Source organism: Streptomyces sp. NPDC048664 (assembly GCF_040650555.1).
Taxonomy (GTDB): Bacteria; Actinomycetota; Actinomycetes; order Streptomycetales; family Streptomycetaceae; genus Streptomyces.
The window spans coordinates 1-57,671 of record NZ_JBEZHK010000004.1; the positions used below are offsets into that span (position 1 = coordinate 1).

Genomic DNA, 57,671 nt, shown 5'->3' on the forward strand with positions numbered 1-57,671 from the left:
GAAGGCGCAGAGCGCCTTCTGAAAGACCGTCAGCGCAGAGCGCTGACCGGCCGGCCGGGGGCCGGCCGAGGAGCCGGCCCGCGGGGCGGGCCGGAGGCCGGCGGGCGGTTCGGCCTCGAATTCGGTTCCTCTTTCCTGGGGTTGGGGTCAGAGAATGGCTGGCTAGGTGGGAGGGGGTTCCCTCGTGGTCCTGGCGGGCCTTTTCTGTGGTTTCTCGACGGGTTTTCAGGTTTCCCGGCGGGTGTTTCTCTGCGGGTGGTCCTGATTTCCCGTGCTGCCTGATCATTCTAAGGGCTGGAGCCCTTGAAATTCAAGCCGTGTAGCGGAACTTGACCGGGCTTCCGCTCCCCCGGGCCGGGGCTGCTCCGGCGGGGACCGGGCCGCCCTCTGTACGGGCTCTAGCAGCAGCTTACAGGGGTCATGGCAGTCAGGGAAGGGGATCCCGGGGTGCGGCCGTCACGGGGCCGCATGCGGCGATCCGGGGGCGTGTGGGGGTGGCGTTAGATTCGCCTTCCGGGAATTGGCGGGGTGTTAGGTCCGGAGTGTCCGGGGTGTTAGATCCGGGGGTCGCGCCAAGCGTCGCACGCGGGCGGGGCGTTAGATTCGCCGGTCAGTGCGGGGGGCCTTCCCGGGGGCGTTAGATTCGCGTTCGGGGGGTTCGTGGCGGGTGTTAGATCCGGGGTTGCGTGGGGCGGGGCGGGTGGCGTCGGAGGGGTCGGGGTGGATCGGTGGCGGGGGGTCGGGGTGGGGGCGGGGGTGGCCGCCGGGGGTGGGGTGGCGGGGTGAGGTTTCTAGTTGGGGACGGGTTTGGTTGAGCGTGTGGGGGTGATCCCGTTCCGGGTGTTGCGTATTCGCGTTTCGATGTGTACTGTAGTTATCACGAGGTCGGGGGAACGAAGAACCGGCCGAGAACCACACCACCTGAACCCTGTTGGAGGGGATCTTCATGTCCGGCACCCAGACGTTCACCACCCCGGCCGGTAACACCTACGCCTACACCGTCGAGGCCGGCGAGAACGGCGAGGCCGTCTACGACCTGTCCCAGGTCTTCCAGGACGGCGTGTTCCCGATCGGCTCGGTCGTGGTCCACCCGAACTGGGAGCTGTTCCCGGCCGTCAAGGGTCTGCTGAACGTCCAGTTCGGCAAGGGCAGCCCCGAGGACCGGCACGGCCGGACCGACCTCCCGATGCTCGGTGACGGCGATCTGCCGTACGTCGTCGGCTCCCACCTGGTCAACCCGGCGGACCTGACCGCCGAGACCGACGGCGAGGGCGCGGCGCTGCTGAAGTTCCGCAAGCGGATGCTCGGGGCGGCGTTCCCGACCAACTCCCCGGCCGAGAGCGCGAGCCAGGAGACGTTCGAGAAGGTCCGGGACCTGGTGACCGGTCTGGTCAAGGTCTACCAGGCCGACAAGGACACCGAGGCGCGCGAGGCCGCGTACGAGAACTTCCTCAACGGCAAGCGCGCGGAGGCCGTCGAGGCCGAGATCGGCAAGCTCGACGGCAGGGTCCAGGCGCTCATGATCCAGCGCGCCGCGCTGGTCGAGAAGCTGAACCGCTACAAGGCCGCCTGAGCCCCCACAGACCGCCCGGCGGCCCCAACCCCCACCCCAGGGCCGCCGGGCCCCACACCGCCCGGCCCCCGGCCCACACACCCCCCTCCACCAGGGCCCAGGGCCGGGCACCCCACACCACCCAAGAGGAAGCAGCCAAGATGCGCGACAGCCGGTCTGAGATATCCACGTGCCCCGGATGGGGCGAGGAGTGCGGCAACGAGACTGAGGGGTCCGACCTCTGCCCCGACTGCCTCATGGCGCGGCTGAACGCGCAGTCCCCCCGAATTCCTCTCTGACTCGTCCCTGCCCGGTGCGGGCGGCCCTACCCCCAAGGGCCGCCCGCACCCACCACCGGCCCCGCCCCACCAACCCGCCTACCTGGGAGCACTGATGAACCGGAAGATCGGACGCAGGACCGGAATCGTTCTGGGTGCCTTGCTCGGGGGCATCGCCCTTGGCCTTACCTGGCTCGCGTTCCAGGTCTCTATGGACGCTGTGCGCGCCATGCCGGACTTCGGCGCTGTCGCTCCCCCGGGACACAGCTGCCGATAGGGGTCGCTTCCCACCGGGAATCGGCTCCCACAGGCCGCCCGTGTCGCTCCCGCACGCCCACGGGCTCCGGGCAGTGCAGGCGACAGACACGGGCGGCCCCTGACCACCCTGACCCCGCTACAGATCCCTTGCAGATGGAGAGGACACCCCATGGCCACCGACAAGCTCACCGAGCTGCTGGCCCGCGCGGCTGACGGCGACGTCGAGGCCGCCGCCGCGTTCCTGCGAGCGCGGGCGGTCCGGGCCCGCGCGGCGGATCGCGTCACCTCTAGCGCACGGGTCGCCGCTCTGCGGATGATCCGCGCGGACCGGTAGGCCCCTCTGCCCGACCCCGCCCCTCCTGACGCGCGCCCCTCCCCCACCTCCTTTGCACGCGCCCCGCTCAGCGTTTCGCTGGGCGGGGCCGCTTGCGTTCCGCGCCGATCTACGACGGCTCAACTCCCCGGCCCACTCGAACCTCGGACCCCGTCTCGGCCTCCTGGCTCCTGTGGCTCGTAGTCCTTCGCGTTTCCCGTTCCCCTGTCCGTCTCCGGTCTCGTGTTCTGTCTGTCTCTCGTTTGGTCGTTGTCCCCTGCGGCTGCCCTCTATCTCCTCAGCTCTTGCGCTTCTGGGGTTCTTCGTCTCGCTTGCTGTTGTCGTCTAACTGCTCTCGCTGCTCACTGCCCTCTTTCCTCTTGTTCTGCTGCTCTCCCATCCATGTCGCTTGCTCCTCGCTTCCCTCCGGCTTCCTCCCTCCTGTCGTTCGTCTGTGGCTCTTCGCTAGTGTCCTCAGTGCCCTTGGGGGTCTCGTAGAGAAGTAGTCGGCGCGCTCAGGACCCCTTGACTGTGCCGCTGAAGTGCATGTTTCCCCGTTGAGGGTGCCGTGTGGGGGCAACTTGTAGGGCAACTTGCAGGGCGACTTGAAAAGCAACTTGAAAGGCAACTTGTAGGGCAACTTGCAGGGCAACCTGGTGTCGGGCCGTGTGTGCAGGGTCAGGACCGGTCTGTCATGGGGGGGGGGGGAGATCTCTCCCCTCTCGGCGGTTCTTCTTAGGGGGAGAGAAATCACCCCCCGAAGCTGGCTCTTTCAGGGGGGGAGAAATCTCCCTCGCGCGGGGAGGGAGATTTCTCAGTACCGCGAGGGGGGAGATTTCTCCCCCCTCGCGGGAGGGGGGAGAAATCACAGTCCCAAGGGTGCAGCCCCGGGCGACTGGCGGCCGCGCAGGGCCGGCAGACACGGAGGTGCCTGCCGGCCCTGCGCCGCTCGGGTGCAGCGTGCTCACGCGTCCCGGGGCACTACGCTGCTCGTGGCCGGCTCGGAGGCGGGGATGCGACCGTCGAGGCAGAGTTCGCGGTAGCCGGGCGTGTAGGTGAAGCCGTGTCCCTCGCAGGTAGCGCAGTCGAGGGCATGGGTGGTGGGGGCGCCGTAGCAGAGGATCGGTTCCTGGTGGACGGCGGTGTAGATGTCGTCGCCGTGGTGCTCCCAGGTGAGCACGGTGAGGACTTCGCCGGTGCCGGCGCAGCGCCCTGCGCAGTCGTGGGGGTGTGGGTCGACGTCTTCGTCCTGGTCGTCGAAGTCGCGGAAGGCGTCGAGGAGGTACGCGCGGGCGCGGGGGTCGCTCAGCGTGGATCGGCGGTCGAAGGCCCGCAGGGCGTGGCCTGCGTTGGCCGCGGCCGCCGCCGTGGCGTTGTCGGTCGGGGCCGCGGTGGCGGCCCAGGCGAGGAGGAGTCCGCGGGTCATGATGTGTAGCCGCTGTTCGCTGGCCACGTCGACGGCGGGGAATCGGGGAGTGCGGCCGAGGTTGGCCCAGGCGTAGGTGTCGAGCATTTGGCGAACCAGCCGGGGGCCGGATCGGCGGAACGTGCGTTGGGGCGGCAGAGAGTCGTCAGTGGCTTGGGACGCTCGGCATGCGTCGCCGTGGGTGTGGTGGTGGAGTCGGGCGTATTGGGCTCGTAGGTGGTTGAGGCCGTTGTGGGGATGGTCGTTGAGGGCCAGGCCGTCGACCTCGCGGAGGAGGGCGCCGTGGTCGCGGGCGGCTTCGTAGAGGTCGGTGTCTCGGGTGCGCAGGGCAAGGATGTCGACGAGCGCGCCGGCGTGCAGGAGCTTGAGGCGGCGCAGGGCGGGGACGCCGTTGTGGTCGGGGTCGTGTTCGAGGACATCGGTGAGGCGATAGTGCGCCCACCGTGCTTCGAGGATGAGGCGGGCGATGGACGGGCGTTCATCCCAGTACGCCTTTACGGCGTGTTCGGGGTGGTGGCCGACGGGCATAGGGCTTCCCCTTCAGGGTGACTGGTCGCGGGTGAGTGAGGTTTGGTCAGCCTGCGGCCTTGGGGGTGCTGCGGGCGAGGTCACGATGGCGCGGCGCAGGGGTGTGCTCGGTCGGGGGCTTGCGCTGTGGCTAGCGTCGTTCTTCGTCGAGGAGGTGCGCGTGGCCCCAGGGGTTGGGCTGGGGAACCGGTCGTCCGTGTGCGATGTCGCGGCGGCGCTCGGGGCGGCGTTCTTGTACATAGCCGCGGCAGTGCAGGGCGTCATGCTGGGAGGTGGGCCAGGACGAGGCTGTGGCGCACCAGGGGCAGTGCGGTTTCCGGGTCATGCGCCGGCTCAGGGCGAGAGCGAGCAGGGTGACGGCGGCTCCGAGATGGTTCCGAGAACGAAGGCGTGCATCTGGTGTCTCCCACTGGATGATGCGGGTCCACCGGGTGGTGGCCCCGCATCGGAGGTCGTCGGGGGCGGGTGTGTTGGGGTGGGTAACTGGTCGCGTGGCAGCGGATCGCCAGGGAAGAGCGCCTGGTGGGCCTCGTCGGGGCTCTTTGGCGTCGGTTTTCGTGTCGCTTCGATCACCACCAGTGCCGGAACAGGTAGTTACCGCGCGGGAGTTCGCCGCGGCGGATGAGATCGGCGAGGATCAGGTTCAGCGACGGGGAGAAGGCGCGATCGGCGAAGAATCGGCTCTCGAACACGGCGTTCTCAAGGTCTTGCGTATCGGACGGGTTCGCCTCGACAGTGGCGGGCGTGTTCTCGTCAGCGACGCGAATGCTCAGCCAGTAGTCCAGCTCGGTCATGCCGGTCTTGTAAACGACCTCACCGAGACCGGAGTCCCAGCCCAAGTACACCCTCGCCTCATCGAACTGGTCGAGCGCCTCCTCGTAGTCCCCCTCGGAGGTGAGTTCGTACAGCTTCACGCTGTCATTGGGGATGTGCTCGTCGTCCCGCTGGCAACCGCGCAGCGAGTTGTACGGCTTGCCGTAGACGCGCTCGGCGATGGCTTCGATCGGGATGTGGCCGTTCTCGGCGGTCGCATACTCAGCGTGCGGCTCCAGCATGTAGATGCTGTAGGGGGTGTACTTGGGTGCACCAGGCATGACAGATCTCCCTCTGGGTCTCGGGGGGGTCAGATGCGGTCGTGGAGATCGGTGTCGTTGTAGGTGGTCTCGGAGACCGTGATCCAGCCGGTTCGGTCGCCGTCGCGGAGCTGGAGCTCCCACTTGCCCGGCTGCCAGTGCTGACCGGTCTGCTTCCGGCCGACGTGGTGGCGCTGGCACTGCTTGGTGGGCTGGCTGCTGCCGTCGGTGGTCGAGCCGGACGATCCGGGCTGGGTGGAGCCGGAGGTGCCCCCGTTTGTGAAGGGCTTGCCGGGCGGGGTGCCGCCGGACGAACCTCCGGAGCCGTCGGGGTTGGTGTCGTTGTTCTTCTTGCCGGTACTGCCCGACGAGCTGGACTTGCCGCCGCTGGACTTGCTGCCGCTGGAGCCGCTGCCGCGGCCCGCGAAGGCGGTGGTGGTGAACGAGCTGGTGCGGATGGTCGAGCAGTCCTGGCGGTACACGTCCTCGTACTCGGGGATCCAGGAACCGGCGTAGCCGCGCTTGTCAATGACCTCGCCGTGCTTGATGGGACTGTTGGTGCAGCCGGTGATGATGAGGGCGGTACTCGCGAGGGCGGTTCCGATCATCAGGGTGCGGGGCGCGGGCACGTTGGGCTCCAGGAGGTGTGTGGGTGCGCTCGTCTGCTACAGGTGTTGTGCGCGAGCGGCGTGTGACACAGAGGCGGAACTTTCTCCGCGACCACCACAGTACATATTGAAATACTCATAAGCAACATCGAGTTGAGGGGGTAGGCCAGCTCGCGCTGCGAGGTGTTGGTTGGAGCAGCCGTGGCCCTGGGAGTGCGGGCTGGACGATCGTGCGTCAGTGCATGGTCTGGATGATCCAGGCGAGCAGACAGACGACGGCGATGGCCGCCCACATGCGCAGGGCGGCCGGATCCTTAGCGATCGACTTGGCGTTGGACTCGAACACCTCGGCCGTTGGGGTCATGCCGGGGTGGACGGTGTTCCGATGTTCGTCCCGCTTGGCGGAGGCCTGATCCTTCGGCAGCCATCCTGTCGTGACCCCGCACGGGCCGCACTCGTACCGCCATGCCATCGCGGACCCCTCCACTGGTCTTGCGGGTGTGGTTCGACGGTACCGGGCGGCCGCGCTCTACGGGACGGGAACAGGCTGATAGGGCACGGTAGATGGGGGTGATAGATGCATCTAGCGTTGGGGTAGATCCGCAGGTCAGGCGGTCGTATATGTGACCGATAGATGGCTGGTCGAGCCCCTGTGGGGGAGGGGAGTGGCAGCCGGCCGGAGGACATTTGTGGACGCCCGGGAGCCCCCTTTGGCCGGCGGCCGAGGGAGCTCCCGGGCGGATGGTTCAGTCGGCCTCTGCAGGAGCCTTGAGGAAGGCCACTTCGGGGGGCGGAGCGGGAGGCTCGGCAGGGGGCGCGGCGGGGGCGTTCGGGGTGAGGTCGGGGACAAGCTGGGCGGGGATCCTCAGGGGCCTGCCGAGGGCCTGCTCGAGGTTCTCGACATGCACACCGAAGTAGTTCCTCCCCTGGATGCCCATCTGGGTCCGGACGGGGATGCCAAGGGACTTGCACTTCTGCCTGAGCATGGGCTCCGTCCAGTCGGCCAGCATGTGCTCCTGGTGGATCCGCTTGAGCAGGGTGTCGGTGTGGACGCCCTTGCGGCCTTGGCGGACGGCGAAGGCGACGCTGTGCTCAATGAACACTGCGAAGGCGGCGTCGGCTTCGGCCGAAGTGGCCTGGGGAGTCGTTTCAGGGCCTCGCTCCCCCGCCATTTCATGATCGTTTACGCTGTCGCTCCCCTGCGGCTCCTCCTCGGATGGGGCATGTGCGGCTTCCAGGTCCTCTACTGTGCGGCCGGCTGACAGGCCGGTGCGGACGGCGACGGTCGTGACGACGACCAGCCCAGTGGCGCTGTAGACGTACCAGAGCCCGGGGTGCTTCTCGCTGAAGTGCAGGGCGACGTAGCCGGCGAGGCCGAGTGCGGTGAGGCGGACGAGGAACCCGCCGCGTTCCTGGTCGCCGGCGCGCAGCCAGGCGCCGACGTAGCGCAGCGCGACCATGGTGGCGCTTACCAGGACCGGGACCTCGCGCACGAACGGGATGTGCTCCAGCCTGATCTTCCGCCGTTCCTGCTTGGTGGTGCTCGTCTTGTCCGGCTGCCTGGTCATGCGCCCACCAGGGACAGTGCGGCGGTGGCGACGGAGATGACCGCCCGCCAGATGGAGCCCTGCGCGGCGGCCATGGCGGCCGCGGTAAGCATTCCCCACAGGGCACCGGTGAACGGCACGATGGGGGCGAAGGCGGACAGCACAAGCAGGATGATCACCACGGCAGTCATACCGATGGATCCCAGGTCTGGGTTCGCGGCGACCTGGCGCGGGATGTCCTGGACGGCGATGCCGAGGTCGTGGGGCCAGCTGTCGGCGCGCAGGAAGGCGAGCTCGGCGAAGAAGCCGATGGCCTGGGCGGGGCCTCGGGCCAGCTTCTTCTTCCCCTTGCCCCAGATGCCGTAGATGAGGGTGACGATCAGGATGATGCTGACGGCGGTGGCGGACATCGGGCCGAGGGCGCTGGTTCCGGCCGCGGCGGCGAGCGGGGTGGTCACGGGTGTCCTTCAAAGGTGGAGGGCAGGAACAGGAGGACGGCAATGCCGGCGGAGGCGACCGGGATGTGGGTGAGGAAGCGGACGGCGGCGCAGAACGAGGGCAGGCGGTACAGCCACTTCTCCACGAAGGCGGTGATGGCGCCGCCGGCAACCGCGGCGATCAGCATCACGCCGCCGCCGACGATGAACGGGGTGGTGGGCTCGTTGCTGCTGGCGGCAGCGTCGTGCATGACGGCGAGCGTCCACTGGGGCAGGCCGGTGTTCCACTGGGCGGTGAACAAACCCCAGCTCCAGGCGCCGGCGGTCGCGGCCGCTCCGTTGTGGAGGATGAACCGCTGCAACGGGGTGAGCGACACCCACCAGGCGGTGAGAGAGCTGCGGTTGCGGCCGGGGCCGGTCCCCTCCCCTGCGCGTGCCGGCGGCTCCTGGCCTGTGCCGTAGTAGTGGTGATGCACCTCGTAGGTGTCCGGGTCTGGTGCCTGCGGAGCGGCGGTCTTCTGTACGCGGAACCAGTCGAGCTCGTCGCCCTCGAGCTCCGGGAGGTCTTCGTCCGTGTCCGAGGCGGCCGCGCCCTCGGCCTGGTCGTCGTCCTTGTGTCGACGCCAGGGAACACGAGGTGGCCACACCCTCTTCGCCGGCTCACCCGCGGGCTGCGCCTCTGCGGGCCCGGCCGGCTCAGCCGTGGCGTCCTGGCCCTCTGCGGGCATCGGCTCGTCGGCCGGGGCCTGCTGCTCGGGGATGTCCGTGAGGTCGATGGTCTGCCCGGGCACGGGCAGCCGGCCGCCGGGCGACATCGAGATCCGACGGGTGGCACCGGCGGACGTCAGTTCCTGCTCGGGGCGGGCCGCGGCCGGCTCGGGCTCCTCGTCGACGGGCTGCTCGGCGTGACCGAGGGGCCGGACACCGATGCGGGACAAGAGGCGACGCAGCTGCGTCTCGTCGTCCGGGACGCCGCTCTCCGCCTCCGCGGTCTGGGGCGGTTCGCCCTGAGAGGTGTTGGAGTGCGTCCGGTTTCTCCGGCCGCGGGTGGAAGGGGTCGTGCTCACTGCTCGCTCACCTCTCGGGAGATGGGGCGTCGCACGAGGGCGAGGCGGGGCCGGCCGCGCTGCGGGGCGCTGGCCGACCCGGCCGGTCCGGTAGCGGTGACGGGCCGGCGGGCCGGTGCGACGAGGGCGAGGGCCTCGTTGACGTGCTGGTCGAAGGTGGTGGCGGACATGTGTGGTCCTCACGGTCGTGCTCGCGGGCAGCCCTCCTGAGCGCCCTGCGGAGCGGGGCGTCAGGGTCGGCTGCCGGCGGCGGGGACGAGGAGGCCGCTGTCGTGCTGCTCGAAGTGGTCGCCCACGGTCGGGTCGAGGTGGAAGAGCTCGTCGAGGAGCGGCTGCTGGCCAGCCGGCGCCGGGTCGAAATGGAGGTCTTGGCGGCCGGCGGCCGACTGCGGCGGCTCGTTCGCGAGGGCGAGGGCCTGGTCGAAGTGGTCCGGTTCTTCGCCGTCGGCGCCGTGCGCCTCGGGATGGGCGGCCAGCGCCTTGGGCAGCCACTCGGCCTGCGTCTTCAGGAACTTCTCGGCCCGCGGGTTGCCAATGCCGAGGGCTTCGGCGCACTTGTTGATGCCCCAGGCGAACGTGCCGTCATCCTTGCGCGGGACGATCTCGACGAAGGCGGCCATGACCTCCTCGTCGGTCTTCCGCTCCGCAGCCGTGGTCTCATCCTGCTCGGCGTCGACGTCCGGGTGCGGCGAGGCGGTGTTCTCGTCATCGCTGGCGTCCTCGGGCCCACCGCTCTCGGTCATCCTGGCCTTGACCTGTGGCTCTTCGCCGTCGGCGGGGTGGGATGAGGGCGCAGGATGAGGTTCAGTTGCCTGGGATGGGATGGTCGGGATGGTGCCGATCAGGGTGTTGAGGATGCCCTCGAACGCCGCGGGATTGCGCAGGTTCATCCCGGCGATGTCAGCCTGGCGCACACGGAGCTGGAGCCGGGCGACGACGCGTTTCAGGATGACGGGGTCGGAGCATCCCGCTCGTTCGCTGGCATCCTGGGCGCGGGCGTCGGCGTGCATCTCGGCGAGGCGGTATGCCCAGTGGGTCATCCTGCCGCTCCTCTTGACCGCGTCCTGGGCGCGGCGCAGCCGGTACCAGCGGTAGGCGGCCCGGGAGATGCGGACCTCGGTGGTGGCTTCCTCCTGAGCCAGGTCCTGGCGGGCGGCGAGGAGCAGCGCGACGCGGAAGGCCTCGACGGGGTGGAGCAGGCGCACCAGGGCGATGCGGCGGTCCGGGCGTCCGCCCTTGTTGCGGGCGGCGCGGCGCTCCTCGAGGGAGCCGATCTCCCAGAGCACGGCGGCCAGGACTGGCCACACCGCGCGGACGGCGCCGCCGAGGACGGAGTCGGCTTCGGACGCGGAGAAGACGGCGCTGATGCCGGCCAGGGTCCAGAAGAGTGCTCCGGACAGGCCCGGTCCGTCGCCGTCGTGGGCGCGGCGGCGGGCGCGGCGGCCGCAGACCATCGCCGCGACGTCGAGCGCGACGAAGGGCAGGAGGTCGAAGGGGGCATCCAGGCCCATCTGGTGGTGGCCGACCCGGCGTAGACCGGTGGCCGACAGGGCAGCCGCGGCCGCAGCGATGACGACGGTGAGGAGGTCCTCGAACCGGCGCCCGCGGCGGTCGGCGGCCGCGGCCCGCTCGTTGTCGGTGAGCGCGGCCAGGGCCAGGCGGCGCCGACGCAGGGCGATCGCTGGCCCGAGGGTGAGGACGAGCGTGCCGAGGACGAACTGCCAGCTGCCGAGGAGCTCGGCGAGGTCCGCGCCCTGGGGGGCGAGGTCGGGTGTCACGGGGAGTCCCTCCGGGCAAGGTTGCTGGCCGCATCGGCGGCCCGGGCGCGCAGCGGGTCGCCGCTGGGCTGGATCGGGTCCTGGGTGACCCAGGTCCTGAAGGCGTCACGCTCGGCGGTGACCTGACCGAGCAGGACCAGGAGCATCGCGGTGAGCGGGTTGACGGGCGGTACGTCGGTGCCGGCCGGTACGAGGACGGGGAGTAAGAGGACGTCGTCGCGGCGGGCGAGGGCGCTGACCAGGGCGCGGTTGAGGGCGTATGCGTCGTCGGCGGGGTTCATGCGGCGACCGTCCAGCCGGCGGAACGGCGGTGGGCGGCGACGAGCTCGTCGCGGCGCCGGGCGGCCTCGCGGATGTTCTCCATGTTCTCCAGGCGCTTCTCGCGCTTGCCGGAGGTGCCGAGGTACTGACCGGCCAGCCGCTGAACCTCGCGCGCCGCGGCGATGCGGGCCTGCTGCTGCTGGGCGGCGTGCTGGTCCTCGGCGAGGGCCTGGTCGAGTCGGTCGCGCTCCATGACGAGCCGGCGCTTGAGCTTCTCGGGGGTCAGCCCGCCGCGGATGCCGACGGTGTCGCCCTCGCGGAGGGCGAGTTCGGCGCACGCGGCGCGCACCGGGCACACAGAGCAGTGGTCGCGGACGGTCTGGGCACGGCGGCGGCGCCAGTCGGTGTCCGGCTCTCCGTCCTCCTGGTAGAAGTGGCCGATGTCCGGTTCGGCGGTGAGGCAGACCGAGTACTTCATCGCCTGGCGCAGTTGCGGGGTGCGCAGCTCCTGTGCGACGTAGTGGCCGTCCTGCCGATCAAGGAAGCCGCTGGCGACGAGGCTGTCGAGCGGGCCGGTCGAGGCGACGAACTGGGCGATGCTCGCCTCGGCCGAGCCCGGGTTCGGGCGGGAAGTCGGCGGGTGGGCTGCCATCATGGTGTTCACGCGATCTCATCTCCTGTGACGCTCTGGTGGGTGGATGAGGCGCGTTCACGGCCTCCGGGGGGACCAGCCCCGGGGGCCGCTTGCGTTTTCACGCCCCATCTGACTTAACTGACTGCGTCAGTTGAGTCAGATCATGCATGGCGATGCCGATCACGTCAAGGAGAGGGCGGTCGATCACGTGACGAAGCAGCTGTGGCTGGTGCGGCAAGATGTGGGCATGACGTCCCATCACCCGCACGAACGCGCCGCGGCGGCGCTGCGCGCCGACATCACGGCGGGAACGTTCGCCGCCGGCGAGGCGCTGCCCGGGCAGCGGGAGCTCGCGGAGAAGTACGGCGTCGCCCAGAACACGATGGGACAGGCGCTGCGCCTACTGGAGGCCGAGGGGCTGGTCGAGATGGCACCCCGCCGCCGGACCCGGGTGCTGCAGTCGTTCCCGCAGGTGGAGGTGCAGGTCTCCGACGCCGGCCATCTCTGGCCGGTCGACAGCGAGAGCCTCGGCCATACCGACCTTCACGCCGGCGCCAGAGTCGCCAACCAGCAGGCCGCGGAAGCACTCCTCCTCCCCCCCGGCGCGCGGCTCTTCGAGCGCCAGGCCGTCCTGCTCCACACGGGGACCCCCTGGGCCTGGCAGACGCTGTTCACCGCGACCGAGCTGAACTCGGACAGTGGCGGCCACGCCGTCACCGTCGCCCCCTTCGTCACCGGTGGCGCGCGACAGGAGAGCGGGCACAGCAGCCGTTGGTCCGCGCGGCCGGCGACTGCCGAGGAGAACCGGCTGCTCCGGGGTCACAGCCTGACGGTCCTGGAGGTCCGCAGAGTCGGATACGTCGAGGAACGCCCCAATACATACCTGTTGACGGTCGTACGGGCAGATCGAGCGACCATCCTCACGGGAAGCTCCAGTTCGTAGCCCTCTGCCCCAACTGCCCTTTTTTGTTAGTACTTTTCGACGCCGAGTGGAGAACGCGCCGAGAGCGTGTGCGCGACGGCTGTCAGGGGATAGGGTGACTTTCGCTTGATCCAATACGCCTCACCTCGGGCCCCCGGTGCACAGCGCCGAGGATGAGCCCGGTGAACCGAGAAGGCGGTTCTCCCATGAGCAGCACCGCACAGCTTCTGAGCGGCTCCGCCGCCCCGGGCGCGATGCTGCCATGGGCGCCGTCCGGCGCGATCGGGCCCAGAGATGCGAAAGCCCCCTGGAAGGGGGAGTTGAGGATGTCGTAGACCTTCCGGGCGGGCGCCTCTAGCAAAGGCTGCTCCTCGCCCCTCTCCACCGGCTTCGGAGTTAGCGGCTCCTCTGCCGGCCGTCACCGCTCAGTCCTGGGTTAGCGGCCCAGTTTTGAGCGAGGGCCAGACCGAATGGTCCGGCAATCACTGCCTCCAGCAGCAATCCCCCCGAAGGGGTTTGTCGTTTCCCGGGGCAACCCGGGAGAACGGGGTCCATCTTGCAGTACACCCATGCCCTTTGTCAGCTCGGACGCCACCGAAGCAACCCGATCGCGATGGTTTTTCGCCCGTCCGTGACGCCAACGCCACTCTCCGTTCCCACTCTCGCGGCCAGCGCTCCCGCCGGGATCCGTCGTGGCCCAGCTCGGTCCAGTGGCCGGCCCTTGACCAGCTCCAGCCGGCACCCCTTGACCAACAAGGCCGATGCCTCGCTCCCCACATCTGGCCGATGTCCCTTCACGGGCTTGGTCAAGAGGCTGGTCAAGGGGGCCCGCCGCCACCCCGGACACCCCCTTGACGCGCAGGTCACAGGCTTGCCAGGGATTTTCTCGGCCCGACTGTCACACCGTCGGCTTTTTCGACACCCGTAGCAGCTGAAGGGCCCTTTCCTTCAGCTTCCGCCCGAGTGCCTCTGGCCAGACCCCAGACCGCGCGTCCCCGCCGGACGCCGTCGAGACCCAGCGCACACGAGTCGCCGCCCCGCGGCGCCGGTGCGCCAGGAGAAGCGTGCCCCGCACAACAGCAGTACCGAGCAGCCCGCCGCCAGCGGGCGATCAGGCGCGCCCGCAGCGCCGCCAGCGGGTCAAGGTGCCCCTGCGCCTCGTCACCAACCCGCACTACGCCGACGTCGCGGTGACCACGTACGTGAAGATCGCCGCGTTGGCCTCACGTCCCGAGGGCTGCACGGCGGCGACCGCGACCATCGCGGAGTACGTCGGCCTGTCGAAGGCCTCCGTCGAACGCGGCATGACGCAGCTGATGCGCCCCGGGCCCGACGGCGTAGTCGAGCTGTCCTCGACCCGCCGTTCCCTGCCCGGCGGATGCGGCACCTCGGCGGTGCGCCGTACTCGGCCGCTGTCCGCGACCGAGCGATTCGTGTGGATCCCGGTGGCCGCGGCCGAGGACCTCACCCCGCGCCAGCTCCGCGCGTACGCGCTCATCGCCTACGCCCAGGCCCAGAAGATCCCGCTCACCGAGTCGGAAATCGCAGGGGCGCTCCACCACCACAGCGGCCAGCGGGCCGGACAGCCGCTCACCGCCGCGGCAGCCGGTGCGATCGTCGACGAGCTGGAAGCAACGCGGTGGATCACCGTGGAGCGGCGGGCCGGCGTGCGCGGCCGCCACCACTTCATCGCTCACGACATCCCGTCCGCCGCCCAGGACCTGCCCTGTGGACAACCGTCCCCCACGGGCGTCGCGCCCTCCTCCACCTCTGCTCCTGGTGAGGGATCGGGTTCCTCGGCTGGTGCGGGATCACTCGCGACTAAGGAAGAACCTAGGACTGACCGACCTGATGACGAGCGCGCACTCTTCTCACCCGCCGTAGGCGAGGTACAGGTAGGTGAAGGTGTGGAAAACCGCTGTGCTCGACTGCCACACGACTCCGGCGAAGACGGCCTCGCGCTGCGCGCGGATGACCACCAGACCCCCTTGACCACCCCCTTGACCAACCCCAGCGGCTCCTACGACGGGCCCGGGCTGACCGTCAGCGCCCGGGTCCACGCCGTCCTCGAGCCGGTGCACTGGCTCTTCCGGCAGACCAGCGTCTACATGCAGCGGCGCATCGCCAGGGAAGTCGGCCGCCAGTTGCGCTCCGGCATCGACGACGCCCGGCTGCGGCAGCGGCTGGAGACACGGGTCTGTCGCACCTTCACCGACGAGATCCGCGATCCCGGCCGGTGGATCCTCGGTGTCGGCCTGCCCCGCTGGGGCTGCGGCATCTTCGACTGCGAAGCCGGCGTCCTGTGGAGCAGCGGCCGCCGGTGCTCAGTGTGCGAGGAGATCGTCCGTGACCGGCGCCGCGCCACGGCTCAGCCCGAGGCGCCCACTCCCGCCATCGTCCATCCTGTCCCTGCTCCTGTTCCCGTCCAGCCGTCCGCTCTCGCGGCTCCCCGGGGCCGGTGCCCGGAGTGCGGCTGCGCCGTCCTGGTGCTGAACCGCGCCCAGCCAGCCCCCCGGTGCAAGCCCTGCCGAGAGGAGCACGAGGGTGGACGGGCAAGTGGTCCGCCCCCGTCGGCACACCCCGAAGTGTGCGCGGGATGGGACGGCAGTGGATGCACCCGCCCGGCCCTCGGCTCCACCGGCCTCTGTGTCCGATGCCGGACCCGCCGGATGGAGCGGGCCGCATCATGAGCCGCCCACTTCACCCGTCGAGACTCACCACTCCCGGGTCGCCCCGGGCCACCTCCACCGGAACGCGTCCCACTCCGCAGGCGCCGAAGGAGCAGAGCTCGGCATCAACCGCACCGCAGCGCCGTCGGCCGTTCCGGACATCGGGGCCGCGGGCATGGTCGACGTCCCGGCACCGGACCAAGGCTTCTCGTAGCGCCACGGCCCCCTTGACCGGCCTTCCCCACCCGCCGGGCTCCTCCTTGACGCGCGGTCCGGGTCAAGGGGAAACCTGACCGTCCATCGCCGGGTGCCGCAGCACCTCGAAGTCACCATCGTGGAGTGGCGCCGAGGGTCGCGGCCGCCGGATGAGTGGACGCCACCGAGGCCGATGCGTCGGCCCCATCCATCCCGGGCCACTCGCGCAACCGCCATCCATCGCCCGCCGCCGCGCACTGAGTGGGCTCCACCGTGTGCGCGGTGGAGCCCACTCAGTGGAGTGGAGTGAGGCCCGACCCCCGCCATCGGGTGTCGCTCATCGGCCACTCCCCCCGGTGGACGACACCCGATGCACCGGCCGGCCCGGTCTCCACTCAGTGGCCTCCACTCGATGCCCCCGGATCCCCTCGCACCGGTAGCACCCGCCGATGGGACCCGGCGGACAAGGCGAGAGACGACGAATGCCCGAAGCACAGAAGGGATCGTGGAGAGCGGGAGCATCCGTCCAGGACGTCCGCCGACGGCACCCTCTGTCAGAGCCCCTCTGCCCTCTCGCCCCCTTGACCACCTGCCTCGCGCAGGTTGCCCCACCCCCTTGACCGGCCTCCGTTCCACCCCTTGACCACCGGCCGTGGCCCTGCCGTTTCCCCTTGACCTCGGCCCAGGTCAAGGGGAAACCCGGCGTCCGATCAACGTCCAGGAACCGATGCGGCTGGGGCGCAGCACCGACTCCAGCGGCAACCGATTCGACACGGGCCAGCCGATCAGCGGACGAACGACAGTGCGGACAGGCTTCCTCCCGGGCGAGCACCGGGGCGGGCGGAACACCGTGCAGGGGTGATGGGGGTCCGGGGCTTCAGCACGACCTCGCGGTGGCGTCCATCGCAATGGACCGAAGTGTGGGTGGACGGCGCAGCGCGAGGCCTGAGTGCGGATGGACCCGAGCACCCCGCGATGGGGCCGGCCCATCCACTCGATGTACTCCATCCAATCCAGTGGACCGGAGTGGGCAACCGGCGCCGGAGTCCACCCACAGAGTGGAGGGTGGACTCCATCCGGGGCTCCGCGCACACCTTGGTGCCCACCCGATGGAGTGCCGGCCGCGCCATCGGGTGTCGTCCACCGGCCAGCCAACCCCAGTGGGCGACACCCAGCCGCCCACCCACACAGTGGGCTCCGCCCGGTCGCGAGAGGCCAAAGCGGAAGGCCGCCCGAAGTGTCGGTGGAAGGTGAAGCGGAGCGTGCCACACACCGAGACGGCCCCCAGCGAGCATCTGCTGACGGCGCCTTCCGGCCGCCCTTGCCCACCTGCACTGCGCAGGCTCCCCACCCTCTTGACCGGCCTCCGTTCCACCCCTTGACCACCGGCCGTGGCCCTGCCGTTTCCCCTTGACCTCGGCCCAGGTCAAGGGGAAACCCGGCGTCCGATCAACGTCCAGGAACCGATGCGGCTGGGGCGCAGCACCGACTCCAGCCGAGCCGTGGGTCGATCTGCTGGGACCAACCTGCGGATGAGCATCGTGGCCGCAGGGCTTCATCCCCGGCACGCACCGAGCGCCCCGGCGGCGATGGCGGCAGCCCGAGCCTTCGATGGCGTCCATCGCGATGGGTGGATGGGTGGATGTGGGAGCACCGAGCCCACTGGGTGGCCACCACATGGACGTACGCGAGCGCCGCGACAGAGGCGCGGTCCATCCACTCGGTGGGCTCCATCCACTCGGTGGGCTCCATCCACTGCCAGTGGCCTCCACTCCTGCCCCTGGTCGGAGTGCGGCCACACCCCCATCCACCCGCCCAGTGGACGCCCCTTGCCCACTCCGCCCGCCCTTGACCATGGCCCTCCTGCTCACCCAGACACCCGGAGCGGGCCGAGCCCTAGACTCATAAACCCTTGACATCGTTTAGGGTTTACGTCAGAGTATCTCTAGACGGTGTTTAGGGATTTGGGGTAAGTTGGATGAACAGCAAGGACGTCCGGCAGCTCATCAAGAAGCTGAAGGCTCAGGGCTTCGAGGCCACCCCGACTAAGGGCGGCCATTGGCTGGTGAAGAAGGGCAGCGTTCGAGTCACCACACTGCCGGGCACGCCGTCTGACCCACGCAGCCTGAAGAACTGCATCGCCGCCCTCAAGCGGCACGGATACACCCCGTAGACCACGGGGCCCGCCCGGCAAACCGGGCGGGCCCCCAACCGCCCCCACCGAGAACTGGAGACGATCATGACCCAGGCATGGAGCATCTACGTCGAGCTCGGCTGCTGCGATGCTCCGGACGACCTCTACGACGACCTGCACGACCGGCTTGCCACCGCCCATCCCGCCGTCGGCACCGCTCCCAACGGCAACCTGTCCGTGCGCATCTTCGTAGAGGCATCCACCGCCCGGCAGGCCGTCGACACCGGCCTGAAGACCGTCTCCGCTGCCCTGAAGGACCTCGGCGTCACCGCCCCCGTTGTGGGCGTCGAAGCCATCACCGAAGCCGAACTGGACCGCCGCAACGCCGAGAAGGACGTCCCGGCACTCGCCGGCGTCGGCGAGATCGCCGAACTCTTCGGCGTCACCCGGGGCCGCGCTGGACAGCTCACCAAGCGCGACGACTTTCCCCCTGCGGTCGCCATCCTGAAGTCCGGACCGATCTACGTGAAGGAGCAGGTACAGGCCTTCGGGCAGCGCTGGGACCGCAAGGGAGGCCGTCCGGCGAAGCCCGTCGTCCTGACTGAGGCGGAGAAGGTTCTGCTTGCGGCGCTCCGGGATGCACAGGCCGCCCACTCCCGCGCGACCGTGGGCTGGGCGGAGCAGGGGGACCAGCTCGTCGTCACGAGCGGAGAGGGCCGTGCCTTCGTGGTGGAGCTGAAGGCCTCCGCGACCGGCGAGGCGCAGATCCCCGATGAGGTCATCGAGAAGCTCTCGAAGGAGAAGTTGGTCAGCGTGACCCGCCGCAGCGACGAGCTGGATGTCGAACTGACGGCGAAGGGTGAGAAGCACGCCGCCGAGATGTGAATGGCGGACAACCGACGGAGGCCCGCCCCGGCATCGGACGCTGTTGGTTAATTCCGCCCCGCTGGATCTCATCCAGCGGGGCGGAGTGCTGCGAAGGGTGAAACGCGGGTGCGGGCGAGGGGTCTGCCGGTGAGGTAGGCGTCGAGGCGGGCGAGGTTGATGGCGGCTCCGGTGAGATGGTGCTGGAGCCGGGTTTTCGCGAGGCCGCGATAGCGGGATCTGCGCAGGCCGAAAGCCTGGACGCCCTGGGAGATGGTTCCTTCGACACCGGCGCGGTGTGCATAGCGGCGACGCCAGTGGTCGGTGTCCTGCTCGACGCGGGCCTTGCGGAGGATGTCGTGTTCAGCCTGCGTTCGAAGGGTGAGATTGCGGCCGGTCCTGGCTGTGGTGCACGACGTTCGCAGTTCACAGGGACCGCAATGGCGGGCGGCGAACCGGACACGGGTGACCGCGGTGCCTTCCTGGCTTCGGGCCTCTCGCCACTGGACGCTGGTGTGGCCACCGGGACACACGGCCCGTTGCTGGTCCCAGTCCACGGTGAAGCGGGTGTTGTCGAAGACGTTCCCGCTCGCCTGCCCCTTCACCGTGGTGGCCTGGACCGGGCCGACCAGTTCCACGCTGTGATCGCGGAGAGCATGGTGGATCTGCCCGGCGTCCACATATCCGGCGTCCACGAGATGCTCGTCGGGCAGGAGCCCGCGCTCATCCAGGGCGGCATGGATGTCCCCCAGGACGACGACATCGGCGACCGGCGCCGGCGTGGTGTGGATGTGGGTGATCAGGTGCGGGGCATCGGGCTCGCAGGTCTCGCTGAGGTGGACCTTGTAGCCGGACCAGTCCACGTCCCGCTTCGATCCGGTCCGGGCATCGGGTTCATGAGGGGTGCGTAAGCGGATCAGGCCGGGCGGAAGATTCTTCACCTCGCGCCAGCGCGTGACGCCATCGACATGCTGGAACTGTTGCACCCACGTCTGCCGCAGGATCTCCACCGCGGGCAAGCACCGCAGACCGGGCGGGGCCGCACCCGACCAAACGGCCTCCAGCAGCGTCATGCCGTCGGCGCCGCACTGGTCGCCGTGCTCGACGCGGGCCGCCCACCGGGACGGAAAGCGCCTGTCCTCCGGCCGGGCCGAGTATCGGTCAAACCACTCCGGCGTCGCCAGCGTCACCAGCCAGTCCCCGGCAACTTCGGCGATCTGGTTCAACGCGGCCCTCAGCGTCTCGACCACGAACTCCAGCCGGTTCAGGTCCCTTGTCACGGCCAGCACGTGGGTAGCGTCGGTGCGCTGCCGCTTGCCCGCCTTGACCAGCCCGGCCCTCCCGGCCGCCGCCAGTACCGCGTCGAATACCGACCGGCCCGCATCATCGTCGGCCAGCCGGGCCCGGAACTCGCTGAGCACGGAGAAGTCGAACCCGGTATCGGTCAGCTCCAGCGACAGCGCGTACTTCCAGTCCAGCCGTGAACGGACCGCATGCGCGGCCTGCCGGTCAGTCAGCCCCTCCGCGAACTGCAACACCGACACCAGCGCCAGCCGAGCCGGCGACACCGCCGGACGCCCCCGCGCAGGGAACAACGCCTCGAACTGGACGTCCTCGAAGACCGGCCCGAGCACATCCCGCATCCGCATCGCCAGACATCCCTTCGGAAACACCGCACGCACCACCCGCGCGGTCTCCTCCGGGATCTCCGCCAACTCCACCCCACGCAACGACACAACCCCACCCCTGGACATGACGACGGCCTGCACCACCCCAACGGGGTCGTACAGGCCGTCGTCACGCAAGACCCGGATTTACCAACAGCGTCCGGCATCGGGGCGGGCCTCCGCACGTTCCGGGGGACCACGCCGGCAACTCGCGGTCCACTCCCACCGCGGGCGCTGCGTACTGAGGGGGCTCCATCCAGTGCTCCGCGGTCTGATGGAGCCCACTCGGTGGAAAGCCACCCACCCATTGCATGTCGTCCATCGGCCCGCACCACCTGGTCGACGAAACCCGATGGACCGGGTCTTGTCCACCCACGCAGTGGGCTCCATCCAACCCGGTGCACCGGTGGCATCCATCGATGACGCACGGTGGAGGAGGCGGGGAGCGGCATGTGCCACCACCCGGAGTGGGTCTCAGGCAGGCGGCTTCTGGTGATGCCTCCTCTGTCCTTCCCACCCCCTTGGCCGGCCCCCCTTCCACCCCTTGACCACGGGCCTGCGCCTCTGCTGTTTCCCCTTGACCTCGGCCCAGGTCAAGGGGAAACAGCACGGGCGTTCCCAACTTAGAACCGCAGAGGCTGGCGCACTGCACGGCAGGTGCGGGCGGCCGGTCCGATGGGGCCGGAAGTGTCTCTCCCTTCGCGCACAGGAGGGGTACGGAACGACGTCCGGATGTGATGGCGGGGCGCAGGTCTCCACCCGAGCTGGCGATGGGGTCCATCGCGATGGCGATGGGTGGGAGCGCCGAGCCCACTGGGTGGCCACCGCGTGGGCGTGCGCAAGCCCCGCGAGGAGGGGCGCGGGCCATCCACTCAGTGGACTCCATCCAAGCCGGTGGATGGAACCGGCGCCGAAGTCCGTCCACTCCACCCTGGCCCCAGCCGGAGTGGGCGCGCACCTCCGTCCACCTCACCCGGTGGGCGTCCATCCCCTTGACCACTCCGCCCACCCCTTGACCACGGCCCCCTTGCCCACCTGGGCCACTCAGGTGCCAGGGCCCGTTTCCCCTTGACCTCGTCGCGCCGCGAGAGCGGTCAGACCGCGGTCAAGGGGGGTGTCGGGAGTGTGAGCGCCATCGAGACCAGATGGCGCGAAAGGACGGACACGGACGTGGCCACCACCCAGCACACCCCGGCAACCGACTCCTCCGAGTCCGTGACCCGCTACACCACGATCTCCCTGATGAACCGCGACTGGGACGTGCTCTGCCGCGACCTGAGGGCCGCCGACCGGGTGGCCACCTGGGCGGAGGAGCACGCCGAGCTCGCCGGAGCAGCAACGCCCCAGGACGTCGTGGACAAGATCTCCGACCTCCACCGCCGCGGCGAGTTCGACCAGCACGACCGCGTGATGCACCTGCTGGTCGAGCGGGCCGCCGAGGTCGGCTTCGATGCCCACCTCGCGTGGAGGATCACGGTCCGGGTCCTGCTGCCCAAGGCGATCCTCATGGCCAAGACCCAGCGCCGTACCGGCCTGCCGTGGGACGACGTGTGCGCGGCCGTGTTCGGCGCCGCCTTCGAGGTCGTCCGCACCTACCCGCTCGACCGGCGGCCGCGGCGGATCTTCAACAACCTCGCCCTCGACACCCTGCAGCTCGCCCGCCGCACCCTGGCCGCCTGTCTCGACGACATCGAGGAGCTCCAGGAGTTCGCCTCCGGTGTCGCCCCGCTGGCCGCAGCCGAGCACCACACCCGATACACGCACGTCGTCTCCAGCGAGGACCCCGACACCCCCCACCGCACGGTCGAGCTCGCCGACCTGCTGATGCGGGCCGCCCAGATGGAGCTCGTCGACGTCGACGAGCCGGCCCTGTCGCGTCACGAGACACGGACCGAGGTCCTCGACCTGCTGCTGTGGGCGGTGGAGGTCGGAGCGCTCAAGGAGCTCGAGGCGCAGCGCATCGCCCGGTATTACCTGTCCACCTCGCAGCGCCCCAACCAGCGCCACATGACCACCCGGTCCATGGGCCACGAGGGAGACCTGCTGCGGCAGCACGCCAGCCGTGCCGTACGCACGCTGCGCGCGAAGTCGGACCTCTCGCAGTACCGCGCCGCGGCCTGAGAGCTGCCGGCGCCCGTCGGAACGGGCGCCGGCGGAAGTCACTCGAAAAAACTTCAGCCCGACTGTCACACCGCGCGCTTCCCCAACACCTGTAGCAGGCGAGAGGGCCGCCAGATCGGTCCAGCCCCACCTGAACACCCACCCCCACTCTTCTCGACTCCGGGAGAACCGACGTGACCACGATGTCCCCGGCCGGCACCGGCCGACAGCTGCTCGACGCCGATGAGGCCCGTGTGGCCCGTGCTTCGCGCGAGCTGACCAAGATCGCCGCTGCTCTGGTGAGCCGGCCGATGGACCGTGACCTGCACGAGCAGATGCGCACCTTCCTCGACAGGGAGTCGGAGGCCTCTCTGGCGTCGTGGGATGTGCTGCTGCAGCGCACGCCGGACCAGCTCAAGGAGCGCATCTCGACGGTCCTGACCGTCCAGGCACTGCGGAGGGCTTCGTGAAGCGGCCGCGTCGGCAGCGCAAGGCGGCCAAGAAGCACCTCGTCGAGGCGGAGGTCTGGGACGAGGAGGTCGAGGAGCTTCAGGAGACGTCGGCGGACGAGCCGGACGAGACCGGGTGGAAGACGAGCACGGCCCAGATGGCCGGGCTCTCCCGGCTGGTCAGCGCCGGAGTCTGGGTGCTCGTTGTCTCCGGCCCGGTTCTCGGAGCGCTCGCGTTCCTCTCCTCGTCCGCTCCGGCCCAGGGCGCGGCCAAGCCTGTCGTCTCGGCGACGCCGGCGTCGCCGGTCGGGCCGGCCGGCTTCGCCGAGTTGTTCGTCGCTGCCTACCTGCAGGCCGGCCAGGGCACCGAGCGGGACCTGGCGCCGTACTACTCCGGTTCCGTCGCGCTCGCGGTCAAGCCCGGGACCCGCACGGCCACGCAGTCCACCGTGATCGCATCCCGCGAGGTTCAGCCCGGCTACTGGTCCATCACCGTTGCCGCCGACGTCACCGCCCACGACGACAAAGGCAAGTCCACGCGGCTGGGCGTCCAGTACTTCCGCGTCGGCATCCAGGCCACCGGCCCGGCTGGCGCCGGCGGAACCGCGCAAGGCGCTGCCCCTGCCGGCTACGTGGCGACATCGCTGCCGGCGCAGGTGGCCGCGCCTGCCGCACTCAAGCCGGGCGGCCTGGCGTACGAGACCGACCGCGGGTCGAGCAGTGCGGACCCGTCGGTCGAGACCGCGCGCGGGTTCCTGGCCGCCTACCTGACTGGTACGACCGAGCTCGACCGCTACACCTCGCCCGGCACCCGACTGCAGCCGATCACCCCTGCGCCGTACGCCGCGGTGAAGGTGACCGGCGTCCAGGACGACTCGTCCGGCCCGGGCCAGCAGAAGGTGCCAGCCGACGGCACGGTGCTGCACCAACTGGTCCAGGTCGACGCCACCGACCAGGCCGGCAGCCCGGCATCGCTGAGCTACGCACTCACCCTCAAGTCCCGCGCCGGCCGCTGGGAGGTCGCCTCCGTCGACGACGCCCCGGCCATCCGCGCGAGCAGCCCGCCGTCGGCGGCGCCGCACACCACCACGAGCCCCGACGCAGCTACGGCATCTGACTCGCCGTCGCCGTCGCACTCCTGAAGAAAGAGGAATCGTTCATGCACACCCTGGCAGCCGCCAACCCCGACCACGTCGTCCTCGCCGGCGACGTCCTCGACTGGGCCAACACCAAGACGGGGCAGGTCCGCGCGCTGGTCCTCACCGTGGCCGCCCTCATGGCGATCATCGCCGTGCTGATGGCCTGGTGGAAGACCCGCTCCTTCGTCGGCACCCTCGTCGCCTTCGTCCTGGCCGCCCTCGTGCTCTGGGGGATCAGCAACCTCAACGTCCTGCAGACCAAGGTCGGCTCCGAGATCAACGACACCGGGGCCGCGGCAGCCTCCAGGTTCCACGTCGCCGGTGACGCCCCCGCTCTGGCGGGTGAGGGCTGGCAGGTCTCGTGAGCGCCTCGGAGGAGGAGCTGATCGGGCACTCGTACACGCGAGCCCGTCGGCACCCACTCGTCATCGGCAAGCTCCCGGGAGCCGGCCGGCTCCCGGGAGGGCCCTACACGATCACCCAGGTCATGACCATGGTGATCACCTTCGGGCTCCTCGTCATGACGAAGGATCTGTGGGCCCACTTCGGCGCCATGAACTTCATCCTCATGGCGCTGATCCCCTGGGGCCTGGCCTGGGTGCTGCGGTACGCCCGGCTCGACGGCCGCGATCCGGCACGCGCCGTGCGCAGCCTGCTCATCTACTCCTCCACTCCGGCCCAGGGGCGCCTGGCCGGCAAGCCGCAGCGGGTCGCTCGACCTCAACTGGCGACCGCCACCTGCACGGTGCGCGTCCGGTCCGTCGAGCGCCCCGCCCCGGCGGCGGCCCCGCAGCCTGCTGCAGCGCCCGCACCCGCGGCCAGGCGCAGAGCCCGCCCGGCACCTGTGCCAGCGGCGGCCGCAGCGAGCCGACCAGAGCCGAAGACCGGGCTGCAGGCCCTCCTCGCCTCCCTCGACGAGCAGTAACCAGCCGCCCTGTCATCACCACCAGCACAGAAAGAAGAACCCCATGCGTCTCCCCGTCCGGCACATCAGCGGCCACCTGATCTGGACCACTGCCGCCACCGTGTGGGCGGTGTGGCGCGTCGACACCGAGAACTACACCCACGCCTCCAAGTCCACGAAGCGCGAGCGGCTGGACGCACTGGAGTCCCTCTTCAAGTCCCTGCGGGGCGAGGCCCTCCTGCTCAGCCTGTGCCCGAGCGTCGACGCCGCGTCGGTCGTCACCCGCATGACCGCCGGCGTCGACCTCGACGCCTCCCCCGAGTACGTCGACCTGGCCCTCAAGGTCCTCGACCAGCTCCAGGACCTCGAGCTCACCGGCCGCGTCGACTTCCTCGCCGTCCCGTTGCCCCACCTCGACTTCAAGCAGAGCGCCCGGGCGGTCCTCTCCTCCCTCCAGGCGGAGGTGATGGGCACGCTCGGTCTGCCGGTCGCCCCGATATCGCTCTCCGAGGAGCGCCAGCGCCTGGAGCAGGCGACCCGCCTGGCCGCCGGCTGGCCCTCCGGCATCAAGATGCGGCCTGCCACCGAGGCGGAGATCCTGTGGATCTACGGGCACAGCGCCCGCCGGGGCCTGAGCGAGCCGCTCCTGCCCGAGGACGGCGCACCGCGCGGTCTTCGCGGTCGCGGCCACACGGTGACCGCCCACACCCAGGTGATCCTGGACGAGGGCGGCCGCGGCACCCGGGCCTCCAAGGGTCCGACCAACCCGTTCAAGCGCCGCTACCTGCGCGCCACCAGCGAACACGGCGACTCCTACCAGGCGTTCTGCGTGCTCTCCGAGATGCCGGAAGCCTTCCGGTTCCCCGGCAGCGAGTACCTGGCGGCGCTGGACGAGTTCAACTTCCCCGTGGACTGGGCCGTCCGTCTGCACGTCGAGTCCGGCTCGAAGGCCGAGCCGAAGTCCCGGCGCCAGCAGCGCGAGCTCGCGCACCAGCGCGGTGAGTACGACGGCGAGACCTCCGGCGTGCCGGCCTCCCTCGACAAGGCGTCCCTCGCCCTGGACGAGTACCGCGACCGGCTCACCGCCTCCTCCACCGAGGTCGAGATCCGTGCCACCGTCGCCACCTGTGTGTGGGGGACCACCCCCGAGGAGGCCGACGAGAAGGCGACGTCGCTGGCCAACCACTTCGGCGGCAACGACTACACGCTCGTGAGGCCCACCGGCGACCAGGTCGCGCTCTTCCACGGCATGCTGCCCGGCACCAAGACGCCCGGCCCGATGCTCGACTACACCCAGTACCTCCTGGCCCGCGATTTCGCGATGTCGATGCCGTTCTGCGGCGCCGGCCTGGGCGACGACTCCGGCAGTCTCTTCGGCCTCCAACTCAACGGCGGCGGCGTACGCCCGGTGCTCGTTGACTTCTCCCACGGCCCCCGCGTCAACGCCTCCGCGTCCGCCGCGTTCGTCGGCGAGCTCGGCTCCGGCAAGTCGGTGGCGATGAAGTGCGCGATGTACTCGATCCTGACCACCGGCCACCGGGCCGGGCAGAGGAACTCCCGCGGCCGTGCCCTGGTCATCGACCGGACCCCGCAGCAGGAGTGGTCGCGGTTCGCGAACGCGTGCCCCGGCACGACCCAGATCATCAACGTCGACGAGAACGCCGGCGTCTCCCTCGACCCCCTGCGCGTCTTCCGCGGCCCGCGCGCCGCCCGCTACACCGAGTCCTTCCTCACCCCACTCCTGGACATCGGCTCGATGAGCATCGAGGGCATCACCCTCGCCGAGGCGATCGAGGCCACCCGGCTCGGTCCCAAGCCGAGCATGACCGCGCTGATGGACACGCTCGCCAACCGGGCCCGCACGCCCGACCCGGAGGAGCCGAACGACGCCGCGGTGCGCGCCGCCGCCTCTGAACTCGTCCGCAAGCTGCGGTCGCTGGCCAAGAAGGACCTCGGCCGCGTCATCTTCGACCCCACGCTGCCGGTCGTACGGATCACGGACGCCGACTCGATCGTCTTCGCCGTCGACCGGCTGGGCCTGCCCACCAAGGAGGAGCTCTCCGAGCACCGCCTCCCGAGCCTGGAGGTCGAGAAGCGGTTCGGCTGGCGGCTGATGTACCTGATGACCGCGCTCTGCCGCGAGATCGCGTTCGCCGACCCCAACGAGTTCGCCGGCGTCTTCCTCGACGAGTGCTGGTGGCTCACCTCGTCCGCCGAGGGCTCCAACCTGCTGCTCGAGCTCATCGCCGACGGCCGCAAGCACAACGCCGGCGCCTTTGCTGGCAGCCACGACCCCTACGACATTGGCCCGAAGTCCGAGATCGGCGACAAGATCCGGGCGCTGCTGTCCCACATCTTCGTCTTCCGCCACCGCGGCAAGGCGCTGGCCGCGCGCTGCCTGGAGTTCCTCGACCTCGACCCGACTGACGACGAGATGCTCAAGGTCATCACCGAGAACCTCAGCCCGCTCAACGTCAGCGAGACCGAGCGCGCCCTGCGGGCCGGCGAGGGCCTGTACCGAGACCTCCGCAAGCGCATCGGCGGGATCAAGGTGCTGATCCCCGCCGATGAGAACGCGGCCGCCGCCATCACCACAACGCCTGGGCAGAGCGACGAAGAAGACGACGAGGCCGTGGAGTTGTTCGCCGAGGCGGACGGAGCCCTGGCATGAGCCACATACAGCGCGGGCGCGTCAAGCGGCGCCTGGGGCTGATCGCCGTCCTGCTGGCCCTGTTCAGCGTGGTGCTGGCCCCTGCCGCCATGGCAGATCCGTCGCCGTCGCCCAGCACGTCCGCTCCTGCGGCGGGCCCCCCGAACTTGAACCAGAAGCCTAAGGACGGCAGTGACGGCCTCCTTCAGCCGTTCAATGTGACGGACAAGGACGGCGTCCCGATCAGCTCCTACACCGTCAAGACGGACACGGGCGGTTGGAAGGACATCGACCTCAAGATCTGGAACATCGTCGCCCAGCTGTTCTTCGGCGTCTCGAAGTGGGTCATCGGCTTCACCTGCTGGCTGATCAAGTGGGCGCTGAACTTCGGCCTGGCCAAGGTCATGGTCGGACCCGTCGAGGACATCTCCAGCACCCTCAAGTCCCAGGTCATCGACCGGCTCGGCCTGCCGGGCCTGTTCCTGACGTTCGCCGGCTTCTACTGCGGCTGGCTGATCCTCTTCAAGGAGCGCTCGCGCGGTTTCGCCGAGATCGGGGTCTCCCTGGTCGTCGCCGCGCTGACCACCACCGTGCTCGTCTCGCCGGCCCAGGTGCTGCTCGGCCAGCACGATCAGCCGCAGCCGCAGGGCTCCACCATGCTGCTCTCCGAGGAGGGCCTGCTGGGGAAGTCGAAGGACTTCACCCTCGAGGTCGCCAGCATCGTGCTGGCCGACGATCCCGCGAGCGCCCAGGGCAGTGCCGACCCCAACAACGTGGCGAAGCCGATCACCGACGCCCTGGTGGAGGCGTTCATCGTCAAGCCCAACCAGCTCATGGTCTACGGACAGACCTTCGACGGCGCCTGCGACAAGGCCTTCCGACAGTTCAAGCTCGCCGAGTTCAACCTCAACCAGCTGGGGATGAACTACTGGGACGCCATCGTGATGGATTCGATGTACGACACGAACTACATCGAGCAGCTCAACGAGAACTCCAAGAAGTTCGAGGCCGCGTGCGGGGACGTGAAGCCTAAGGCCAAGCGGGCCTCCGCGGACCTCGCCTTCTCCGCCCTGTTTGTCGCCATCGCCGCCGTCATCGTGGCGATCCTCATGGTCCTGGTCACCGGCACGTTCCTCACCGCGCAGGGCTGGCTGGCCTTCGAAGCCATCCGCGGCCACTGGGCACTGACCGCCGGCATCCTGCCAGGCGGCGGCCGCGCCACCCTGTGGCGCTGGGGCTCTGCAATCACCAAGGCCGTCCTCGGCATCATCATCGCCATTCTCTTCCTGGCGATCTTCATCCTCATCGTCCTGGCCCTGATCGACGCGCCCACCGGCGATGTCTTGGCCGTCAAGTTCATCGTCATCGACGTCACCGCCATCGCCGGCCTGGCCGGCCACAAGCGCATCAAGCAGACTGCCCAGAGCATCGCGGTCAACCTCAACCGAAAGCTCGCCAACGCCCGCGTCGGCGGGGCCGGCCGCCGCTCCGTGTTCAGCAGCCCCGGCCGGTACGCCGAGACCGCCCCCGGCCTGAAGCAGATGTGGAGTGAGGCCCGCGGCGAGGCCAGGCGCGTGAGCAGGCCCGTCGGCCAGGGCCTGAAGACCGCCAAGAACGCCTGGGTCGGCTCGCCGCAGGCCAACCGCAAGGCCAGCCGGCTGCGGTCCGCGGCCCGACTCGCTACCAACGCCGCCGCGGCTGTGGGCACCGGCGGCGCCAGCGCGGCCGCGAAGGTAGCGGCGCAGCAGGCGGCCAAGCAGACCCTGAAGAAGCGGCTGGCCACGGCGGCCGCGAACAAGATGTCCCAGACCCGGGGCGGCAGGGCCACCATGGCCACCGGCAAGGCGGCCGCCGCCACCGCCAAGTACGGCGCCAAGGCGACCAAGTTCGCCTTCATGGCCACGGTGGGCGCGCCGGTGGGCATTCCCCGTGGAGTCGCCGCGACGAAGCGAGGCGCTGCTGCGGCAACGGCCCGTGCCGGGCAGGTGCGCGACCAGCTGAAGGCCGTCAAGGCACGGACCGTCGACAAGAAGGTCCAGGAGGCCAAGGACTTCGGAGCCGAGTACAAGCGCAACGTCGTCACAGCCGGCAAGTTCGTCGCAAAGCAGGGAACGAAGGCCCAGGTCAACCTTGGTCTGGCCCAGATTCAGCCGGATCCGAACGCAGGGAATCCTCCTGGGCCCCGGGCCGGTGCCGTCGCGCCGAAAACCCCCGGTGGCGCGCCGGCGGCGACTGGCACGAAGACACCGAGCTCGGTGAAGCCCCCGGCCGCCGGGCCGACCGCGGTGCCAAAGATGCCCACCCCGCCCACCCCTGCGCCGGCGACGCCCCCGGCTGCGAAGAAGTCGACGCCGGCCAAGCCGCCGGCTCCGCCTCGGACCATCCGGCGTGCCACTCGGCCGCCCGGCCCGCCCAAGCCCCGGCCGTAGCCGGACTGCGGCCGGGACTCCACAGGTCCCGGCCGCCCAGATCACCGCACCAGAACCACCTGACGGGGGACCCCCATGCCTCAAACCGATGCCGCGCGTGCCCGCACCCAGCGCGCGACGATCGCGCTGTTCGTCGCTGCGGCCGTCCTGGCAACTGTCGGTGTCACCCTCCTGTTCGGCCTCCCTGAGGCCGACCGTCCTGCCACCGACTCGACTCCGGTCACGGCCTCTTCCTCCGCCCCTGCGGTCGGCAGCGCCTCCGGCGGCACGCGTCCGGCCGAGGCCTCCCCCGCGGCGGAACCGCCGACGTCTCCTGAGCACTTGAGCCCGAGGCAGGTGCCGACGCCGGTCGAGGAGGCGGCCCGGTCCTTCGTGACCGCGTGGGCCAGCCACGACGCCCGACCGGGCCGGGACACCTCGTACGACGACGCATCCCGGCGGGCCGCGACCTACGCTGCCGGAGATCTTGCCGAGGACCTGCGCACTCACACCAGCGGCAGCGCCGCCAGGCAGCAGTGGCTGAGCTGGAAGGACCATCAGGTCCAGGTGACGGTGGCGGTCCTGCGGGTGTCACTGCCGGACGGAGCGCCCGCACCGAGCGAAGACTCCGCCTTCGCGCGCGTGATCTACAAGCTGACCGAAACGCCAGCCAAAGGCCCTGCCAGCCAGTCGGAAGAGCACGTGGCGCTCAAGCTCCGCCGCGGCGCCGACGGAAGCTGGCGCGTCGCCGGACTGCCCAATGTCTGAGCAGGGCAAGTCCAAGACCCTGCGGAACGTGCTGATCGCGGCGATCCTCTCCTGCCTGCTCGGATTCGGCCTGATCCTGAGTGCCGTACTGGCGCTGTCGTCGGCAATCGGCGAGGACAACACCAGCAGCGCACTGGAGAACGCGGGCTTCGGCGGCGGTCTGTCGGACACCAAGGAGATCCCTGACTGGCTGCGTCCCATCATCCTCGACGCTGTGGCGAAGTACGGCTGTGCGGAGGTCACCCCATCGCTGATCGCCGCCCAGCTCTACCAGGAGTCCACCTTCCGCAAGAACCCGCCCGACGGTGGAGCCGGCGCGATGGGCATCGCCCAGTTCATCCCCTCCACCTGGGCGACCGAAGGTATCGACGCCAACAACAAGGGCGGCGCGGACCCGCTGGACCCTGAGGACGCAGTTCCGTCGATGGTGGCCTACGACTGCAAGCTCGCCGACGAGATCCGCAGCGTGCCGGGCGACGTCATCGACAACATGCTCGCCGCCTACAACGCCGGCGGGAACAAGGTGAAGAAGTACGGCGGCATCCCGCCGTACGAGGAGACGCGCAAGTACGTCCGCGAAATCCGGGACCGGGCGGAGAAGTGGTCCGCGCCGATGGACGGCAAGGTCTCCGGCGGACTGTCCAAGGTTGTGGCCGCAGCCAAAGAGGCGCTCAACACCCCATACGTCCTGGGCGGCAGCTGCAAGCCTCCGTTCCAGGGAGCCAAGGGATGCGACTGCTCCAGCCTGGTCAAGTACGCCTGGAGCAAGGTCGGCGTGAACCTTCCACGAGTCACCTACGACCAGGTCGACATCGGCACCAAGGTGAAGTCGGCGAACGACCTGCGCCCCGGTGACCTGATCTTCTCAGGCGGCAGCGCGTCCAGCCCGGAGCACGTATCCATGTACATAGGGGGCGGCGAGGTCATCGACGCGCCGCACACCGGCGCCCGTGTCCGTATCAAGCCCCTGTCCTTCTGGAAGGGCCGGATCCTGATCATGAAACGGCCCAACTACACCGAGCCGGGGTCGGGTGGCACCTCAGGCACGTGGGTCGCCCCTGTCGCCGACGATCACGTAGGCACCGGGTACCAGGTCTCCGGATCGATGTGGTCGAGCGGCTACCACACCGGCGTGGACTTCCCCGTGCGCACCGGAACTGCGACCCGCGCGGTGGGCCCGGGCACCGTGGTGACGGCCGGCTGGAACAACGCGTACGGCTACCAGGTAGTGATCAAACACGGCGACGGCATGTACTCGCAGTACGCCCACCACTCCTCGCTGGCGGTGGTCGTCGGCCAGAAGGTGAAGGGCGGCGACCGGATCGGGTACTCCGGCGCAACGGGCAACGTCAGCGGTGCGCACCTCCACTTCGAGATACGCACCGGCCCGGAGTACGGATCGGACATCGACCCACTGGCCTACCTCCGTAGTCACGGCGTCAAGATCTGACCTGCCGGCCGGCGTCACGCTCTCCCGCAGGGGCATGACGCCGGCCGACGCCATACCGCGAAGAAATTCGGAGCGGAGTGTCACACCGAGCCGGATCCCGACACCTGTAGCAGGTGAAAGGCCCGTTTGCTCTTCGGAGGTGCCGCCATGCTCCCGACTTCCCCCGTGCCCGCTCCGGCCGCCGCGGTGCCGCCGTGCGCCTCGTCCTCGGACGGTGGGCGATGACCACGACCGACCTCATCGATGGCGCAATCGGCTTCGTCGACGACCTCCCGGGCCACGTCGAGCGCCTGGCGGACTCGGTGATGGCCAACGCCTGGTGGGTTGCGCTGGTCGCCCTGGCAGCCAGCGGGGTAGCCGCCGCGGTCCGCTGGGCCCTGTCCCGTGGCCCGATGTCCAAGCGAACGGCTCTGGAGGTGTTGCCGACCACAGGCTTCGACCCGAAGCCGGAAGAGGTCGTCCGCTTCGGGCACCAGATGGCCCGCGCGCACAAGAGCGTGTCGCGCTGGCTCGTGTCCTCGGCCCGCACCAATGCTCTGCGCATCCGGTTCACCTGCTCCAACGGGTCGCTGTCCATGAGGGTCGAGGGCCCGGATCGAGCGATGTCCGTTCTGCGCCACCAGGGCTACGCCCAGGTCGAGATGCGGCCTATCGAGGCCGACGGGCGTGCCGCGCGCGAACGTCCACAGATCCGGCTCGGCTCCTGACGCACCGCCGGACACCACAGACAGGTAGATCATGACCACCGCACCACACCCGACCGCCGCCCCGCCGGTCGATCTCGCCAAGCCGGAAGCTGATGACCACGGCAAGCCGGCCACCCAGGAGATGCACTACGCCCGCGCCGAGCTCGCCCTGGCCCTTCCTGACCACCTCGCCCTGCGCGAAGTGCCGCTCACCCCGGATCCGCTCGAGGCCCTGGCCAACGCGGTAGCCGACGTCCGCGAGGACCTCGGCGAGAGCGCCGACGTCGTCCTGGACCTCGTTCCCGTCGCCCCGAACCGTGTCAGCAGCCGCCGCCGGCGCCTGCTGGCCCAGGCCCGCCGCAACCCCACCGACGGGCCGGCCATACCCGGCATGCCGCAGCAGCGCGGCAACCGGTTCGGCTTCGACCTCGGCCAGGTGCTGTCCGAGATTGCCACCGAGATGAAGGGCAACCAGGGCGGCGGTGCCCGGCAACGGCAGCACCAGCAGCGCGCTCACCGCGTCACGGACATGAAGGCCGCCATGGGCAAGCTCGCCCCCGGCGCCGAGCCCGTCTTCTCCATGCAGTTGCTCGTCCGCACCCGCGCGCGCGACGAGTACCGGGCCCGGATGCTGCTGGACCAGGTCCTCGCTGCCCTGGAGCCGTGGTCCGGCGACAACCACCTGCGTCCCGTCGGGCTCCACCTCGGCGTCACCCGCCTCCGGGCGGACCACTGGCTCCACCGGCGCAAGTTCGACCGCCGTTTCGAGAGCGGGCTCTTCATGCCGCGTCGGCATTCCTGGGTGACCGCCCAGGAGATTGCCGGGCTGCTCAAGCCGCCCACCAAGCACAACATGGCCCCGAACATCGCCCGCTCGGGCGGAGTCGTCCCACCGCCGCCCGCAGCGCTCCCGACGTGGACAGGACAGCGAGGCCTGCTGCCCCTGGGGTGGGTGGCCAAGTCCGGCGGCGGGGAGCGCCTCGCCGGCGTCCCGCTGAAGTACCTGCTCTTCGCCCTGTTCCTCGGCAAGTCCGGCTTCGGCAAGACCGAGATGTCGCTCGTGCAGGCGATCGCGATCGCCCACGGCGGGTACGGCGTGCTCTTTCTCGACCCTCATGGTGACGGCTGGGTACGCGCTCGCCCCTACCTGGCCCACAAAGAACTGGCCGACCGGATCTGGGAGATCGACCTCACGAGCCCCGAGCTCGACAAGATGGTCGGCTCCTGGAACCCGCTGTCCATGGAACGCCGGCGCGAGTCCGAGATCCCCGACATCGTCCAGTACATCGTCACCGGCTTCGCCGCGGCCCTGAACTGGTCCGACTCCGCCGGACGTGCGAAGACCATCCTCACGCGTGCGGTCGAGTCACTGGTGTACCTCTCCTGGCATGTCTGCCGCGCCGGCCGGCCCGACCTGGCCCCCACCGTCTTCCAGATCCGCACGATCCTCACCGATGCCGTCTGGCGCACCAGCGTCTTGCCGTACCTGCCCAAGGACATCCGGGACTTCTGGGAGAACGTCTTCCCGGGCTACAGCAAGGAAGCCATCCCGGTCGTCACCAACATCATCGAACGGCTCTCGTCCAGCAACGCGATCAAGGCGTTCCTCGGGTCAAGCCGGTCGACGTACGACATCCGGCACGCCATGGACACCGGGAAGATCGTTTTCGTCTGCCCCGCCGGCACCGGCGATGTCGACCGCATCATCAGCTCCCTGCTGATCTACGACCTCTTCCGGGCCGGCCTGTCACGGCGGGACACCCCGCCCGACCAGCGCCGCGACTTCTATACCTTCATCGACGAGCTGACCAGCGTGGACGGCGCCTCCAAGGGCACGCTCGCCCAGATCACCGAGCAACTGCGCAAGTACAACGTGAAGCTGCTCGCCATGACGCAGATGGCGCAGCGGCTGAGCGCCACCACCCGGCAGGGACTGCTGCAGAACCTGTCCATCCTGTCGACGACCGCGTCCGACGTCGACGAGGCGACGCTGGTCACCCGCCGCTGGGGCAAGAAGGTTGCCCCCGACACGATCGTCCAGCTCAACCGGTACAGCTACGTGATGTCCGTGACCCTCGAAGGCGGCACGACCGACCCGTTCCGCGTCCGCGGTGCCTCGGTGGAGGACCTTTACGGCGACTACTACCGGCCGCAGAACGAGAAACTCCTGACGCAGGCCATCGACGAGAACCTCCAGCGCCGCTCAGTCCGCGACATCCTCACCGACCTGCGCCGACTGGACCCGCGGCTGCGCCGGTTCCTCGTCACCCTCCCCGTCCCGCCGGACGACGACGAGCCCGCCGCCGCCGATCTGCCGGCCGACGAGCCCGAATCCGACGAGACCGCACCGCGCGACCCCGAAGGGCCGGACGGACCGGCCGGCGGCACTGCGTCCGGTGGCGGGGAGGCCAAGCCGCGCGTCCACGACAGCGAAGGCACCGTCATCAGCGGTGGGCCGGACCCGGCCGATGAAGCCCACGACAACGTCCACCCGATCAACCCCCACCAGAACCAGTCGAGGATCGGATGAACCTGCCCCCTGTCGAAGCGACCGCCGCGGCAGCGCTCACGCGCAGTTTCCACGCGATCAGCGGCGAGGTTTTGGAGCTGCTGTACCAGCACCGGGTGCTCTCCACTCAGCAACTGCACGTGCTGCTCACCCCGCCCGAGAAGCGACCGGCCCGCCCCGTGTACCTGCGTCGGCAGCTCGGCGAGCTCCACAAGGCAGGGTTGGTCGAGCGGATCCGGGCGAAGGGGCCCGGTGGCCGCGGGCGGCTACAGAGCCAGCCGTTCCTGTGGTTTCTGACCGAAGCCGGTGCCGAGTCCGTGGAGGAGGCCGGTGAGCTGCCCCCACGGCCATACCGGGTGACGCCCGAGTCCGTCGCCGGTGCCCGCCAGGCGCACACGCTGGGTGTGAACGAAGTCGGCATCGCCTTCGTCGAGTGGGCTCGCCGACTGGGGCACGAGTGTGGGCCGCTGGACTGGACCCCTGAGGTAGCCAACCGGATCCGCGACGGTCAGCGTCGATTCGAGGACGACCACGTCATCAGCGACGCCGTCCTCAACTACGTACACGTAGAGCGTGGCGGCCGCCGGACGATGCTCAGCTTCTTCGTCGAGTTCGACCGTGCCACGATGACCTCCGCGCGGCTCGCCGCGAAACTCGAAGCGTACGGCCGACTGTACGAGTACGTTCCACAGAGCGCGGACCGCGCGCGCCGGACCTCGAACGCGACCCGGCCAGCGTGGATGTACAACTATCCGGTCTTTCCCCGCGTCCTGGTGGTCCTCGACGCGGCGCCCCCGAAGGCCGGGGAGCCGGACCGGCGGGCCCAGCGCCTTGCCGCCCGTACCGAAGACCTGTACGCGCGCGCCGGCGCGGACGTCCGTCTCAGCCGGCTGAAGGGCGACATCAACATCGGCGTCACCACCCTGCAGCAACTCCAGGAGCACGGGCCGCTCGCCCCGATCTTCACCCCGTTGCTGCGTGGCACGCCGTCCGCCCGCCCCGCCCCCACCGACCTCTACCTCGCCTCGAAGTGACCGGCCGCTCCCCGCGGTCTTGAAGGAAGCAGCGCCATGACCAGTACCTCGCTCGAGGTCCCGCCCGACGGCGGGAGCATGATCCGGCTCACCGAGATCCTGCACCGCAGCGTCAAGCTGCGGCAGCGGCGATTCGAGATGCTGCCGCTGCGCGGCCAGGGCGCGCCCTTCACCGAGCCCCACGCCCGCAACCCCTCCGACTCCCTGCCGCCGTCCGAACTCGCCGACTTGATCTCCTCCATGTCCGTCATCGGCCTCTTGGAGCCGGTCCTGGCCGAAGAGATCGTCGTCGACGGCAAGGCGCCGACGATCCGCCTGGTCACCGGGGAGCGCCGCCTGCGCGCCATGCGCTGGGGCGCCGTCAATAGACCGGACAACCCGCACTTCCAGGCCCTGCCGGCTGTGGTCTGCCCGGGCCCGTTGTCCGAGGAGGAGCGCCACATGTGGCGCTTCGTCGAGAACTTCGCCCGCGAGCCCCTCCGCCCTGGGGAGCAGGCCGCCGCGTTGCTGTACCAGCGGTGCGCCATCCTCGTCGGCAAGCTCCTCAAGGCCGGCAAGCCCGTGCCACAGGAGGTTTACGCGATCCCCGACCCGGCCGAGCGGTTCCTTGCCCTGGAGAAGATCCGCGGCACCGACAGTTCCTGCGCCGCCCCCTGGAGCGAGGTGCTGGACCGCCTCGGGCTGCAGCTCAACGAACGCAAGGCCAGCGAGCTCGTACGTGCCTTCCGCGCGCTGCCCCGGGACCTCACCGAGGAGATGGACGAAGCCGCGATCCGTCTGAACACCCGGATCCGGTTCGCCGAGCTCCGCAACGGCCGGGCACAGGCTGCAGAGGGCATCTGGGCCGCCTTGAAGTCCTCCAAGCGGCTCCACCTGCTGCCGACCGCCGTGAACGTCGGCCTGGAGGACCCCGACCTCGGACCAGAAGAGATCATCGCCGAAGCCGAAGAGCGGCAAGACACGGCGAACGCCGGCCGCCGGGCCAAGCTCACCCGGGTGCCCACGCAGACGGAGGACCAGGAGGAACCCGAAGACGGCGAGGGCGTTGGAGACCCCTCGGCACTCGGCCCAAGCACGGTGCCAGAGGTCACACAGCCCGGCGATCCGTTGGCGCCCGCGGCGCCAGCTGCGGCCGCAGATGCGATACCCGCCGACGCTCCCCCGCGTCGACCGGCTGTGGAGTCGAACACGATCCGCACCGCGCTGGACGGGATCCGGGGGCTGCTGGCCGAGGTCCGGGCCGGCAAGGAGATCGCGCGGTACGACCGTGGCTCGCTGCTCCTCGCCCTGCGCGAACTCAGTACCCACCTCGACGACGCCCCCATCGACGGCGCGACGGACCACGATGCAATCAGCGAAGGAAGCGAAGCAGCATGACCAGTGTCTCCCTGCCCATCCCGACCGTCGGCGTGCCCCTTCCGGGCCGCGGCTGCGACTGCAACAGCTGCGCCTTCTACGCCGGACCCGACGGCCGCGGAGGCCCGGCGACCGTCGAGCCCCTGTGCACCGGCCAGAACTCGGACTGCCGGTTCTGCGGGTGCTCGGCGGCCGAGGCGGACGCGCCGGCGAACGCGTGCGTGACCCGCAAGTGCCCGATCCGGTGCGGGAGCCGTACCGACATAGCCGGGTGGATGGCCGACGTGGGCGGCACCCTGACGTTCGACGACATCAGCGTCGACAGCACGCTGCCCGACGGCCTGCCATCCTTCATCCCCATGACCGACGGCTCCGCGGTCACCAAGCTCGACGCCAGCCTGAACTGGCCGGCCTACGGCGTCGGACTGCGACGCGTGTTCTCGCCCGACACCCACACGCTCTACAAGCGCTTCACCGAGCAGACCGCCCGTCAGGCCCTCGCGCTCGGGGACCACCAGAAGGCCGTGCTGGTCGGCTACGGCGAGGACCCGCTCGTCGAAGCCTTCTGGACTCGCCGCGGACGCGACAGGCTCGTCGAGCGCATCGCGGAGCAGGAGTGGGACCTGGTGCTGTCCTGCAACTACTCGATCTATGGCGACTGGCCGCGGACGGAGCACCTGCTCAACATGCGCCGCTCCCTCCTGCTCGCGCAGGAGTTCGCCGAAGCCGGCGTGAACGTCGTGCCGAACGTGTACTGGTTCCGGCTCGAGGATCTCCAGCGCTACCTCTCGTGGATCGAGGACACCCAGCCGGCCGCCATTGCCATCAACGTGCAGACCGTCCGTGACAACGCCGACTGGGACAGCTGGGAGCGGCCCGGCCTGCACTGGCTTGCCGAGAACCTTCCCGAGGACCTGCCGGTCATCCTCACCGGCCTGTCCCGGGCCAACCGGATCGCCGAGATGGTCCAGATCTTCGGCTCCCGGCTGACGCTGATCTCCCAGAACCCGCACCAGTACGCCCTGCACGGCGCGATCATGACGCCCAACGGCCGCGAGGACGTCCATGCCCGGACCGAGGATGCCTTCGCCGCGACGGTCCAGTACATGGCCTCGCTCCTGCCGAGCCGCTGAAACTTCTTCGCTCGCACTGTCACACCGGCGGCTCCTCCCACACCTGTAGCAGGTGAAACGACCTTTGGGAGGAGCCTCCGTGACGACCGAACCCAACCCCACCATCGCCGAGACCGCGGAGCTGTCGACGGCCGCTCCGGCCTGGCGGCTGTGGATCCTGCTCGTTTGGCACCCCACCCTCGGCCTCCCCGTCGATCCCGTCGCCGTGCTCGGCCTCGACGAGAGCCGACAGCCCGCCGAGCGGGTCGTGCGCTGGGTGCCCCTCGTCTACGAGCAGGCCGACCCCTGGCGCGAGCGCCTGGGCCAGACCACCACCAGCGAGGACATCGAGCGCTGGATCGTGCATTCCGGCGGCGCGTGCTCGCTCGAGCCGGCCGACGTCCCGGCAGGCGCGCTCGACCTCACACACGCAGCCGACCTCGTTCTTGACGAACTGCTCGCCGAGGTCATCCCTGCGCTCCCGCCGCGGGGTGACGGCTGATGGGCACGGGCAGCAAGTCCTCCCACGCCTCCTACGCGGTGGGCCCCACCACGGCGTCCGAAGCGGACGACGTAGTGGCCGAGGCGCCGGCGCAGGCGATGTCCGAGGAAGAAGTCCAAGCCAAGGCCGACCTCCTGATGGCGATGAACCTCATGGAGGAGATCGCCGACCCTCCGTTCGCCATCGACTTCGAGGACGCAGTCCCGACCGACCCGGTGGAGCGGTACGACCTATTCGTCACCCAGGTCGAGCAGGCTCAGGAGGCCATCGAGAAGCTGAAGGAAGCAGGCGCCTCCGAGGAGGAGATCGAGGCCCACACCAAGGCGCTCAAGGCGCAGACGCTCGCGTACCTGAACTCGCTCGACGAGGATGACCTGCGCGAGATCGCCGAGGCCAAGGGCTTCGAGCACCCTGCGCTGGTGGGCCTGTCCGGCAAGGGTCAGCATCCCCTGGTCCACTGGCTCGACCCCGCGTACCCGGGCGACATCCCGTCCAAGGAGAAGATCCAGGCTGCCGCGCTCAACCGGTACAACGAGTTGCTCGCCGGCAAGACGGTCGGCGGAATGACGCTCGCCGACCTGCACGAGATCGAGGGCACCGAGTCGCCCCTCAGTGGCGGCGCGTGGAAGGCCACGCCGGACGACGTCGCGGCCTCCGCCCAGGCAGTAACCGCGTCGATCGACGCCTGGAACGAGGCGTCGAAGACCTACGGGCCCCAGTGGCAGGAACAGCGGGCCGAGGCCCTGCAAACGATGCTCGCGGCCGAGCAGAAGCTGGCCTCAGCCGACTGTCCTGAGCTCGGCGAGGACCTGGCCAAGGCCAAGGCCGAGGCCAAGTTGGCGGTCGATGAGGTTCTCACGCACACGTACATGCACCCGAAGGTGGTCCAGCCCTCGGTGCAGGAGGCTCTCGCCTCGGGCCAGCTGAGCGAGACCGAGGCGATGCATCTCGGGGGCCACCAGCTTGTGGCTCTGATGCGGCCGAACACGCCCGAGAGCGAAGTGGAGTCGCTGAAGGCCCTGGCGGTCAAGCGGCAGGAGCAGCTGGCGAACCTCGACGCCGGCTACGCCGCTCACATTGCGATGGCTCCCGAGGGCGGGCAGCCGTTGAACCTGCCGTCGGCTGGCGACCCGGGCGCGCCGCAGGCGATCGCCGCGTGGGCGAAGAACGCCGGCGACGTCCAGGACATGCAGATGGACGTGAAGGGCTGGTACGCCTACACCCAGCAGGGGGGCGCCAGCGACACTCCGTACGCCGAGCACCCGGCCCTGGGACCGGGGAAGCACCTCCACTCTGGCGATCTGACGAGCGACTTCAAGGCGTGGGCCGCGAAGCAGAAGCTCTCCGACCTGCGCGCCGTCGCGGCCGAGCTGGGCATGGACAACAACGCCAAGGCCACACGGGCCCAGGTCCAGAACTACATCGCCGCGAGCTTCAACAAGAAGTACGACCAGCAGGCCATCAAGGACAAGGTCAACGCGGACGTCGCCAAGAAGGAGGCGGCCAAGGCCGCCAAGGCAGCGGGCGCGGCGGCGCCTGCGGCGAAGCCCGATGCGGGTTTGGCCTCCGACGAGGCGGTCCAAGCCCTGGCGAGCAAACTGCCATCGAACAGCACCGGCGCCAAGGCGAAGCCAACGAAGACTCCAAAGCCGGGGTCGTTCAACGCCAACGTCCAGGCCATGATGGCGGCGGTACAGCACGCCAAGGCGACCAGTCAGGACCTGCCGGCCCGTGTCGACGCCAAGGAGGTCGCGAGCTGGAACTTCGGTTCTGGCACCAAGGCGTCGAACCTGGGCGGCACGTACGCCAAGACCGTCCATGTTGGCCCTGACGGCTCGCAGTGGATGTTCAAGGCCGACCACAACCACGGCGGTGCTCTGGGGCATACCGAAGCCGCCGCGTCTCACGTCCTGTCGCTGGGCGGCGTACCGGCAGTGCCGGTGTACCACCACAAGAAGGCCGACGGCACGGCTGGCTCCATCCAGCCGCTACTCAAGGACGCCAAGCCGTTCACGTCCAGCCCGAGCCAGTGGACTCAGTTCCAGGTCGACGCGATCGTCCGGTCGCACGTCGGGTCGTGGCTCGTCGGCGAGCACGACGGTCACCAGGACAACTGGCTGGCCACGCCCTCCGGCGGGCTCGTGCAGATCGACCGCGGCCAGGCCTTCAAGCACTTCGGCGCCGACAAGCTGTCGGTCGACTACGCCCCCAGCGGCGGAGGCGGGTTCACCCCCGTCCACCAGAAGCTCTACCAGGCGGCCCTGGGCGGTGGTCTCGCCAACGGGGTCAAGATCAACCCGGCTGCCGCACACCCGGTGATCAAGAAGTTCGAGTCCATGCCGGACGCGCAGCTGCGCTCCATCCTGCACTCCACTGCGCACGAGGGCGCCAAGGCCGGCGTGGCGTGGGTGCCGCACATGCGCAGCCGAGCGGCCAAGGCCCTGAAGATCCCGCAGTCCCAGGTCACGCACGACCAGATCGCCACGGCGTTCCTCGACCACGCCGTAGAGAGGAAGAACAACTTGCGCCAGAACTTCTCCGACTTCTTCGTCAAGCAGCTGGGCCTCCCCTCCGGCGCCTCCCTCAAGCACGGCGGTGGTAACTGATGGGAACCGGATCCAAGTCGAGCCACCAGAGCTACGCGGTCAGCCCCACCGCGCTCGCCGAGGCCCCTGCCGCCCCGTTGGACATCACCAGCGCGCCGGCTGCGGGCGAGGGGACCGACCTCACGGGCGCGGCCGCGGGGGGCCAGGCGTTCGAGGTGCCCGAGCTCCCCGAGGTCGAGTCGGCTCCCCCTGCGGAACTTCCGGTCGACGAGACTCCGCCGGCGGATCTCGACGCGCTCCTGGGCGGCGCTGAATCTGCTCCCGAGCCTGTCGTGTCCGCGCCGCCGCCTGAGGACGAAGTGGAGGAGGCGTCTGCCGAGGCCGAGGGTGTCGTGGCCGAAGAGGAGCTGCAGAGCAGCGGTGAGGAGCCGGCCGACCAGGCTGTGCTGCTCCAGGCCGAGGACATCGAGGAGGTCCAGGAGGAAGAGGAGGAAACGGACCCTCCGCTGACACCGGTGCCAGCGGCGCCTCCGGTCGGCGAGCCCACCGGCACGCCGATCCTGGTGGGCGGCGACGACTTCATCAACTCCGAAGCGACCCTGGTCGCCTACGACTCTCCGGACGGGCCGCGGGAGGTGCTGCTCACGCACATCTCCGAGGAGGCCGAAGAGAAGCTCCTCGACGCGCTGAGCATCCCCGGCACGCACATGGAGGAGATCCAGGTGGAGGAGGAGGTCAAGGAGCGCCTCGACCTCGACAAGGAGAAGAAGCTGGCCGAGCTGACCAAGACCGCGGTCAGCTCGGTGCAGCACAAGCTGAAGACCGGCTCTCCGATGTCGGACGCGTCGATCGCCAAGCACCAGGCCGCCGTCGACGCTGTTTCCGCCGTCCTCAACGATCCGTCGATCAGCGACGACGAGAAGGCCATGGCCCAGCACTACATGGACCAGCTGAACGTCGTAAAGGACAAGATCGACAACGGTGGGGCGCCCATGCCGTGGATGGACGCGTACGAGGTGACCGCGACCAAGATGGTCACCAAGCAGATACCGGTGCCCAACGGGGACCCGGAACCCGGCACGCTCGCCGCGACGGTCCGCAAGGCCAGCCGGATCAAAGCGAACCTGAACCCGGAAACCGGGCAGACCTCGTGGGACGGCGTCACCCGCTCCTCCGCCAACGGCACGGAGTACGAGATCGACATGGGCGATGGCTGGAAGGCTGTCTATCGCCCCTACAAGGAGAACGATCCCAAGACCACGGAGTACTCGCTACGGGGGCAGCTCGAGGTCCATGCCCCTGCGGGCGCCGGCCACGGTAAGGACCTCGTGGAGCGGCTGGAACAGCTGCACCTGATGAACAAGCCGATGACCGCAGCCGAGGGCGAGTGGACGTACCTGGCCAACAACATCAAGGCCCAGGGGCTGGAGGGTGCCCCCGGCATGAAGGCCGCCATGGAAACGGCTCAGGGTCTCCAGGATCTCCAGGTTCAGGAAATCGTGCACCAGCGCATGGAGTCCCTCATGGGTCTCGACAGCGACGCTCTGCAGACGGCCATGAAGAGGATCCACCTGGAGGCGTCCCACAAGGTGCTGCCGATGAAGGTCGAGGTCGTCCGGGACGCCGTCGCTAAGGCCTCCGGATTCGCCAGCGGCGCCGAACTGGCGGCCAGCCCGGGCTACGAGCCGACGCCCTCGACCGGAGGGAAGTGGCTGACCTGGTCGCGCTTCGACGTGACCGGTAAGAAGGCCGAAGTCCAGGAGGCCTTCAAGGGCCGGTCTCTGACCCACAATCTCAACGGCGGCGATCTCGCCAGCCTCCTCGGAACCGGGGTCCTGGCCTCCACTGAGAAGCGGGCCGTGATGGGCATCGGCGGCGGGCTCGGCATGAGTGAGCAGGCCGACAAGATGACCGGTGGCGCCAACTCGGTGTTCCTGCGCGTCAAGAAGACGCCCTCCAAGCCGGGCGGCGGACGGCTGATCTGGGACGACCCGAGCGTGCTCATGCAGCGCAGCGACTACTACGCCTACAACGGCGACCACTACGGCGCCATCAACCCCGCGCACGGCCACTACAACGCGGGGGCGATCACCCGGGACCCGATGAAGATCGCCAAGTTCACCGGCAGCAGCAACGAGATCATGTTCCGCAACGGGATCGACCTGCTCGGGGCTGAGGCCCCCAGCCGGATCGTGTGCCACACCGCCGCGGAGCGCAGCAGCATCCTCGCCTCCCTCACCTCTCGGGGCATCACACAGCTGGGCGGGAAGCCCGTCGAGGATGTCCTGTGCACGGAAGCCGACTACTACAACTGATCAGGAGCGACTTGATGACAGCAACGCAGCAGCAGTGGCGCCAGCGGTTCTCGGACCTCATCGCCGGCAACCACAGTCCTACTGGTGACCCGGTAGACGCCGGCGCGCGCCTGGTCGTGTCGGACCCCGACGGGACGGAGGTCTTCCGCGCCGCTCTCGCTCGCCACCACCGCTTCGAGGACGACGGCGACCAGGTCGTGTGGATCAGGCCTCTGGTCGGCGGCCAGGACACCGGGAGCGGATACATGTTCAACCTCAGCCTGACTCGGCGGCGATCTCTTCCGGTGGTGCGGGCCGATCTCGTGGCCGACGGGGTGGAGATAGACCTGGCCTCGGGGCAGAAGGCGCGGATAGAGCCGGCCGACGGCCCTGAGCTTCAGGAGCTGATTCGCTGGGACGACTTCACCAACCGTCTCACCCCCGAGGAGGAGGCCGCACTCGAGCGGCTGGACGCCGACTCCTGGCACGGACGCTATGCGTGAGCGGCCTCGTCGCCGCTGCCGAAGGGCGGCCGGGGGGCGTGTTGGCATGATGTCCTCGCGGCCCGACAGCCGAGAGATGACCGGCCGGCCCCGGTGCCGGGACGGCCGGCTGGACGATGTAGACGCATGTGCCGGACCGCACTCGAGAGGAGGAGAACGATGGCAGATCGAGCACACCCGGTGACTCAACAGCGGCACGCTGCCCTGCGGAGCCCGCTGCCGGAACACGAGCGCGACCTTGCCGTCGACGTGCACTGGCTGCGTCGGCGCGCCAAGCTGTTCTCGGCCGTGTCCGGGCGCGAGTTCCACCTCGTCACTGACCTCGCGGCGTACGCCTCGGTCAGCGGCATGCCCTACCTCTCGCACTATGCCGCCCAGGTGTACCTGGGCCCGAAGTCCGCACGGTTGAAGGTTCCGTTGATGGCCATGAACCTCGGGCTGGTGACCACGCGCGAGGAGGCCGATCGCGCGCTGGCGCACGAGACCATGCACCTGGTCGTTCCTTCGTACGGACACAAGACGGCCGCCTTCGCCCGGGCTCAGCTCCTGCTCGACAAGGTCGGACAGCTCGCCGCCGCGCCGGCGTAGGTCACGTCCGCACCGAGCCGGCCGGCCATGCCGCTGTCTACCTGTACGACTCCCTATGGGCGCAGCGGCTGGCCGGCCACCCCTTCCGCATGATGTTGCTTATTTATGTTTCGATGTGTAGTTTCATTCCTGTTGGGCGGGCGATGCCGCCGACCGGAGCCGCTGTTCGCGGCCTTCGAATCAAGCCCCTGTGGCCACGACGCACACACCAGCGTGCAATCCACGGGCCCAATCCTTCTCGGAGACCCCATGCCGAGCACCATGAGGAAGCCGTTCAACTACCTCGAGACCGCGGCCGTACAGGCCGCAGTGAAGCGCGCACGGACCGGTCAGGCCGGCCAGGTCGGCCCGGACCCGGCCCTCCACAGCGAGGACGCCGAGCTGCGCTGGGTGGAGGCAGTGCTCCGCCACCGCCTCTCGCTCCACTCCCTCGACCGCCCGGTCGGCATCCGCGCTCAGAACGACGACACCCATCCGCTCGTCGCGAATGGCCGGCACTTCCCCGCGGTCGCGCTCACCATCCCCTTCGCGGACAGGACGCTGGACTTTCTCGCGACCTACAACGACCGCGGCCGCCTCACCTTCGACGTCATCGCCCCGTGCGCCCAGTGCGGCAAGCCGGTGCCCACCGAGGAGATCAACTCCCTGGAGGACTTGGGCGACTACCTCCTCCAGGCGCGCGACACGCTCGGAGGATCCCCCCGCCTCCGCACCTCCCCGGCGCACGCCACCGACTGCCTCGCGCGCGGCAACTGACCGCGCTTCCCCCTATCCCTGGCGCCCCCGGCTGTATCAGCCGGGGGCGCCCTGCATGGAGCGGTCCCTCACCATGACGACAACCATTCCTCCCGCCGGCGCCGACTAACGGTCAGGGCCTCGTGCAGGATGAACCGCTTGCGGGAGTCCAGCTGACTGCGTTCCTCGGCCAGCTCGGTCAGCGAGCCGACGCGGCGTTCGCGGACCAGGTTCACCACCTGCTGGATCCACCAGGTCGGCCAGTAGGTGTGGGCGCCCCGCTGGGTGTGAGCGAACAGAGTCCACTGGAACTCGGCCCTCACCAGCGGCGACAGCCCCTGGAGATTGATCGTGCCAGCCCGCGAGACGGGGTGCGTGGTCTTGCACCAGCACAGGAACGCGGCCTTGTCCCCGTAGAGGATCGGGACGGGACGGCCGACCTTCTCGAAGCGGTTGAACCACTTCGGCGGCCGCATGGCCTGGCCGGGGCTGCCCTCCGCCTCGTAACGGATCTCATGGACCCGGCAGAGCCCGAGCGGGCTGCCGGACAAGGACTGGCAGGAGGCGACGATGCAGTCACCGTAGCCGTGGAACGGCTCGGTCTGCGTCGCGAGCCAGTCCTCGAAGGCCAGACCGGGCTCCGTAGCGGAGGCCTTCTTCCAGCGGCTGTTGTGCGCCAGACACAGCTCCAGCCCGTGGTGGCGAGCCGGACGGACCAGACAGATCCGGCAGACCGGGGGCTCGCCCGCCCGGTCGTAGAACTTCGCGGGCTTCGCGTCGCGCAGGAACTCGCGGCGCGTCAGCTGCGGGCTCGCCTGGCGGCCGCGGTCCCACTCCATCTTGTGGGGATGGCACAGATCGCGGGCATTGGTGCGCGAGTGGTGGCAGTCCTCCACCCGACAGCGCCATCCGAAGACCGGGTGCTCGGCGGGGACATGGATCAGTGCCTCGCGGAAGAGCGGCTCGACGTGCGGGCCGCCGAGCAGAGCGGTCAGCACCTCCAGGCGGTCCCTGGTCTCCCGGCGGCGGGCCGGGTCGACGACGGTGTGCAGCGGCAGCAGGGTGTCACTCACTGCATCTCACCCCACGCCGTCAGCAAGGCCGAGCTGAAGCCGGGGTCGTTGACATCGACGTGCGCGTAGATCTCATCGACCGTCTGCGTCGAGGCCCAGCCGCCGGCGTCCCGGACGATGACGAGATTGCCGTCCGCGGCGTCCAGTACTGCGTTCGCCCAGGTGTGGCGGAACATGTGTGGGCGGATCAGGCCGAGACCGGCGCGGAAGCCGGCCCGCTTGAGCATCTTGCGGGCGCCCTCGGGCGCCCAGGGCAGTCCCATGTCGGGCCCGTGCTGCTGGACCAGCAGCATCCCGTGGGTTGCGCCGCGCGGGTACTCGCTCATCATGTAGTCGAAGTAGGCGTGGATCATCGCCGGACTGACCCGCTTGATCAGACCGCCCCGGATCACTCCGTCCTCGAACTCCCAGGGCCACTTCGTCTTCGCGCGGGCATCGGTGACCAGGCCGTCGCGGTGGCAGACGTGCGCGTGCGGGGCCCGGCACTCGCCGCAGGCCGCGTTCTCGCGCAGGTGCAGGTCGGCGAGGTGGAGGCCGCAGAACTCTCCGATGCGCAGGCCGCCGTCGCTCAGCCACTCCACGGTCATGCGGTCGCGGGCCGAGTTCACCTCCTCCAGCAGGGCCTCGCGGGCTCCCTCCGGCAGCATCTTCTTGTGCCGACGCCGCAGTTCCTTCGGCGCGAGCGGGTTTGCGTCCATGCTCCGCTTGAGGTGGCCCAGCATCGCGCGGTCCTTGTCGCGCTGGGTGGGCAGCCGTTCCAGGTCCAGGGCCTCGGCGAGGGCCGCGTTGATGCCCAGCTCGGCCTGCCGCAGGTAGAAGCCCTTCAGACAGGCAGCGGCACCCCGCAGAGCATCGTTTTGATACGGGCGCTTGCCCACCCGCCACGGCGATCCGTACGGCATCGGAACCGTCGCCCCGACCGCCTTCATGTACCGCTGGAGATCCCGGAAGCCCACGGTCTCGGGGGTCAGCCCTTCAAATTCCAGCCACCGCAGGTGGTCGACGAGCAGATACGCGTACGTCCGGTCCGAGCCCCTGCCCGCGTACGAGGCGAGGTACCGCTCCGCTGCCGGATGCAGCCCGCTCATCGAGTCGAAGATGGTGTACGAACGACTGCCATTCCGGTGCCGTACCTTCTGCACCCTGAGCTGACCCATTGCCAGTCTCTGTGCCATGTGTCCTCCATGCCGACTGTGCTGACATCGCGAACATCACGACGCCGGTCGGCAAACGAGGTCGTGATGTCCCCGGTCACAGCCCTCTACGGACATCACGAACAGCACTCTCCTAGGCAGGAAAACTCAAGAAACAGGGGCGGGAGACCTTCGGCAGTCTTCAGCGAGCGCGCGACGAGAAGCTGCGCGCCAAGAACGAACGTGCGGGCCAGAGGTTCGCGCTGGCGCACTAAATCCCGCGGGGGTGTCTTCGGGGCCGGGTGGACATACGCCCGGCCCCGAAGACACCCCCGTCGGCGTGCGGCGGCACGCGGGCACGTTGCGTATTGTTCTCTCGGGATGTACTTTAGTGCCTCCCCCTGCGCGATCGAGGGCCGGCGCCGTCTTTGAACCGATGATGCTGGCTCCACCTCGAGTTCGACCGACCAGGTCCCCACCCGCGGGACCATGACCACGGCCTGCGGGTCCACTGCCGGTCCGACAAGGAGTAACGGTGATTCCCGCCGACGCAGATGAACTGGTGACTACACAGGACATCGCGGAGAAGTACCAGGCCAACGAGGCCACGGTGACCTACTGGACCACGCTCCCGGGCTTCCCAGAGGGCTGGCCCGCCGGCCCTGGGCGGACCCTGGTGCGCGAAGCAGCTGAGGTGGACGCCTGGTTGAAGGAAAACCTTCCGGTCCACTGGGCGAAAGGGCAAGACTCGGACAACCCGTTCGGCCTGCCCGCCGGCGGCCCGAAGGACCTGGTGACTCTGTCGGACATCTGTGCCTGGGAGGGCAAGGCCCTCGGGCGGACGGAGCCAGTGCCGGAAGGCACCCTGCGCAGTTACATGTCCAAGAAGCCGCCGAAGATGCCCGGCCCTGACCGCGTGCCCGGAGACGGGAAAACGCCGGAGGTCACGGAGCGGATGTGGTTTCGCGAGACGGCCTACGCGTTCGTGAACCGTCCGCGGCGCATGCGCCGGCAGACGAAGGCCGAGGAACCGCCGGCCGGCGAGCAGACCCCTGCAGCCGGCAGCGCGCTGCCCAGCCGTTCAGCCACCGCGCGCACGGGGCACCTGGACGCCCATGCCATCGCGACCACGTACGGCGTCAGCGGGCAGACGGCCCGGGGGTGGATCCGCGCTGCAGGATTCCCCAAGGCCGACGAACTCGGCTACAGCGCGGCCGAGGTGGACGAGTGGATGCGCGAGAATCGCCAGCGGACTTGGGCCAAGGCCCAGCGCCGCGCAGAGCTGTCCGGCCATGCGTGGGCCGGATCATCGGCAACCGACGAGGACGCCGCCGTCTCGAGGGAGCTCGCCGAGCCGACGGCCTCGGCAGAGCCGGCTGCCGAGGCGCAGGGCGAGCAGGCGCACCTCACCGCAGAGATGATCGGTCCGCGGTATGGCGTTTCCGAGTACACCGGCCTCCAATGGACCAACGTCAAGGAGAAGCGCGAGAGAGGCAAGGTCGTTCGCCAGGCCTTCCCGGCGCCGCGGCGTACGCAGCCGCGTATGTACGACCCGCGCGAGGTCGACGCGTGGGTCGAGAAGCACCGTCCGCATGTCTGGGCGGCTTTCAAGGGAACCGGGCCGGCGCTGGTCCATGAACTGCCCGAAGGGGATCCACGGGACCTGCTGGACATCGACGACTTCGCCGAGGTGCTGGGCATGGCCACCCGTGGCGAGGCCCTCGTACGCGAGACGGTCCACGCTTACCACTCCCGGGGACAAATCCCGTTCGCCGACCGGACTGCGGGTGACGGCAAGAAGCCTCGGGTCTTTCAAGATCATTGGTACCGGGAGACGGTCTACAGGTTCGTCCTCAGCCGCAGGGGGCCCGGCCGCTTCGGCCCCAGGAGCTAGGAAGCCTCCATGGCCTTGTCCCGTGGAGCGTCTACCTGCTCGTGACCGGGTCGCTGAGCCGGCCTGACAACCCGGTCGGCAGGGCAGACGGCCACTTGAAGCGCGAGAGCCCGCCAGTCAGACGACTGGCGGGCTCTCGGCTTTCGCGTACTGCTGCATGCGGCCGTGCCAAGGTGAGGTCCGATCGGGGACACGGCTGCGATGTCGTGCGTACCGACGGGGGCTCGGCAAGAGCCGTGATGCGGTGGATCCATTCGCGGCCTGCCTCATGCGTCGTTCCCGTCCGCTCGGGGTGACCGTCACCAGTTTCTGTCCTTGGCAGGGACGTCGCCCATAGGGCACCGCTGGGCGCGGTCTCCGGGTGGAGGCCGCGCCCAGCGGTATGGCGCCCCGGGTCAGGTGCGCTTCCGGAAGAAGCGGCGGCGAGGGCGGGGCTTCGGCGGGTTCGGCGGCTGCCCTGCCAGCTCGTAGACGGCGTTGTGGAGCTGCGGGTGCGCCAGGAGGGACCAGTGCTTGCCCAGGGCCTCCCAGACTTCCGTCAGGGCGGTGCGGGGGTCGGTTCCCAGGAGCGTGCTGTAGGCGGCCGCCACGGCGGGGGTGCGCGAGCGGCCCGCAACGCAGTGGACGAAGACCCGCTTGCCCTCCTTGCGGAGGCGGAGAATCTGGCGTGCCGCCTGGTCGAGGGCGTAGTGAAGGTTGGGGTTCTCGCCTTCCTTGTCGACCAGCCAGACGCGGACGTGCTCGACGGCGGCGTGGGAGAAGATCGGCCCCTGTCCGACGCGGCACAGCGACACGACCGCATCGACGGGCGGTGCGCCAGCGAACTCGGTCTCGGTCATGGGGAGGTTGCCGATCAGGACGCCAGGGTCGGCGGGGTGCCGCGCGACGTAGCCCTTTCCGGCGTATCCGGGGATCTTGACGCGCGGGGCCGAGGGCCAGCCGTCACCGTCGTCCATGCCCTTGCGTGCGGTCAGGACGGCCAGGCGGACGAGATCGGGGCCGGACATCGTGGGCCAGCCGTTCACGGCCTGCTGCCAGGCGAGGGGGATGGCCGAGACGCCCCAGCGCGCGCCCAGGAGGGCGCCTGCGATCGCGGCTACGGTGTCCGTGTCGTTGCCCGCCCGGACGGCCGCTTCGGTGGCGAGCTGGAAGTGCTGGGCGGGGAACGATCCACGCTCCGGTGCCAGCTCGGGAACGGGCGTGCGGGTGATGGCGGACCACGCGGCCTGGAGGGCGGTGACGACGTACCCGTTGCGGTCCCAGTGGTGCGGCGGGTTCGCCTCCGCCTCGTCCAGCCTCGCGTGCCAGATCTCCTGCCGGTCCTCGGGAAGCAGCGCGATGCCGTCACGGACGCCGTCGAAGGTTCCTTCCAGCACGGCGACCCGGATGCCTGAGCACCACAGGATGCACGCCTCAATGCACTCGGGGTCGCTGTGGGTGAGGGAGCTGATCATGGTGGCGGCCCTGACCATTCCGTCCACGTCGTCCAGGTAGGCGAGGGCGACGACGCCGGTCCGCATGAGCGAGCCGTTGCCCGCGCTGAACCGGGTGCGGGCGGTGTAGGCGTCAGCTTCCGCCGTCATGGCCTGGGCGGGCGTGCCCGTCTTGTGGGTTTTCGCGGCGCGAAGGACGCTGCTGGTCTGGTTTCCGATGTCGGTGGCGCCCCCGTCGCGCCAGAGGTGGAAGTTGCGGGCGATCTGGTCGAGTGCGGTCTGGCTGGTGAGGTCGGTGCCGGTGGAGGCGACGGCGGCGATGCACACGTGCATCTGGGTGTCGTCGGAGTACTCACCGGGCTTGTAGGGACCCAGGCCGCCGCCGATCATGGCGGGCCGTTCCTCGGCGCCCAGTCGGCGGGCGAACTCGTAGGGCACGCCGAGGGCGTCACCGCACGCAGCACCGAGGAGGACGCCGGCTGCGCGGTCGGTGGCGTGGACATTGAGCGGGTGCGACGCCGGGGCCAGGGTGGGGGTCATGGAGTCAACAGGCTTCGTCTTCACGGGTGTTCTCCCGAGGTCATGTGCTGCGTGCGTGGTCTGAGAAGGGCGGGGGCGGGGAGCGCGGCGTCAACTCGCTTCGCGCTCAAACCCGCTGTCGCTACGTCAGAATGGCACGGCCGAACAGCTTTCGTCAACATGACGATTAACGTTGCGTGTTCTCTTTTCAATGTGTACTGTGATTGCTGTCGGAGGCGCTCGAACCGTCCTGGGTGACGCGCCCCCATTCCTTTCGTCGGCACCGCGCCCTGAATGTCAGCGGCCCTATGTCCGGCATCGAAGTGCACGCCAACTCACAGGAGTTACGCCATGAACAAGGCCCAGCTCATCGACGCGATCGCGGACAAGATGGGCGGCCGCCAGCAGGCCGCCGACGCTGTCGACCACGTGCTCGACGCCATCGTCCGCGCTGTCGTTGCCGGAGATCGCGTCTCCGTTACCGGATTCGGCTCGTTCGAGAAGGTCAACCGGCCGGCCCGCTACGCCCGCAACCCCCAGACCGGCGAGAGGGTGCTGGTCAAGAAGACCTCCATCCCCCGCTTCCGGGCCGGGCAGGGCTTCAAGGACCTGGTCAGCGGCGCCAAGAAGCTCCCCAAGGGCGAGGTCTCCGTCAAGAAGGCCCCCAAGGGAAGCCTCACCGGCGGCGCCCCCGCCGTGATGAAGAAGGCAACGGTCAAGAAGGCCACCCCGAAGAAGGCGGGAGCAGCGGCCAAGAAGACGGGCCCGGCCATGAAGGCCGGGGCGAAGAAGCCCGTCAAGACCTTCTCCAAGAAGGCGCTCGCCTGATCAGCCGTTGCCGGATCCCACCCTCCCGGCGTTCCTGCTCGACGGCCGGGCGCTGATGCGCCCGGCCGGACCGGAGAGATCCTGATGAACTACCTCGTGATCGACGGCGCCCGCGTCGTCTCTGCTCACCGTACTCTGGCCTCTGCCCGCTCATCGGAGCAGCAGGAGCTCGGGTCCAGCACCGAACCCGGCCCACTGCTGGACGGCGAACCGGCCTGGTGGTCGCGGACTCGGCGCAACGGCGGTGTCGCTGAGCTCGGCATCCTTCGGAGCGACGCGACCGAGCTCGGCTTCCGCTTCGAACTGCGCGCCTGCCAGGCCCCGGCCGGCTCTTGCCGTCATAGCCCATGCGGCACCTACACCACGTGGGCCGTGAGCCGCTGCTACGAGCTGCTCAGCAAGCTCGCCGCGTTCGTGCCCCTGTCGTGGATCTGGGTCGGGAAGCGCAGCGACGACCCTCGCGGCGACGCCCCGCAGTTCCTCGCCGAGGGCTGGGCCCTCATCGACCGCCTGACCGCAGAGATGCAGGAATCCCTGCGGGTCGTCGAGTTGTTGCCGGCCGACACCCGAACCCTGGACGAGCGGGCCCAGGCAGCTCACGCCCTTGTCGTACGGTTCCTGGCAGGGCACTTCGGCCCCGCGCCCGAACCGGAGTCCGTTGTTGTCCGGCCGGTCCTCCACGGCCAGGACCTGCACCTGCGACTTGACCCGTTCTCAGCGGACCTTCCCATCTGCGGCACCGTCTTGTCGGGCCGTGGCACTGACGCCACCGGCGCCGAACTGAACGCACACGCCTGTGACCAGTGCTTCGGGCGCGCCCCCATCGACCCGCCCCCGGTTCTCACCGCCGCCGAGTACGAGGCGTGGACCGCGTACATCCACCAGTCCGGCTCGTGACCGGCGAATCGAGGAGGACTCCCTTCGTGTCCGAGGATTCAGCCGCCGTGCGCACCAACTCGCCCAAGCAGCAGGCACTTCGCCTGCTCCGCCGCAGGTCCTTCAGGGCCGGGTACCTGGCGCAAGTGATCGATCTTGCCGTACGGGAGGTGGTCCGTAGCCAGTTCGACGAACCCGACGAGCGCGAAGCGACCCAAGTCCAGCAGCGGCTGACCCGCTACGCCGCGAACGGGCAGCCCGGCGCCACCGAGCTGGCCCGCGCCATGCTGGACGTCAAACACGCCATAGACCTTGTGCGGCACGGGCACTACCGAGCTACCACCGTTCCCGAGAGCGGACCCGCCACAACCGTCTCAGCGGAGCAACTGCTTGAGCTGATCACCGAGGCCGGCCGTGACCGCGTGCTCGCGGCGCAGGGCGGAGCACTGGTTCTCCTCGCCGAGGACGAGGAGACCAGCACCGTCTACCGACCGGTGTCCGCAGCGGAGGCGAATGCACTGCGGCAGGCAGCGCGGAGCGCCAAAGAGGAGGCGATCCGCCTCTACGAAAGCGCAGTTGAGACGCTGCGACCGCACGTACGCATGGCCGACTGGAGCAAGAACGACGGTTACGGAGTCGCCGTCGACGTGGTGAACGGAGAAGTGTCGGTGCAGTGGTGGCCGGCCTCGCTGCCCCAGTCCCAGGAGCTGTGGGAGCGGGGCGGAATCCGGGCGCTCTGCGCGGCGCTGCTGTCAGCCAGGTTCACCGTGTCCGAACGAAATGAAAGGGCACCCCACCTCCTCGTGTTGCGCATTTAGTTTTCAATGTGTAGTGTGGTGTTGTCTGGTTGATCAGCCGTTCATCCCTCACAGCCCGTACGTCGGTCCTCGCCGGCGCCATGAGGGCGGCCGCCAGGCCACCACACAGCTGCGCGGCGAATCCCGCAGCCTCATCTCACCGCCCCGGGCCGCCGAATCGCCCGCCTCGTACTGGGAGACCGCCATGGGTATGAGCAGCCCCCACCCGCGCCGGACGCCGCCCCTCGACACCCTCAGAGAACTGGTGCCGGGCGCCGAGCTCATCAAGGTCCGCGCCAACCCCAACAACTGGGACCAGGCCATGCTCCTCGCCGCGTACACCTGGCCGCAGCACCAGGGCGACCGCCTGGTCCCCCTCGAACACGGCGCCTACCCCGACAGCTCGCACCACACCGCACTGACCATCGGCGAGTTCCTCAGCCGGTACCGGCAGCTCCCCGTCGTGCGTGTGCTCCAAGCCAGCGCCGCCGCCTACACCTTCCTCGTCGAACTCGCCCGCCCCTCCTGGGAGCTCTCCGGCGGTGATTCCCAGTGAGCGCCCCGGCGATCCCCGCAACGTGCGCGCACCGCCCCACCCACGGGGGTCTGGTGGTCCCGTACGTCTCGTTCGAGCACAACGGACTGCCGGTCTTCGGCGGCCTCGACCCGGACAAGCGAGCCCGGGCCTTCGAGAACGGCCTGTGCCAGATCTGCGAAAGCCCTCTCGGGCGGTGGTTCTACGTGCTGGTCCGTCCAATGGACGTGAGCGTCGGGCACGCGCCAGAACCGGGACTCCACCCGCCGTGCCTGATGTATTCGGAGAAGGCGTGCCCGATGCTCAACGGCACCAGCGCCACCTACCGGCCGGGCGGCGTCATCGCCCAGCACCCGGCGGGCCGCCCGTGCGACGACCCGGCCTGTTCCTGCCCAGCGACGGCCCCCACAGCGGAATCCCAGGTGCGGGCCGGGCGCAAGGCCGACGACTGGGACGCCTGGATGCTCTCAGCAGACCAGTACGAGCTGCGCCGAGACGCCCACAGCACCGCCGTGGGCATCCAGCTTCCTTCCGACCCCAAGCGCATCCGCCGCGTGCGGATCTCCCCCGAGCGCGAGCGCGGCCTTGCCCTGATCACAGCGCTCCTGGAACTGGGCGCGTAGCCCTCCCCCTTCCATGCCCAGCGGGCCCGCCCATGCCCGCCGGGCGCTGCACCAACGAGGATGACCATGCTTGCTGAGCGCTTCCGCCCCTCCGACATCGAAAGCCTGGTGCGCATCGCCGGCACCCTGGCCCACTCACCGTCCGCGGCTGAACTGCCGCCGCACTACCGTGAGCTCGCCCAGCGCGTTCACGCCGAGATCGTCGCCGAAGCCGCCGGCCGCCGGTCCCCGGCCTCCTCCGCACTCCTGGGGCCCCGCCCGGGCGAGCAGGTCTGGATGCTGCGCATCTGGACCCGCCACGAGGAGACCACGGAGCCGTACGCCACGAAGGGCGCCGCGCTCGCGGAGCTCGCCGCGCACGTGCGCAGCAGCTGGGACAACGTAGGCGGCCAGGGCGACGTGCCGGAAGAGCCTCCGGCCGACGACGCTGAGGCCATCGACCTCTACTACGGCCCCGACGGCGACGCGGTGCCCGATCAGGGCTACGAGCTGTATCCCGAGGAGATCAGACGGCAGCAGCGCTCGCGGACAGTACCCCTGAACTTCCACTTTCCCGACGACGTGACAGCCGAGGCCCTCAACCGCCGCGCGGTCTTCTACGCCGCCGACGACGACGGACCGTCGTGCAGCGAGGTGGCTGGCGTACTCGTCTTCGGCTACCTGGACGCCAAGGACGGCGTCGTGCGGGTCTCGGTCCACACCGACAGCGCCGACCCCGAGCACGTCGTCCGGCCGGACGGGACCGTGCCGCTGCGCGTCGTCGTCGACGACACCGTCGTCTTCGACGACAGCAACCACCACGCCCCGCACCCCCCTGTGCTGGAGCAGCTCCTGGACGCGGCCGACCCGGAGCAGGAAGCGGTGGTCTACTCGCTGGCGGTCTCGGCGGGGCTGATGTGGAGCTGCCCGAGGTGCCGGTGGTCCAACCCGCGGGCGACGGAACGGTGCGCACGCCCCGGCTGCGGACGCAAGGCCAAGGCGGTGGCGATCGATTCGCAGGCAGCCGCACTCCCGGCGCCGACTCTCACGCTGGAGGGACCGCGATGACCGTCAAGACCTATCCGCCGGCGCCCAAGCACCTCCGGGCCGCGTGCGCTCACCCTCAGGGGCACCTCACGTCACACGGCAGCCGTGCAACGCTCCAGGCCTACCTGGACGACGGCCTGGTCTACCGCAACGACGCCGACGGCTACCGGCTGCCAGCGGAGACGGCGCAGGCGCACGGCGTCGGACCGTACGTCATCACCGGCGCCGGGCGGCGGGCGATCCTGAACGAATCGCAGTTGGCGGCCATCGATTCCGCTGACGAGGACGGCGCGCTGCGGAACGTCAGCTGGCCCACCGCCGCCGCCCTCGCCCGCCTCGCCCTCGTCGAGTACCGGGACGCCACCGGCACCCCGCAGCCCACCGACGGCGACGACGGCCGCACTGGCCCGAAGCACCGGCCTTTCCTCACCCCGGCGGGCGTCGAGGCCGCACGCGCCTCGAAACCCCAGCCCTGATCCCCCGCTCCCCCGGTGGGTGCGGCCTCCCCGCCGCACCCGCCCTGGTCTCCGCAGGTACGCGCCCATGACTTCCCTCACCCTGTTCGATCCCGACCTCGACGAGGCCAGCCTCACAACGTCGCCCGGCGGGGCGGCTCCGGCCGAGGTTGCCTCCGCGGAGGCTCTGCAATCCTTCCGCGCGACGAAGCACAAGTCGCTGAACTTCGGTCTCGGCGTCGACTCGACGGCCCTGGTCCTGGCGATCATCGACGATCCAACCGCCTTCGGGATCGCCGAGGACTTCTCCGACTTCTCGATCGTGACGGCGATGACCGGGTTCGTTCTCTAGCCAGTCTCAGCGTGTTGCTCTGCCGCCGCCCCGCGGCGCGAGAGCAGGGAGGGTGACCGCAGTCTCACTAGATGTGGGGGGTGTGAGTGTTCTGTGACGGGCCGTAGCCTTAGGGGGTGTTCTTGACCTATGTCGATGAAAGCCACTCTCGTGGCATCTACTTCCTGGGCGCCCTGATGTGCC

50 protein-coding genes and 1 pseudogene (1 of these 51 running past the window's edge) are annotated in these 57,671 nt (G+C 69.6%); 36 read left to right on the forward strand and 15 right to left on the reverse strand.

Annotated elements, in window-relative coordinates; genetic code table 11:
* Positions 1-946: 946 nt before the first annotated feature.
* Both AB0C59_RS05415 and AB0C59_RS05420 read left to right on the forward strand, forming a co-directional pair.
* Positions 947-1,573 carry a DUF4200 domain-containing protein gene (locus AB0C59_RS05415; protein WP_024126899.1) on the forward strand — a complete coding sequence of 209 codons (627 nt, stop codon included), beginning with the start codon at positions 947-949 and terminating at the stop codon, positions 1,571-1,573.
* Positions 1,574-2,257: 684 nt separating this feature from the next.
* On the forward strand, positions 2,258-2,422 hold the full coding sequence (locus AB0C59_RS05420; RefSeq protein ID WP_157846297.1) for a hypothetical protein: 165 nt from the start codon (positions 2,258-2,260) through the stop codon (positions 2,420-2,422).
* Positions 2,423-3,365: 943 nt separating this feature from the next.
* Here the strand turns inward: AB0C59_RS05420 and AB0C59_RS05425 are convergent.
* The 11 genes from AB0C59_RS05425 to AB0C59_RS05475 form a co-directional block, all read right to left on the reverse strand.
* Positions 3,366-4,355: a hypothetical protein gene (locus AB0C59_RS05425; protein ID WP_355274892.1), complete on the reverse strand. Its 990-nt coding sequence runs from the start codon at positions 4,353-4,355 to the stop codon at positions 3,366-3,368.
* A 569-nt stretch (positions 4,356-4,924) separates the two neighbouring features.
* A complete protein-coding gene (locus tag AB0C59_RS05430) occupies positions 4,925-5,449 on the reverse strand; it encodes a hypothetical protein (RefSeq protein ID WP_363001283.1) in 525 nt (174 codons plus the stop codon).
* A gap of 29 nt (positions 5,450-5,478) precedes the next feature.
* Complete coding sequence (locus AB0C59_RS05435; RefSeq protein ID WP_355274898.1) at positions 5,479-6,057, reverse strand: hypothetical protein; 579 nt, start codon at positions 6,055-6,057, stop codon at positions 5,479-5,481.
* A 214-nt stretch (positions 6,058-6,271) separates the two neighbouring features.
* Positions 6,272-6,400, reverse strand: a complete 129-nt coding sequence (locus AB0C59_RS05440; RefSeq protein ID WP_267883136.1) for a hypothetical protein — start codon at positions 6,398-6,400, stop codon at positions 6,272-6,274.
* A gap of 382 nt (positions 6,401-6,782) precedes the next feature.
* Positions 6,783-7,604 carry a hypothetical protein gene (locus tag AB0C59_RS05445; RefSeq protein WP_355274903.1) on the reverse strand — a complete coding sequence of 274 codons (822 nt, stop codon included), beginning with the start codon at positions 7,602-7,604 and terminating at the stop codon, positions 6,783-6,785.
* Positions 7,601-8,041, reverse strand: coding sequence for a hypothetical protein (locus AB0C59_RS05450; protein WP_030819272.1), 441 nt, complete (start codon positions 8,039-8,041; stop codon positions 7,601-7,603). Before AB0C59_RS05450 ends, AB0C59_RS05445 begins: the two co-directional genes overlap by 4 nt.
* Positions 8,038-9,087, reverse strand: coding sequence for a hypothetical protein (locus AB0C59_RS05455; protein WP_355274906.1), 1,050 nt, complete (start codon positions 9,085-9,087; stop codon positions 8,038-8,040). The genes AB0C59_RS05450 and AB0C59_RS05455 overlap by 4 nt, the downstream gene beginning before the upstream one ends.
* Positions 9,084-9,257 carry a hypothetical protein gene (locus tag AB0C59_RS05460; protein WP_167353438.1) on the reverse strand — a complete coding sequence of 58 codons (174 nt, stop codon included), beginning with the start codon at positions 9,255-9,257 and terminating at the stop codon, positions 9,084-9,086. The genes AB0C59_RS05455 and AB0C59_RS05460 overlap by 4 nt, the downstream gene beginning before the upstream one ends.
* Before the next feature lie 60 nt (positions 9,258-9,317).
* Positions 9,318-10,865 carry a DUF2637 domain-containing protein gene (locus tag AB0C59_RS05465; RefSeq protein WP_355274909.1) on the reverse strand — a complete coding sequence of 516 codons (1,548 nt, stop codon included), beginning with the start codon at positions 10,863-10,865 and terminating at the stop codon, positions 9,318-9,320.
* Positions 10,862-11,146 (reverse strand): hypothetical protein, encoded by a 285-nt coding sequence (locus tag AB0C59_RS05470; RefSeq protein WP_030381382.1) that lies wholly within the window; start codon positions 11,144-11,146, stop codon positions 10,862-10,864. Before AB0C59_RS05470 ends, AB0C59_RS05465 begins: the two co-directional genes overlap by 4 nt.
* Complete coding sequence (locus AB0C59_RS05475; protein ID WP_355274919.1) at positions 11,143-11,781, reverse strand: WhiB family transcriptional regulator; 639 nt, start codon at positions 11,779-11,781, stop codon at positions 11,143-11,145. Before AB0C59_RS05475 ends, AB0C59_RS05470 begins: the two co-directional genes overlap by 4 nt.
* A 226-nt stretch (positions 11,782-12,007) precedes the next feature.
* On the opposite strand from AB0C59_RS05475, the gene AB0C59_RS05480 reads away from it, so the two are divergent.
* From AB0C59_RS05480 to AB0C59_RS05495, 4 genes are all read left to right on the forward strand, one after another.
* Positions 12,008-12,703, forward strand: coding sequence for a GntR family transcriptional regulator (locus tag AB0C59_RS05480; protein WP_233435937.1), 696 nt, complete (start codon positions 12,008-12,010; stop codon positions 12,701-12,703).
* Positions 12,704-13,746: 1,043 nt separating this feature from the next.
* Complete coding sequence (locus AB0C59_RS05485) at positions 13,747-15,372, forward strand: hypothetical protein (protein WP_355274913.1); 1,626 nt, start codon at positions 13,747-13,749, stop codon at positions 15,370-15,372.
* 2,152 nt (positions 15,373-17,524) lie between these two features.
* Entirely contained in the window at positions 17,525-17,719 is a 195-nt protein-coding gene (locus tag AB0C59_RS05490; protein WP_030381387.1) for a type II toxin-antitoxin system HicA family toxin, read from the forward strand.
* A 66-nt stretch (positions 17,720-17,785) separates the two neighbouring features.
* A complete protein-coding gene (locus AB0C59_RS05495; protein WP_355274916.1) occupies positions 17,786-18,565 on the forward strand; it encodes a hypothetical protein in 780 nt (259 codons plus the stop codon).
* Positions 18,566-18,633: 68 nt separating this feature from the next.
* Here the strand turns inward: AB0C59_RS05495 and AB0C59_RS05500 are convergent, their stop codons facing one another.
* Positions 18,634-20,298, reverse strand: a complete 1,665-nt coding sequence (locus AB0C59_RS05500) for an IS1182 family transposase (RefSeq protein WP_355274995.1) — start codon at positions 20,296-20,298, stop codon at positions 18,634-18,636.
* A 1,083-nt stretch (positions 20,299-21,381) separates the two neighbouring features.
* On the opposite strand from AB0C59_RS05500, the gene AB0C59_RS05505 reads away from it, so the two are divergent.
* From AB0C59_RS05505 to AB0C59_RS05600, 20 genes are all read left to right on the forward strand, one after another.
* The gene (locus tag AB0C59_RS05505; protein ID WP_355272903.1) at positions 21,382-22,332 is read left to right on the forward strand and encodes a hypothetical protein; all 951 of its coding nucleotides are present in this window, start codon (positions 21,382-21,384) and stop codon (positions 22,330-22,332) included.
* A gap of 182 nt (positions 22,333-22,514) precedes the next feature.
* The gene (locus tag AB0C59_RS05510; protein WP_355272915.1) at positions 22,515-22,781 is read left to right on the forward strand and encodes a hypothetical protein; all 267 of its coding nucleotides are present in this window, start codon (positions 22,515-22,517) and stop codon (positions 22,779-22,781) included.
* Complete coding sequence (locus AB0C59_RS05515) at positions 22,778-23,902, forward strand: conjugal transfer protein (protein ID WP_355272900.1); 1,125 nt, start codon at positions 22,778-22,780, stop codon at positions 23,900-23,902. The genes AB0C59_RS05510 and AB0C59_RS05515 overlap by 4 nt, the downstream gene beginning before the upstream one ends.
* 17 nt (positions 23,903-23,919) lie before the next feature.
* Positions 23,920-24,264: a hypothetical protein gene (locus AB0C59_RS05520; protein WP_355272897.1), complete on the forward strand. Its 345-nt coding sequence runs from the start codon at positions 23,920-23,922 to the stop codon at positions 24,262-24,264.
* Positions 24,261-24,824, forward strand: coding sequence for a hypothetical protein (locus AB0C59_RS05525; RefSeq protein ID WP_355272894.1), 564 nt, complete (start codon positions 24,261-24,263; stop codon positions 24,822-24,824). The genes AB0C59_RS05520 and AB0C59_RS05525 overlap by 4 nt, the downstream gene beginning before the upstream one ends.
* A 43-nt stretch (positions 24,825-24,867) precedes the next feature.
* Positions 24,868-27,474: an ATP-binding protein gene (locus AB0C59_RS05530; protein ID WP_030819295.1), complete on the forward strand. Its 2,607-nt coding sequence runs from the start codon at positions 24,868-24,870 to the stop codon at positions 27,472-27,474.
* Entirely contained in the window at positions 27,471-29,882 is a 2,412-nt protein-coding gene (locus tag AB0C59_RS05535) for a hypothetical protein (RefSeq protein ID WP_355272890.1), read from the forward strand. The genes AB0C59_RS05530 and AB0C59_RS05535 overlap by 4 nt, the downstream gene beginning before the upstream one ends.
* A 75-nt stretch (positions 29,883-29,957) precedes the next feature.
* On the forward strand, positions 29,958-30,629 hold the full coding sequence (locus tag AB0C59_RS05540; protein WP_355272887.1) for a hypothetical protein: 672 nt from the start codon (positions 29,958-29,960) through the stop codon (positions 30,627-30,629).
* The gene (locus AB0C59_RS05545; RefSeq protein WP_355272884.1) at positions 30,622-32,079 is read left to right on the forward strand and encodes a peptidoglycan DD-metalloendopeptidase family protein; all 1,458 of its coding nucleotides are present in this window, start codon (positions 30,622-30,624) and stop codon (positions 32,077-32,079) included. Before AB0C59_RS05540 ends, AB0C59_RS05545 begins: the two co-directional genes overlap by 8 nt.
* A 221-nt stretch (positions 32,080-32,300) precedes the next feature.
* Entirely contained in the window at positions 32,301-32,786 is a 486-nt protein-coding gene (locus tag AB0C59_RS05550) for a hypothetical protein (RefSeq protein ID WP_078618411.1), read from the forward strand.
* 31 nt (positions 32,787-32,817) lie between these two features.
* Positions 32,818-35,295, forward strand: coding sequence for an ATP/GTP-binding protein (locus AB0C59_RS05555; protein WP_030381399.1), 2,478 nt, complete (start codon positions 32,818-32,820; stop codon positions 35,293-35,295).
* Positions 35,292-36,308, forward strand: coding sequence for a replication-relaxation family protein (locus AB0C59_RS05560; RefSeq protein WP_051842840.1), 1,017 nt, complete (start codon positions 35,292-35,294; stop codon positions 36,306-36,308). The genes AB0C59_RS05555 and AB0C59_RS05560 overlap by 4 nt, the downstream gene beginning before the upstream one ends.
* 36 nt (positions 36,309-36,344) lie before the next feature.
* On the forward strand, positions 36,345-37,685 hold the full coding sequence (locus AB0C59_RS05565; RefSeq protein ID WP_355272880.1) for a ParB N-terminal domain-containing protein: 1,341 nt from the start codon (positions 36,345-36,347) through the stop codon (positions 37,683-37,685).
* The gene (locus tag AB0C59_RS05570) at positions 37,682-38,797 is read left to right on the forward strand and encodes a DUF4417 domain-containing protein (protein ID WP_030381402.1); all 1,116 of its coding nucleotides are present in this window, start codon (positions 37,682-37,684) and stop codon (positions 38,795-38,797) included. Before AB0C59_RS05565 ends, AB0C59_RS05570 begins: the two co-directional genes overlap by 4 nt.
* A 79-nt stretch (positions 38,798-38,876) precedes the next feature.
* Positions 38,877-39,278: a hypothetical protein gene (locus tag AB0C59_RS05575; protein WP_355272877.1), complete on the forward strand. Its 402-nt coding sequence runs from the start codon at positions 38,877-38,879 to the stop codon at positions 39,276-39,278.
* Entirely contained in the window at positions 39,278-41,884 is a 2,607-nt protein-coding gene (locus tag AB0C59_RS05580) for a hypothetical protein (protein ID WP_355272874.1), read from the forward strand. Before AB0C59_RS05575 ends, AB0C59_RS05580 begins: the two co-directional genes overlap by 1 nt.
* Positions 41,884-44,139 (forward strand): hypothetical protein, encoded by a 2,256-nt coding sequence (locus AB0C59_RS05585; RefSeq protein ID WP_355272871.1) that lies wholly within the window; start codon positions 41,884-41,886, stop codon positions 44,137-44,139. The genes AB0C59_RS05580 and AB0C59_RS05585 overlap by 1 nt, the downstream gene beginning before the upstream one ends.
* Before the next feature lie 14 nt (positions 44,140-44,153).
* On the forward strand, positions 44,154-44,621 hold the full coding sequence (locus AB0C59_RS05590; protein ID WP_355272868.1) for a hypothetical protein: 468 nt from the start codon (positions 44,154-44,156) through the stop codon (positions 44,619-44,621).
* A gap of 159 nt (positions 44,622-44,780) precedes the next feature.
* Positions 44,781-45,209: a hypothetical protein gene (locus AB0C59_RS05595; RefSeq protein ID WP_355272866.1), complete on the forward strand. Its 429-nt coding sequence runs from the start codon at positions 44,781-44,783 to the stop codon at positions 45,207-45,209.
* Between the two features lie 249 nt (positions 45,210-45,458).
* Positions 45,459-45,965 carry a hypothetical protein gene (locus tag AB0C59_RS05600; protein WP_355272863.1) on the forward strand — a complete coding sequence of 169 codons (507 nt, stop codon included), beginning with the start codon at positions 45,459-45,461 and terminating at the stop codon, positions 45,963-45,965.
* A gap of 68 nt (positions 45,966-46,033) precedes the next feature.
* On the opposite strand, the gene AB0C59_RS05605 is transcribed toward AB0C59_RS05600, so the two are convergent.
* Together AB0C59_RS05605 and AB0C59_RS05610 are read right to left on the reverse strand one after the other, a co-directional pair.
* On the reverse strand, positions 46,034-47,017 hold the full coding sequence (locus AB0C59_RS05605) for a hypothetical protein (RefSeq protein WP_363001293.1): 984 nt from the start codon (positions 47,015-47,017) through the stop codon (positions 46,034-46,036).
* The gene (locus AB0C59_RS05610; protein ID WP_363001295.1) at positions 47,014-48,192 is read right to left on the reverse strand and encodes a tyrosine-type recombinase/integrase; all 1,179 of its coding nucleotides are present in this window, start codon (positions 48,190-48,192) and stop codon (positions 47,014-47,016) included. Before AB0C59_RS05610 ends, AB0C59_RS05605 begins: the two co-directional genes overlap by 4 nt.
* A gap of 493 nt (positions 48,193-48,685) precedes the next feature.
* Here AB0C59_RS05610 and AB0C59_RS05615 point away from each other — a divergent pair, with 493 nt between their 5' ends.
* Complete coding sequence (locus tag AB0C59_RS05615) at positions 48,686-50,044, forward strand: hypothetical protein (protein ID WP_355272855.1); 1,359 nt, start codon at positions 48,686-48,688, stop codon at positions 50,042-50,044.
* 395 nt (positions 50,045-50,439) lie between these two features.
* On the opposite strand, the gene AB0C59_RS05620 is transcribed toward AB0C59_RS05615, so the two are convergent.
* A complete protein-coding gene (locus tag AB0C59_RS05620; RefSeq protein WP_363001297.1) occupies positions 50,440-52,041 on the reverse strand; it encodes an ADP-ribosylglycohydrolase family protein in 1,602 nt (533 codons plus the stop codon).
* A 306-nt stretch (positions 52,042-52,347) separates the two neighbouring features.
* Here AB0C59_RS05620 and AB0C59_RS05625 point away from each other — a divergent pair.
* From AB0C59_RS05625 to AB0C59_RS05665, 9 genes and pseudogenes are all read left to right on the forward strand, one after another.
* Positions 52,348-52,788, forward strand: a pseudogene (locus tag AB0C59_RS05625) (HU family DNA-binding protein); the annotation flags it as partial.
* A 120-nt stretch (positions 52,789-52,908) separates the two neighbouring features.
* Entirely contained in the window at positions 52,909-53,721 is an 813-nt protein-coding gene (locus AB0C59_RS05630; protein WP_355272850.1) for a hypothetical protein, read from the forward strand.
* Positions 53,722-53,747: 26 nt separating this feature from the next.
* The gene (locus tag AB0C59_RS05635; RefSeq protein WP_355272847.1) at positions 53,748-54,518 is read left to right on the forward strand and encodes a hypothetical protein; all 771 of its coding nucleotides are present in this window, start codon (positions 53,748-53,750) and stop codon (positions 54,516-54,518) included.
* Positions 54,519-54,708: 190 nt separating this feature from the next.
* Complete coding sequence (locus AB0C59_RS05640) at positions 54,709-55,053, forward strand: hypothetical protein (RefSeq protein ID WP_355272844.1); 345 nt, start codon at positions 54,709-54,711, stop codon at positions 55,051-55,053.
* Positions 55,050-55,655, forward strand: a complete 606-nt coding sequence (locus tag AB0C59_RS05645) for a hypothetical protein (RefSeq protein WP_355272841.1) — start codon at positions 55,050-55,052, stop codon at positions 55,653-55,655. The genes AB0C59_RS05640 and AB0C59_RS05645 overlap by 4 nt, the downstream gene beginning before the upstream one ends.
* 66 nt (positions 55,656-55,721) lie before the next feature.
* A complete protein-coding gene (locus AB0C59_RS05650) occupies positions 55,722-56,702 on the forward strand; it encodes a hypothetical protein (protein ID WP_355272838.1) in 981 nt (326 codons plus the stop codon).
* On the forward strand, positions 56,699-57,157 hold the full coding sequence (locus tag AB0C59_RS05655) for a hypothetical protein (RefSeq protein WP_033226252.1): 459 nt from the start codon (positions 56,699-56,701) through the stop codon (positions 57,155-57,157). Before AB0C59_RS05650 ends, AB0C59_RS05655 begins: the two co-directional genes overlap by 4 nt.
* 67 nt (positions 57,158-57,224) lie before the next feature.
* Positions 57,225-57,488: a hypothetical protein gene (locus tag AB0C59_RS05660; RefSeq protein ID WP_363001300.1), complete on the forward strand. Its 264-nt coding sequence runs from the start codon at positions 57,225-57,227 to the stop codon at positions 57,486-57,488.
* Positions 57,489-57,604: 116 nt separating this feature from the next.
* On the forward strand, positions 57,605-57,671 hold the start of the coding sequence (locus tag AB0C59_RS05665) for a DUF3800 domain-containing protein (RefSeq protein ID WP_261719548.1). 641 nt of this gene lie beyond the right edge of the window; 67 of the gene's 708 nt are visible here — the first part of the coding sequence; its start codon is at positions 57,605-57,607; its stop codon lies off the right edge, out of view.

What these genes read in the sequence shown, in the direction of transcription:
- AB0C59_RS05415 (WP_024126899.1), top strand. Translation starts at nt 947, where the DNA reads ATGTCCGGCACCCAGACGTTCACCACCCCGGCCGGTAACACCTACGCC.
- AB0C59_RS05420 (WP_157846297.1), top strand. Translation starts at nt 2,258, where the DNA reads ATGGCCACCGACAAGCTCACCGAGCTGCTGGCCCGCGCGGCTGACGGC.
- AB0C59_RS05425 (WP_355274892.1), bottom strand. Translation starts at nt 4,355, where the DNA reads ATGCCCGTCGGCCACCACCCCGAACACGCCGTAAAGGCGTACTGGGAT.
- AB0C59_RS05430 (WP_363001283.1), bottom strand. Translation starts at nt 5,449, where the DNA reads ATGCCTGGTGCACCCAAGTACACCCCCTACAGCATCTACATGCTGGAG.
- AB0C59_RS05440 (WP_267883136.1), bottom strand. Translation starts at nt 6,400, where the DNA reads ATGACCCCAACGGCCGAGGTGTTCGAGTCCAACGCCAAGTCGATCGCT.
- AB0C59_RS05445 (WP_355274903.1), bottom strand. Translation starts at nt 7,604, where the DNA reads ATGACCAGGCAGCCGGACAAGACGAGCACCACCAAGCAGGAACGGCGG.
- AB0C59_RS05460 (WP_167353438.1), bottom strand. Translation starts at nt 9,257, where the DNA reads ATGTCCGCCACCACCTTCGACCAGCACGTCAACGAGGCCCTCGCCCTC.
- AB0C59_RS05470 (WP_030381382.1), bottom strand. Translation starts at nt 11,146, where the DNA reads ATGAACCCCGCCGACGACGCATACGCCCTCAACCGCGCCCTGGTCAGC.
- AB0C59_RS05475 (WP_355274919.1), bottom strand. Translation starts at nt 11,781, where the DNA reads ATGATGGCAGCCCACCCGCCGACTTCCCGCCCGAACCCGGGCTCGGCC.
- AB0C59_RS05480 (WP_233435937.1), top strand. Translation starts at nt 12,008, where the DNA reads ATGACGTCCCATCACCCGCACGAACGCGCCGCGGCGGCGCTGCGCGCC.
- AB0C59_RS05490 (WP_030381387.1), top strand. Translation starts at nt 17,525, where the DNA reads ATGAACAGCAAGGACGTCCGGCAGCTCATCAAGAAGCTGAAGGCTCAG.
- AB0C59_RS05495 (WP_355274916.1), top strand. Translation starts at nt 17,786, where the DNA reads ATGACCCAGGCATGGAGCATCTACGTCGAGCTCGGCTGCTGCGATGCT.
- AB0C59_RS05500 (WP_355274995.1), bottom strand. Translation starts at nt 20,298, where the DNA reads ATGTCCAGGGGTGGGGTTGTGTCGTTGCGTGGGGTGGAGTTGGCGGAG.
- AB0C59_RS05510 (WP_355272915.1), top strand. Translation starts at nt 22,515, where the DNA reads ATGTCCCCGGCCGGCACCGGCCGACAGCTGCTCGACGCCGATGAGGCC.
- AB0C59_RS05520 (WP_355272897.1), top strand. Translation starts at nt 23,920, where the DNA reads ATGCACACCCTGGCAGCCGCCAACCCCGACCACGTCGTCCTCGCCGGC.
- AB0C59_RS05530 (WP_030819295.1), top strand. Translation starts at nt 24,868, where the DNA reads ATGCGTCTCCCCGTCCGGCACATCAGCGGCCACCTGATCTGGACCACT.
- AB0C59_RS05535 (WP_355272890.1), top strand. Translation starts at nt 27,471, where the DNA reads ATGAGCCACATACAGCGCGGGCGCGTCAAGCGGCGCCTGGGGCTGATC.
- AB0C59_RS05540 (WP_355272887.1), top strand. Translation starts at nt 29,958, where the DNA reads ATGCCTCAAACCGATGCCGCGCGTGCCCGCACCCAGCGCGCGACGATC.
- AB0C59_RS05545 (WP_355272884.1), top strand. Translation starts at nt 30,622, where the DNA reads ATGTCTGAGCAGGGCAAGTCCAAGACCCTGCGGAACGTGCTGATCGCG.
- AB0C59_RS05550 (WP_078618411.1), top strand. Translation starts at nt 32,301, where the DNA reads ATGACCACGACCGACCTCATCGATGGCGCAATCGGCTTCGTCGACGAC.
- AB0C59_RS05555 (WP_030381399.1), top strand. Translation starts at nt 32,818, where the DNA reads ATGACCACCGCACCACACCCGACCGCCGCCCCGCCGGTCGATCTCGCC.
- AB0C59_RS05560 (WP_051842840.1), top strand. Translation starts at nt 35,292, where the DNA reads ATGAACCTGCCCCCTGTCGAAGCGACCGCCGCGGCAGCGCTCACGCGC.
- AB0C59_RS05565 (WP_355272880.1), top strand. Translation starts at nt 36,345, where the DNA reads ATGACCAGTACCTCGCTCGAGGTCCCGCCCGACGGCGGGAGCATGATC.
- AB0C59_RS05570 (WP_030381402.1), top strand. Translation starts at nt 37,682, where the DNA reads ATGACCAGTGTCTCCCTGCCCATCCCGACCGTCGGCGTGCCCCTTCCG.
- AB0C59_RS05580 (WP_355272874.1), top strand. Translation starts at nt 39,278, where the DNA reads ATGGGCACGGGCAGCAAGTCCTCCCACGCCTCCTACGCGGTGGGCCCC.
- AB0C59_RS05585 (WP_355272871.1), top strand. Translation starts at nt 41,884, where the DNA reads ATGGGAACCGGATCCAAGTCGAGCCACCAGAGCTACGCGGTCAGCCCC.
- AB0C59_RS05590 (WP_355272868.1), top strand. Translation starts at nt 44,154, where the DNA reads ATGACAGCAACGCAGCAGCAGTGGCGCCAGCGGTTCTCGGACCTCATC.
- AB0C59_RS05595 (WP_355272866.1), top strand. Translation starts at nt 44,781, where the DNA reads ATGGCAGATCGAGCACACCCGGTGACTCAACAGCGGCACGCTGCCCTG.
- AB0C59_RS05600 (WP_355272863.1), top strand. Translation starts at nt 45,459, where the DNA reads ATGCCGAGCACCATGAGGAAGCCGTTCAACTACCTCGAGACCGCGGCC.
- AB0C59_RS05610 (WP_363001295.1), bottom strand. Translation starts at nt 48,192, where the DNA reads ATGGCACAGAGACTGGCAATGGGTCAGCTCAGGGTGCAGAAGGTACGG.
- AB0C59_RS05630 (WP_355272850.1), top strand. Translation starts at nt 52,909, where the DNA reads ATGAACTACCTCGTGATCGACGGCGCCCGCGTCGTCTCTGCTCACCGT.
- AB0C59_RS05640 (WP_355272844.1), top strand. Translation starts at nt 54,709, where the DNA reads ATGAGCAGCCCCCACCCGCGCCGGACGCCGCCCCTCGACACCCTCAGA.
- AB0C59_RS05650 (WP_355272838.1), top strand. Translation starts at nt 55,722, where the DNA reads ATGCTTGCTGAGCGCTTCCGCCCCTCCGACATCGAAAGCCTGGTGCGC.
- AB0C59_RS05655 (WP_033226252.1), top strand. Translation starts at nt 56,699, where the DNA reads ATGACCGTCAAGACCTATCCGCCGGCGCCCAAGCACCTCCGGGCCGCG.
- AB0C59_RS05660 (WP_363001300.1), top strand. Translation starts at nt 57,225, where the DNA reads ATGACTTCCCTCACCCTGTTCGATCCCGACCTCGACGAGGCCAGCCTC.